The 50,354-nt window shown below is 65.7% G+C and carries 49 protein-coding genes, 1 tRNA gene and 1 pseudogene (1 of these 51 running past the window's edge); 16 read left to right on the forward strand and 35 right to left on the reverse strand.

The genetic code is table 11. From position 1 onward, the window contains the following. From phoR to F467_RS0107255, 3 genes are all read right to left on the reverse strand, one after another. Nucleotides 1–491 carry the start of a phosphate regulon sensor histidine kinase PhoR gene (gene phoR, locus F467_RS0107245; protein ID WP_018139116.1) on the reverse strand. It extends 832 nt beyond the left edge of the window, so the window shows 491 of its 1,323 coding nt (coding positions 1–491); the start codon lies at nt 489–491; its stop codon lies off the left edge, out of view. A gap of 45 nt (nt 492–536) precedes the next feature. Then, nucleotides 537–1,226 carry a phosphate regulon transcriptional regulator PhoB gene (gene phoB, locus F467_RS0107250; protein ID WP_018139115.1) on the reverse strand — a complete coding sequence of 230 codons (690 nt, stop codon included), beginning with the start codon at nt 1,224–1,226 and terminating at the stop codon, nt 537–539. A gap of 112 nt (nt 1,227–1,338) precedes the next feature. After that, nucleotides 1,339–2,142, reverse strand: a complete 804-nt coding sequence (locus F467_RS0107255) for an MBL fold metallo-hydrolase (RefSeq protein WP_038049699.1) — start codon at nt 2,140–2,142, stop codon at nt 1,339–1,341. Between the two features lie 357 nt (nt 2,143–2,499). Between F467_RS0107255 and F467_RS0107260 the strand changes: the two genes are divergently transcribed. Further along, nucleotides 2,500–2,575 (forward strand) — tRNA-Ala (locus F467_RS0107260). Between the two features lie 43 nt (nt 2,576–2,618). Here F467_RS0107260 and F467_RS0107265 read toward each other — a convergent pair. The 9 genes from F467_RS0107265 to F467_RS0107305 form a co-directional block, all read right to left on the reverse strand. After that, nucleotides 2,619–5,036, reverse strand: coding sequence for a bifunctional diguanylate cyclase/phosphodiesterase (locus F467_RS0107265; RefSeq protein WP_018139113.1), 2,418 nt, complete (start codon nt 5,034–5,036; stop codon nt 2,619–2,621). Between the two features lie 106 nt (nt 5,037–5,142). Further along, nucleotides 5,143–5,589 (reverse strand): cyanase, encoded by a 447-nt coding sequence (gene cynS, locus F467_RS0107270; RefSeq protein WP_018139112.1) that lies wholly within the window; start codon nt 5,587–5,589, stop codon nt 5,143–5,145. Between the two features lie 39 nt (nt 5,590–5,628). Beyond that, entirely contained in the window at nt 5,629–6,543 is a 915-nt protein-coding gene (locus tag F467_RS0107275; protein ID WP_018139111.1) for an ABC transporter ATP-binding protein, read from the reverse strand. Between the two features lie 30 nt (nt 6,544–6,573). Then, on the reverse strand, nt 6,574–7,419 hold the full coding sequence (ntrB, locus tag F467_RS0107280; RefSeq protein WP_018139110.1) for a nitrate ABC transporter permease: 846 nt from the start codon (nt 7,417–7,419) through the stop codon (nt 6,574–6,576). A gap of 3 nt (nt 7,420–7,422) precedes the next feature. Next, nucleotides 7,423–8,883: an ABC transporter substrate-binding protein gene (locus tag F467_RS0107285; RefSeq protein ID WP_018139109.1), complete on the reverse strand. Its 1,461-nt coding sequence runs from the start codon at nt 8,881–8,883 to the stop codon at nt 7,423–7,425. Nucleotides 8,884–9,073: 190 nt separating this feature from the next. Beyond that, a complete protein-coding gene (locus tag F467_RS0107290; RefSeq protein ID WP_018139108.1) occupies nt 9,074–10,714 on the reverse strand; it encodes a sigma-54-dependent Fis family transcriptional regulator in 1,641 nt (546 codons plus the stop codon). Between the two features lie 143 nt (nt 10,715–10,857). Continuing rightward, nucleotides 10,858–11,697 carry an ABC transporter permease gene (locus F467_RS0107295; protein WP_018139107.1) on the reverse strand — a complete coding sequence of 280 codons (840 nt, stop codon included), beginning with the start codon at nt 11,695–11,697 and terminating at the stop codon, nt 10,858–10,860. After that, on the reverse strand, nt 11,694–12,977 hold the full coding sequence (locus F467_RS0107300) for an ABC transporter substrate-binding protein (protein WP_018139106.1): 1,284 nt from the start codon (nt 12,975–12,977) through the stop codon (nt 11,694–11,696). The genes F467_RS0107295 and F467_RS0107300 overlap by 4 nt, the downstream gene beginning before the upstream one ends. Nucleotides 12,978–13,036: 59 nt before the next feature. Further along, on the reverse strand, nt 13,037–13,861 hold the full coding sequence (locus F467_RS0107305) for an ABC transporter ATP-binding protein (protein WP_018139105.1): 825 nt from the start codon (nt 13,859–13,861) through the stop codon (nt 13,037–13,039). 435 nt (nt 13,862–14,296) lie between these two features. On the opposite strand from F467_RS0107305, the gene F467_RS0107310 reads away from it, so the two are divergent. The 6 genes from F467_RS0107310 (at nt 14,297) to F467_RS0107335 (ending at nt 18,996) form a co-directional block, all read left to right on the forward strand. Further along, on the forward strand, nt 14,297–14,845 hold the full coding sequence (locus F467_RS0107310; protein WP_012982379.1) for an OsmC family protein: 549 nt from the start codon (nt 14,297–14,299) through the stop codon (nt 14,843–14,845). Between the two features lie 33 nt (nt 14,846–14,878). Beyond that, a complete protein-coding gene (locus F467_RS0107315) occupies nt 14,879–16,018 on the forward strand; it encodes an acyl-CoA dehydrogenase family protein (RefSeq protein ID WP_018139104.1) in 1,140 nt (379 codons plus the stop codon). Nucleotides 16,019–16,085: 67 nt separating this feature from the next. Beyond that, on the forward strand, nt 16,086–16,466 hold the full coding sequence (locus tag F467_RS0107320) for a DUF302 domain-containing protein (RefSeq protein ID WP_018139103.1): 381 nt from the start codon (nt 16,086–16,088) through the stop codon (nt 16,464–16,466). Continuing rightward, entirely contained in the window at nt 16,466–17,896 is a 1,431-nt protein-coding gene (locus tag F467_RS0107325; RefSeq protein WP_018139102.1) for an FAD-dependent oxidoreductase, read from the forward strand. The genes F467_RS0107320 and F467_RS0107325 overlap by 1 nt, the downstream gene beginning before the upstream one ends. Nucleotides 17,897–18,028: 132 nt before the next feature. Continuing rightward, entirely contained in the window at nt 18,029–18,655 is a 627-nt protein-coding gene (locus F467_RS0107330) for a hypothetical protein (protein WP_018139101.1), read from the forward strand. 26 nt (nt 18,656–18,681) lie between these two features. Further along, nucleotides 18,682–18,996 (forward strand): DUF2007 domain-containing protein, encoded by a 315-nt coding sequence (locus tag F467_RS0107335; RefSeq protein ID WP_018139100.1) that lies wholly within the window; start codon nt 18,682–18,684, stop codon nt 18,994–18,996. Between the two features lie 35 nt (nt 18,997–19,031). Here the strand turns inward: F467_RS0107335 and F467_RS0107340 are convergent, their stop codons facing one another. After that, on the reverse strand, nt 19,032–19,817 hold the full coding sequence (locus tag F467_RS0107340; protein ID WP_018139099.1) for a lytic transglycosylase domain-containing protein: 786 nt from the start codon (nt 19,815–19,817) through the stop codon (nt 19,032–19,034). Between the two features lie 60 nt (nt 19,818–19,877). Here F467_RS0107340 and F467_RS0107345 point away from each other — a divergent pair, with 60 nt between their 5' ends. Genes F467_RS0107345 through F467_RS13670 form a run of 3 tightly spaced genes read left to right on the forward strand, consistent with a single transcriptional unit; the run spans nt 19,878 to nt 21,599 of the window. Continuing rightward, on the forward strand, nt 19,878–20,684 hold the full coding sequence (locus F467_RS0107345; protein WP_018139098.1) for a biotin--[acetyl-CoA-carboxylase] ligase: 807 nt from the start codon (nt 19,878–19,880) through the stop codon (nt 20,682–20,684). Beyond that, nucleotides 20,677–21,426 (forward strand): type III pantothenate kinase, encoded by a 750-nt coding sequence (locus F467_RS0107350; protein ID WP_018139097.1) that lies wholly within the window; start codon nt 20,677–20,679, stop codon nt 21,424–21,426. The genes F467_RS0107345 and F467_RS0107350 overlap by 8 nt, the downstream gene beginning before the upstream one ends. Then, nucleotides 21,423–21,599 carry a hypothetical protein gene (locus F467_RS13670; RefSeq protein WP_155987369.1) on the forward strand — a complete coding sequence of 59 codons (177 nt, stop codon included), beginning with the start codon at nt 21,423–21,425 and terminating at the stop codon, nt 21,597–21,599. The genes F467_RS0107350 and F467_RS13670 overlap by 4 nt, the downstream gene beginning before the upstream one ends. Nucleotide 21,600: 1 nt before the next feature. Here F467_RS13670 and F467_RS0107360 read toward each other — a convergent pair whose 3' ends face one another. Continuing rightward, nucleotides 21,601–23,211: a DUF255 domain-containing protein gene (locus tag F467_RS0107360; protein ID WP_018139095.1), complete on the reverse strand. Its 1,611-nt coding sequence runs from the start codon at nt 23,209–23,211 to the stop codon at nt 21,601–21,603. 167 nt (nt 23,212–23,378) lie between these two features. Here F467_RS0107360 and F467_RS0107365 point away from each other — a divergent pair, with 167 nt between their 5' ends. The 4 genes from F467_RS0107365 to F467_RS0107380 all read left to right on the forward strand — a co-directional run bounded on the left by F467_RS0107365 (nt 23,379) and on the right by F467_RS0107380 (nt 28,294). After that, nucleotides 23,379–24,326, forward strand: coding sequence for a hypothetical protein (locus F467_RS0107365; RefSeq protein WP_018649379.1), 948 nt, complete (start codon nt 23,379–23,381; stop codon nt 24,324–24,326). Between the two features lie 100 nt (nt 24,327–24,426). Next, nucleotides 24,427–25,522, forward strand: a protein-coding gene (prfB, locus tag F467_RS0107370) for a peptide chain release factor 2 (protein ID WP_155987368.1) whose coding sequence is annotated in 2 segments (ribosomal slippage) — nt 24,427–24,498 and nt 24,500–25,522 — 1,095 coding nt in all. Because the reading frame shifts where the segments join, the coding sequence is not laid out codon by codon here. A gap of 24 nt (nt 25,523–25,546) precedes the next feature. Next, nucleotides 25,547–27,037, forward strand: a complete 1,491-nt coding sequence (lysS, locus tag F467_RS0107375) for a lysine--tRNA ligase (RefSeq protein ID WP_018139092.1) — start codon at nt 25,547–25,549, stop codon at nt 27,035–27,037. 111 nt (nt 27,038–27,148) lie between these two features. Next, a complete protein-coding gene (locus F467_RS0107380) occupies nt 27,149–28,294 on the forward strand; it encodes a PQQ-dependent sugar dehydrogenase (protein ID WP_018139091.1) in 1,146 nt (381 codons plus the stop codon). 80 nt (nt 28,295–28,374) lie between these two features. Here the strand turns inward: F467_RS0107380 and F467_RS0107385 are convergent, their stop codons facing one another. Next, nucleotides 28,375–28,878, reverse strand: coding sequence for a heme-binding protein (locus F467_RS0107385; RefSeq protein WP_018139090.1), 504 nt, complete (start codon nt 28,876–28,878; stop codon nt 28,375–28,377). A 212-nt stretch (nt 28,879–29,090) separates the two neighbouring features. Between F467_RS0107385 and F467_RS0107390 the strand changes: the two genes are divergently transcribed. Further along, on the forward strand, nt 29,091–30,134 hold the full coding sequence (locus F467_RS0107390) for an acyltransferase family protein (protein WP_018139089.1): 1,044 nt from the start codon (nt 29,091–29,093) through the stop codon (nt 30,132–30,134). On the opposite strand, the gene F467_RS0107395 is transcribed toward F467_RS0107390, so the two are convergent. The 6 genes from F467_RS0107395 to F467_RS0107420 all read right to left on the reverse strand — a co-directional run bounded on the left by F467_RS0107395 (nt 30,135) and on the right by F467_RS0107420 (nt 35,932). Continuing rightward, on the reverse strand, nt 30,135–30,869 hold the full coding sequence (locus tag F467_RS0107395; protein ID WP_018139088.1) for a hypothetical protein: 735 nt from the start codon (nt 30,867–30,869) through the stop codon (nt 30,135–30,137). Between the two features lie 139 nt (nt 30,870–31,008). After that, nucleotides 31,009–31,212 carry a DUF2892 domain-containing protein gene (locus F467_RS0107400; protein ID WP_012982402.1) on the reverse strand — a complete coding sequence of 68 codons (204 nt, stop codon included), beginning with the start codon at nt 31,210–31,212 and terminating at the stop codon, nt 31,009–31,011. A gap of 110 nt (nt 31,213–31,322) precedes the next feature. Next, on the reverse strand, nt 31,323–31,526 hold the full coding sequence (locus F467_RS0107405) for a DUF2892 domain-containing protein (RefSeq protein WP_018139087.1): 204 nt from the start codon (nt 31,524–31,526) through the stop codon (nt 31,323–31,325). Between the two features lie 388 nt (nt 31,527–31,914). Next, entirely contained in the window at nt 31,915–33,219 is a 1,305-nt protein-coding gene (locus F467_RS0107410) for a citrate synthase (RefSeq protein WP_018139086.1), read from the reverse strand. Nucleotides 33,220–33,354: 135 nt separating this feature from the next. Next, on the reverse strand, nt 33,355–34,329 hold the full coding sequence (locus tag F467_RS0107415) for a sensor domain-containing diguanylate cyclase (protein ID WP_018139085.1): 975 nt from the start codon (nt 34,327–34,329) through the stop codon (nt 33,355–33,357). A 106-nt stretch (nt 34,330–34,435) separates the two neighbouring features. Next, nucleotides 34,436–35,932 carry an FAD-linked oxidase C-terminal domain-containing protein gene (locus tag F467_RS0107420; RefSeq protein ID WP_018139084.1) on the reverse strand — a complete coding sequence of 499 codons (1,497 nt, stop codon included), beginning with the start codon at nt 35,930–35,932 and terminating at the stop codon, nt 34,436–34,438. A gap of 234 nt (nt 35,933–36,166) precedes the next feature. On the opposite strand from F467_RS0107420, the gene F467_RS0107425 reads away from it, so the two are divergent. Then, nucleotides 36,167–37,066 (forward strand): alpha/beta hydrolase, encoded by a 900-nt coding sequence (locus F467_RS0107425; RefSeq protein WP_018139083.1) that lies wholly within the window; start codon nt 36,167–36,169, stop codon nt 37,064–37,066. A gap of 58 nt (nt 37,067–37,124) precedes the next feature. Here F467_RS0107425 and F467_RS0107430 read toward each other — a convergent pair whose 3' ends face one another. From F467_RS0107430 to F467_RS0107500, 14 genes and pseudogenes are all read right to left on the reverse strand, one after another. Then, entirely contained in the window at nt 37,125–38,849 is a 1,725-nt protein-coding gene (locus F467_RS0107430; RefSeq protein WP_018139082.1) for a complex I subunit 5 family protein, read from the reverse strand. Then, entirely contained in the window at nt 38,846–40,369 is a 1,524-nt protein-coding gene (locus tag F467_RS0107435; protein ID WP_018139081.1) for a complex I subunit 5 family protein, read from the reverse strand. Before F467_RS0107435 ends, F467_RS0107430 begins: the two co-directional genes overlap by 4 nt. Continuing rightward, the gene (locus F467_RS0107440; RefSeq protein WP_018994334.1) at nt 40,366–41,850 is read right to left on the reverse strand and encodes a complex I subunit 5 family protein; all 1,485 of its coding nucleotides are present in this window, start codon (nt 41,848–41,850) and stop codon (nt 40,366–40,368) included. Before F467_RS0107440 ends, F467_RS0107435 begins: the two co-directional genes overlap by 4 nt. Then, nucleotides 41,847–42,248 carry a cation:proton antiporter subunit C gene (locus F467_RS0107445; protein WP_018139079.1) on the reverse strand — a complete coding sequence of 134 codons (402 nt, stop codon included), beginning with the start codon at nt 42,246–42,248 and terminating at the stop codon, nt 41,847–41,849. The genes F467_RS0107440 and F467_RS0107445 overlap by 4 nt, the downstream gene beginning before the upstream one ends. A 19-nt stretch (nt 42,249–42,267) precedes the next feature. Further along, the gene (locus tag F467_RS0107450; protein ID WP_018139078.1) at nt 42,268–43,263 is read right to left on the reverse strand and encodes a hydrogenase subunit MbhD domain-containing protein; all 996 of its coding nucleotides are present in this window, start codon (nt 43,261–43,263) and stop codon (nt 42,268–42,270) included. Beyond that, entirely contained in the window at nt 43,260–43,556 is a 297-nt protein-coding gene (locus F467_RS0107455; RefSeq protein ID WP_018139077.1) for a monovalent cation/H(+) antiporter subunit G, read from the reverse strand. Before F467_RS0107455 ends, F467_RS0107450 begins: the two co-directional genes overlap by 4 nt. After that, complete coding sequence (locus F467_RS0107460) at nt 43,546–43,863, reverse strand: monovalent cation/H+ antiporter complex subunit F (protein WP_018139076.1); 318 nt, start codon at nt 43,861–43,863, stop codon at nt 43,546–43,548. Before F467_RS0107460 ends, F467_RS0107455 begins: the two co-directional genes overlap by 11 nt. Next, on the reverse strand, nt 43,860–44,414 hold the full coding sequence (locus tag F467_RS0107465; RefSeq protein WP_018139075.1) for a Na+/H+ antiporter subunit E: 555 nt from the start codon (nt 44,412–44,414) through the stop codon (nt 43,860–43,862). The genes F467_RS0107460 and F467_RS0107465 overlap by 4 nt, the downstream gene beginning before the upstream one ends. A 34-nt stretch (nt 44,415–44,448) precedes the next feature. After that, the gene (locus F467_RS0107470) at nt 44,449–44,988 is read right to left on the reverse strand and encodes an invasion associated locus B family protein (RefSeq protein ID WP_018139074.1); all 540 of its coding nucleotides are present in this window, start codon (nt 44,986–44,988) and stop codon (nt 44,449–44,451) included. 421 nt (nt 44,989–45,409) lie between these two features. Next, nucleotides 45,410–45,691 (reverse strand): annotated as a pseudogene (locus F467_RS13800) (ABC transporter substrate-binding protein); the annotation flags it as partial. 183 nt (nt 45,692–45,874) lie between these two features. After that, nucleotides 45,875–46,987 (reverse strand): response regulator, encoded by a 1,113-nt coding sequence (locus tag F467_RS0107480; RefSeq protein WP_018139072.1) that lies wholly within the window; start codon nt 46,985–46,987, stop codon nt 45,875–45,877. Further along, complete coding sequence (locus F467_RS13165) at nt 46,965–48,695, reverse strand: PAS domain-containing sensor histidine kinase (RefSeq protein ID WP_038049712.1); 1,731 nt, start codon at nt 48,693–48,695, stop codon at nt 46,965–46,967. The genes F467_RS0107480 and F467_RS13165 overlap by 23 nt, the downstream gene beginning before the upstream one ends. 107 nt (nt 48,696–48,802) lie before the next feature. Next, nucleotides 48,803–49,315: a molybdopterin-dependent oxidoreductase gene (locus F467_RS0107495; protein WP_018139069.1), complete on the reverse strand. Its 513-nt coding sequence runs from the start codon at nt 49,313–49,315 to the stop codon at nt 48,803–48,805. Nucleotides 49,316–49,514: 199 nt separating this feature from the next. Continuing rightward, a partial coding sequence (locus tag F467_RS0107500) for an autotransporter outer membrane beta-barrel domain-containing protein (protein WP_026182217.1) occupies nt 49,515–50,354 on the reverse strand: 840 nt, incomplete at its 5' end.

Below are 50,354 nucleotides of genomic sequence, written 5' to 3' on the forward strand. Positions count from 1 at the left end.
CCCGGCGTGGTGCGCGCGCTCTCCATGAACGTGATGAATGCCGGATTGCGCAGCAGGTGCGTGATGCGCTGGCCCTCGTCCTCCGGCCAGTTGAGTCCCAGCAGCTGCGTGGCCATTTCGTTCAGCCACTCGATGCGCAGATCGTCATTCAGGACCACGACTGCATCCGGCATCGCCCGTGCCGAGTCGCGGTAGCGCTCGAGGTACTGGCGCAGCCGGTGGACGCGATGTTCGTGGCGCCGGCGTCGGCGGTAAAGATGGTCGAAGGCCAGCCCCCAAAGCCCGCGCACATCCGGTGGTTCGCTGCGCCCACCCTGTCGCAGCCAGCGTTCCAGCAGCAACAGGTGCGAGAGGTTCCAGAACAGCGCCGCCCCCAGCAGGAACGCGATCGTGGCCCAGAACTGCCCCATGCTCCAGCCGAGCAGCGCGATCGGGACACCGACCAGCAGGGTTCCCGCGATGACACCGGGCCAGGGGTTGCGTGATTGCATCGGACGACCGAGTGGGGTGATTGGAGCTCGCGGCGCCGGCCGCGGTCAGGGAGTCTGGGAGAAACGGTACCCCGATCCGCGTACGGTTTGCACGAGGTGGTCATGCCCGGTCAGCGCCAGCGCCTTGCGCAGGCGCCGGATATGCACGTCCACGGTGCGTTCCTCGACGTACACATTGGTGCCCCAGACCTGGTCCAGCAACTGGCCGCGGGTGAACACGCGGTCCTGGTGGGTCATGAAGAAGTGCAGGAGGTTGTATTCGGTCGGGCCCATCGACAGGGCCTCGCCGTTGCCGCTCACGCGGTGCGAGACCGGGTCCAGACGCAGACCCTCGACTTCCACCGGCTCTTCGCTGGTGATCGGCGCGGTACGCCGTAGCACGGCCTTTATACGGGCAACCAGTTCGCGTGGCGAGAACGGTTTGGTCACGTAGTCGTCGGCACCCACATCCAGCCCGCGCACGCGGTCTTCTTCTTCGCCGCGGGCCGTCAGCATGATGATCGGGATGTCCTTGGTGAGCGGGCTGGCCTTTAGCGTGCGCGCCCAATCGAGGCCGCTCGTGTCCGGCAGCATCCAGTCGAGCAGGATCAGATCGGGGGGATCTTCCAGCAGCAGGGCCTTGGCAGTGCGCACATCGCCCGCCTCGCGCACCGCGTATCCGGCCTTGTGCAACGGCAGCTGGAGCATTTCGCGGATTGCGGTGTCATCCTCGACCAGCAGTATCTTTACAGCCATGACCCATTCCCGAGTTCAGGATGCCCTGCATTAGATAACAGAGATGTTACAGCCGTGTGACGGTGAGGGAACGGGAATGGCCGGATGCAGGCCGGGCGTTGCGGCTGAGAGCCTATCCGACCTTGAGGGCCCGGTTCTGGGCATGCAGTTCGAACCGCTCGCTGCCTTCCAGTAGCACCATCCGGCTCGCATGCCGCGACTGCTGGAGCTGCCGGCGGATGGCGGATTCATGTCCGGGCTTCAGGTGTGTGATGGCGATCCGTGGCTGGTGATGGAGCGCCTCCAGGTCGTCCGCAAGACGATGCGGGGTGTAATGCTTGGCCAGCTCGGCCATGCCGTCCATTTTGTCCGGCAGCCCGGACTCGATCATCAACAAGTCCAGATAGGGCAGGGTATTCAAGGCATCCCACAGGGCCCCGGAAGACGAGGTGTCTCCGGTGAACGCGAAGCCCATGCCGTCGTTGTGCATCACGCCGTACCCCACGGCGGGCACCGTATGCAGCGCAGGCAGGATATGAATCTCGCGCGATCCGATCATTACCTGCTGCCCCGGCTGAATCGCCTGAAACTGCAGCAGGGGCCGCTCGGGAGAGGGGAGACAGGTGAAGTCTGGCCAGATCACCCAGTTGAACACGTGCTTGCGCAGGGCCCGCAGGGTGGCCGGTAGCGCATGGATCTGGATGGGGGGCGCGTCCGGTGAATACACCATGTCCGCGAGCATCGGCAGAAATCCGATGTGGTCGAGGTGCGAATGGGTCAGAAATACGTGACGGACCTTTTGTAATTCGCCCAGAGTCAGGTCACCGACCCCACTGCCGGCGTCGATCAGGATATCTTCGTCGATCAGAATCGATGTCGTGCGACGGTTGGGGCCGATGCCGCCACTAGCGCCCAATATGCGGACAGAGAGACTCATTCCGGATCGGACTGCAACTGAAAGTTGTGAATGTCTCGGCAGACCATGCGGCAGAGACGCCTCCTTGAAGAGACGGTAGCTACGACGGATTTCCGACGTACTTCTAACATACATTAAGACTAGATCAGGTCTAAGCGTGTCTGACGTGACCTGCACCACGAAAATGGCACGTGTGGTCGGACAACGGCTGAAAAAGGTGCTAGGCATCGCGTTTTCCACCCGGTTCCGGGCCTGTGCTGGCACCCGGGATGGGGCGAGGAACGCCGCTTGGTCAGCCTGGGCAAGGGCGACGGGCAGGGATTACGCGACTGTCTCTTCCCGCGCTCGTCGGGAGTTGCTAGAATGCGCGCCTTGATTGGGGCGGTAGCTCAGCTGGGAGAGCGTCGCGTTCGCAATGCGAAGGTCGGGAGTTCGATCCTCCTCCGCTCCACCAATACATCAGAGAAAAGGCCTGCAGACGCAGGCCTTTTTTCGTTTCAGCTTCCGGTTTGGCGGGCGCTCGAAGGGTGGTTGGACTGCACCAGCTCGATCACTCGCTCGGGGGGCACGGGGGGCGTGGTCAGGTAGCCCTGCCAGGCATCGCAGCCCTGCGAGGCGAGAAAGCTCCGCTGGGCCTCGGTCTCCACGCCTTCCGCCAGCACGTCCAGCCCCAGGTTGTGGGCCATGCTGATGATCGCCATGGTCAGTTCCACGTCGTTGCGGTCCTCCGGCAGGTCGCGCACGAACGTCTGGTCGATCTTCAGGATGTCGATCGCGAACTCCTTCAGGTAGGCAAGCGACGAATATCCAGTGCCGAAGTCGTCGATCGCCAGCAATACGCCAAGGGATTTCAGTTGTTCCAGTGTGCCGCGGGTGGCCTCGGCCTGGTGCATCAGGGTGCTCTCGGTAATCTCGAGGGTCAGACGGCGTGGTTCCAGGCCCGTGTTGCGCAGTACCTGACGAATCCGGCGCGGCAGGCCGGGCGCGGCGATCTGGTGTCCGGACAGGTTGACCGAGACCTCGAGCGGAGGGTGTCCGGAGCGGTCCCACTCGATCACCTGGCGGCAGGCCTGCTCCAGCACGAAGTCGCCGACCGCCCCGATCAGGCCGGTCTCTTCCGCGACCGGGATGAACACGTTCGGAGAGATCAGGCCTTCTTCCGGGTCGCGCCAGCGCACCAGGGCCTCGACCCCAGTGATGCGGCCGGTGGCCATCCGTACCTGTGGCTGATAGAAGACCTCGAGCTCGTCCTGCGCCAGGGCCCGGCGGAGGCGGTTCTCGATCTCCAGGCGGCGGCTCGCCGCCTCGGTCATCGAATGGCTGTAGAAGCGGAACGTATTGCGGCCGGCATCCTTCGCCTCGTACATCGCCGCATCCGCCTGAGTGATCAGCTCTCCGGCATCCCTGGCATGGTCGGGGAAAAGCGAGATGCCGATGCTCGCGCCCACCTGCAGGTCGCGCCAGCCCCCGACCGCGAAGGACTCCGCGATCAGCTCCAGCAGTTCGCGGGCGCGTGCCTCGACATCGGGCCGGTCGCGGATGTCATCGAGCACCACGATGAATTCGTCCCCGCCGATGCGTGCCACGGTCTGGGCCCGGAAGCGCTCTTTCAGGCGCTCTCCGAGGATTTGCAACAGCTCGTCCCCGACCGCGTGGCCCAGGCTGTCGTTGATGGTCTTGAAGCGGTCAAGATCCATGAACAGCACTGCTATTCGGTCCTTCTGGTGCCGGGCCTCGGCCATGGCGCTGTCCAGCCGCTGGTGCAGCAATACGCGGTTGGGCAGCCCGGTCAGCGGGTCGTGGCCGGCCTGATAGGCCAGGCGCGCCTCGTGCGCGCGCAGGCGCGATTCCGCCTCGCGCCGCTGGTCAACTTCCAGGGCCAACTGGGCGTTCAGCCGGCGGTAATGCACCACGGCCAGCGTCGAAAGCAGCAGCAGGGCCAGCAGAAACCCCAGCGGGATCTCCGGGCGGGCCTCCAGGAGCGCGCGGAGATCCAGCACTAGCGTCGGTTCGTAGGGCGGCAGGCCCAGCGTCTCGAACAACTGGTGCACCGGGGTGTAGGACAGGGGGGCCGACCAGCCGTGGTAGCCGCCTGCGCTGGCCGCGAGGTGATCGGCCGGCAGGCGCAGCAGGGCGATGGTGACCGCCTCCGCGATTGCATCGGGGGTGTGGTCCAGACGCGAGAAGGGCCATTCCGGGTACAGCCGGGTCGTGTGGGCCAGCGGGAATTCGGCGGTTTCGCGCGGCTGCAGTACTCGAAGGGCATCCGAGGGGATCTCGCCCGCTTCTATCAGCGATTCCAGCAGCCCGGTACGGACCATCCCGGCGTCGGCCTCGCCGGCAAGCAGGGCGTCGATCACCAGGCGGTGCGGCATCCCGGTGAAGGTGAGCGATTCGAGATCCTCGAACGGGTCGATCCCGGCGCGATGCAGTTCGAAATGGCCGGCCTGCCACCCCCCCAGCGAGTCCTGGTCTACGGCGAGCAGGCGCTGGCCACGCAGGTCGGGCAGGGTCTGCAGGTCTTCGCGCCCGGCGGGTACCAGGACCACGCCGCCGAACTGGCGGACCGGTTGGCCCTGCTCGCTCCCGATGAGAGTGGCCAGCCGGGTAATGCCCTGCTGCGCCTCCAGCCGCACGTAGTGTCCGGTGTTGGTCAGTACGAAGTCCAGCTCCCCCGATTCGACGGCGCGATTGAGGTCAGCGTAGTCGAGCGCACGGATCCGGAACGCGGCGTCGGAGATGCTTTCGCTTAGATAGTCGGCCGTGGGTTGCCAGCGCGCCTCGGTGGCCTCGAGGTCTTCGAAGGCGAGGACCCCGATCGTATGCACGTCGGGCGTATCGGTGATGGCCAGGGCGGGCGCAACAGCGGTCAGCAGCGCCAGCAGCGAGGAGAGCAGGGGTCGTGGCCAGAACATGGCAAGAGCCTACTCGATCTGGGGGAATGCCGCATGGGGGCGGGCGAGTGCGGTGCAAGGGGAGGGACCCCGCCGCCACGGGTCGGCGGCAGGGCGCACGGGCGGACTACCAGCTCTTGTAGGGCAGGAATTTTCCGTTCCAGGTGATCTTGACGCGGTCGCCCTTCGGGTCCTCGACCTTGTCGATATCCATGGTGAAGTCGATCGCGCTCATGATGCCGTCGCCGAACTTCTCGTGGATCAGCGCCTTCATGGTGTCGCCATAGACGTTGATCGCCTCGTAGAAGCGGTAGAGCACCGGGTCTGTCGGGATGGTCTTGTCCCAGTGCTTGTGCGGGAAGGCCTGCAGCGCCTGGGCAACCTCGGGCCCGAGGCCGAGGAAGCTCGCCAGTTTCTCGGCCTGGTCCGCCTCGAGGTGATTCATGCCGTAGCAGGCAGAGGTCACGTAGACCTCGTGCAGCCCGGTGGCGGCGGCGATCGCGGCCCAGGTGCTACCGCGGTTCTCCTTGGCCTCGAGGATGGTGGTGGTCATGGCGGTCTTGCTGAGACTCATCGGGTAAGTCCTCTTGGTCGTGTTAGTGGATAAGGGTGTTCAAACGGCCCGGATCGCGGCCCGCTCCTGCGGCGCGGCGGACTCCGAGGGCTTCGCCGGATTGACATGGCGTGGCTCGTGGCGCGGATCCATACCCTGAGCGGCTTCCTGCTGGGCCTCCAGGGACATGTCCTTCGCGCGGTGTACGAGGAAGTCCACCAGGTGATTGCGGATCTTGTAGTAGTGCTCGTGCTGGTGGAGCGTGGCGCGCTCGCGGGGACGCGGGATGTCGATCTTCACCGACTCCGCGACCTTGGCGTGCGGGCCGTTGGTCATCAGCAGCACGCGGTCGGCCAGCAGGATGGCCTCGTCGACGTCATGCGTGATCATGAATACCGTCTGGTGGGTCTCCTGCCAGATCTTCAGCAGCTCCTCCTGGATCACGCCGCGGGTCAGGGCATCGAGTGCCCCGAACGGCTCGTCCATCAGCAGCAGCTTCGGCTCGATCGCAAAGGCGCGGGCGATGCCGACGCGCTGGCGCATGCCGCCGGAGAGCTGCGACGGCTTGCGGTCCATCGCGTGATCCAGCCCGACCATCTTCAGATAACGCTCGGCATGTTCCAGACGCTTCTGCTTGCTCCAGTTGGGCCAGCGGGCGCGCACCGCGAACATTACGTTGTCGCGCGCCGACAGCCAGGGCAGAAGGCTGTGGTTCTGGAAGATCACGCCCTGATCGAGGCTCGGACCCTTGATCTCCTTGTTGTCCATGATCACGTTGCCGTCGGTGGGCGAGGCCAGGCCGGCGAGCACGTTCAGGATGGTGGATTTGCCGCAGCCGGAGTGGCCGATCAGGCAGACGAACTCGCCTTTCTGGATCTCCAGATCCACCCCCTCGAAGACCGTCATCAGGTCGTCCGAGTCGGGCTGCGGGAAGCGTTGGCTCAGATTCTCGATTTCGAGGAAGCCCTTGCTCATGGTTGTACTCCTGGTTGGGCTGCGCCGACGCTAGTCGGCGTAGCGCACGAGTTTGGTGGCCTGGGCGAGGCTGAGATCCAGCAGGAACCCGATGATGCCGATCATCACGATCGCGAAGATCACGCTGGCCAGGTCGAGGTTGTTCCACTGGTTCCAGATGTAGTAGCCAATGCCGGTGCCGCCCACGAGCATCTCGGCGGCCACAATCACGAGCCAGGCGATGCCGATGGAGATGCGCATCCCGGTCAGGATGGTCGGGGCCGCGGCGGGCAGGATTACGGTGAACGCCGTGCGCACCTTGGACAGCTCGTGGGTCTTGGCCACGTTCAGCCAGTCATTGCGCACCGATGCGACGCCGTAGGCCGTGTTCACCAGCATGGGCCAGATCGAACAGATGAAGATCACGAAGATCGCCGAGATGTTCGAGTCACGGATCACGAACAGGGCCAGCGGCATCCAGGCCAGGGGCGATATGGGCTTGAGCACCTGGATGAACGGGTCAAAGGCCTTGTTCAACAGCGGCGACATGCCGATCACGAAGCCGAACGGAACGGCGATCAGTGCGGCCAGGAAGAAGCCCAGCAGGACGCGGTAGATCGAGTACCCCAGCTGGATGCCGATGCCCTTGTCGTTCGGGCCGGCATCGTAGAAGGGGTTGCTCAGCTCGGAAACGGCGTGGCTGATCACCTCGGACGGTGCGGGGATGCCGCTGGAGCCGCGTTGCCCGCCGCCCCCGGTCAGCATTTCGTACTCGCTGAGTTCTTCCTCCTGGATCATCAGGACCTCCGGGGCGGTGGCCAACTGCCACACGCCCAGGAAGAACAGCAGGATCACAACCGAAAGTACTCCGGCTCGAAAGTTGAGATTGCTCAACATGGCTTAGCTCCTGCGCATTTCGAAGCTTTCGAGATAGCCTTCCGGGTCGGTGTAGTCGAACACCTTCCCCATGATCTCGAAGTTCTTGTAAGTGTCGCTCGGCGGTTCGTAGCCCAGCTCTTTCATCACCTCGGCACACTCGCTGGCGAGGAAGACATCCTCGGCGAGCCGGTTGTAGTCGAAGTCGCGACTCACATAGCCCCAGCGCTTCATCTGCGTGAGGATCCAGGTGGCCATCGAATGCCAGGGGAACGGGTCGAAGTCGATCCGGTGCGGGTCGTCCTGCACGTTGCCCAGGCCGTCGGCGTAGCGGCCGGTCAGGACCTGGCGCACCACCGGCTCCGGCTGGTTCAGATAGGCACGGGGCGAAATGACCTTGGCGATCTCGGCCCGGTTCTCGATGTCGGACGAGTACTGGGTGGCATCGATCAGCGAGCGGAACAGTGCCCCGAAGGTGTTCGGGTGTTCCTCGGCCCAGGCCGCGGAGCAGGCGAAGGCGCAGCAGGGATGACCGTCCCAAATCTCTTTGGTCAGCATGTGAATGAAGCCGATCTCGTCCCAGACCGCGCGCTGGTTGAACGGGTCGGGGGCCAAGTAGCCATCGATGTTCTCGGCGCGCAGGTTGGCGACCATCTCCGGCGGCGGGATCACGCGAATGCTGATGTCCTGATCCGGGTCCAGGCCGTGTTCCGCGACCAGGTAGCGCAGCAGGAAGTTGTGCATCGAATACTCGAACGGTACCGCGAAGCGGAAGCCCTTCCAGTCCTTGGGATCGCGCTTGTCTTTGTGCTTGTTGTGCAGCGTGATTGCCTGGCCGTTGATGTTCTCGATCGCCGGCATGATGAAATGCTCGCGACTGGAGGAACTGGTGCCCAGCGTCAGCGAGAGCGGCATCGGCGAGAGCATGTGCGAGGCGTCGTATTCACCCGAGAGGGACATGTCGCGCGCGACCGCCCAGCCCGCCGTGTTGATCACGTCGACATCCAGGCCATAGCGCTCGTAGAAGCCCATCGGGTGGGCCATGATGATCGGCGTGGCGCAGGTGATCGGCACGAAGCCGATGCGCAGCTTGGTCTTCTCCAGCGGCCCGCCGTCCTTGATCGCGGCCTTCACCTTGTCCAGCGGCATGACCGAACCCAGCGCCGCGGCCAGGGTGCCGCCACCCAGCATCTGCAGGAAACGCCGACGATTGATCTCGTTGTGGCCGAACATGCCGCGCACTACCGCGCTCTCGACCGCGCGGTCGATCAGGGCCTCTTCGTCCAGCGTGTCCTGGGCCTTGTGCTCCGCATGGTGCGGCTCGGTCGTGGCGAATTCGCCGTTGTCCATTCGGCGTTCGAGGTTGGGGTCGGCCGTGTCGAAGCAGCTGCACTGACCTGGGCCGTGGTGGCCGTGGCGGCAGGCGCTGTCGTGGCGCAGGTCCGAATTGGCGTCAAACGGGTCGCTTAGGCTCTTGGTCGGCATGGCGATGTTCTCCTGGGTGGACGGATTCAAAACGGGGCGGTTGCGCCGCCCATGCCCAAGGGGTTGCAGAAGCCATGCCAAGAAGGGAAATGACGATTTGTGGGGAGGCGGCGGGGAGGTGTCTGGCGACACTTGGTCGACACTCTGGACAGAGTGGACAAAGTGTCCCTATTAAACGGCTTGATCGCTTCTAAGTGACTTCTATGCCGAGTTTTTTCAGGCGGTAGCGTAGCTGGCGCGGGGTCAGCCCCAGGCCGAGTGCGGCCCGCGTCTTGTTGCCGCTGGATTCCTCGATGGCGCGCAGCAGACGCTCGGCCTCGGATGCATGGACACGCTGGTAGGGACGCACCACGCTGGTGCGCTGTGCGTCATCGTTGGGCGCCAGGGGTGCGGGATTGACCGCTGGCGGGGCAGCCGCCTCGGCGGGGGTTCGAGTGGGCTCGTGGGGGCTGATGCGCGATTCCTCGTGCAGGATCTCGTCGATCAGTGCCGTCGTGATGCGGCCGTCGCTGGAGAGTAGAACGGCGCGTTCCAGCACGTTCTCCAGTTGACGGATGTTGCCCGGCCAGTCGAAGGCCTCAAGCCGTTCCAGCACGCGTTCGTCCAGCACCACGTTCCAGCCGTGCAGATGGGTGAAGCGGTCGAGGAAGTGCCGTGTCAGCAGGCGGATGTCGCTGGCACGGTCGCGCAGGGCGGGCATGTGGAGCGGGATCACGTTCAGACGGTAGAACAGGTCGAGCCGGAATTCGCCCGCGTTGACGGCCGCCTGCAAGTTCTTGTGGGTGGCGGCCACGATGCGCACGTCCACCGGGATGTCACGATTGCCCCCGATAGGCTGGACCACGCGCTCCTGCAGCACGCGCAGGATCTTCGACTGCAACGCCTCCGGCATGTCGCCGATTTCGTCGAGGAACAGCGTGCCGCCGTCGGCCAGCGCGATCTTCCCGGTCTTGGCGCTGCTGGCACCGGTGAATGCCCCCTTTTCGTGGCCGAACAGCTCCGACTCCAGCAGGTCGGCCGGGATGGCCGCGCAGTTAAGCGATATGAAAGGGCGGGCGTTGCGCTGGCTGATCCGGTGGATCATGCGCGCGACCTTCTCCTTCCCCGTCCCCGAGTCCCCTGTGATCAGGACCGTGGCCTGGGTATCCGCAATGCGGTGGACCTGCTTGAGCACATGCTTGAGGGCGGGGCTCTCGCCGAGGATGCCGTACTGCCCGCCCTGGGTATCCAGCGCGCTTTTGAGGTAACGGTTTTCCGATACCAGTTCGGCGGTGCGCTCGGCGATCAGCTGATTAATGCGCAGGACCTGGCCGATCATGCTGGCGATCACGCGCAGCACGTTCAGGTCGTCCTGGAACTGGCGCGAGCGTCGGCGCAGGCGGTGCACGCCGAGTACACCGATCGCGTGTTCGTCTTGCACGATGGGTACGGCGATATAGGCGACCGTCTCCTGCGGCAGGGTGGCGCGGTCGATCGCGCGGGCCAGGTACTCCGGCTCGTTGTCGATATCCTGGATCAGCGCGATCTGGCTGGTCTTCATCACGCGCCCGGTCACACCCTCGCCGAGGCTGTAGCGACCCCGTTCGCGCTCGGCATCGGTGAGCCCGTAGGCATGGCGGATACGGAGCTTGCCGGTGTCCGGGTCCGGCAGCAGTACGCGGCCCCGGTTCAGCCCCAGCAATTGCGACATCATCCCGAGGATGCGGTAGATCGCGGCGTCGGGATCGCCCGAACGGCCCATCAGCTTGGCCACCTCCAGCAACAGGGTGATCTCCTGTTCGCGGGTGGCCAGGTCGGGTGCAGCCGGTTCGGAAAGCGAGTGCAGTGCCATGGCTGGGTATATGCAGAAAGCCTGCCAGCCCGTATTTCCTGTCATAAGGCGGGCTGGCAGGCGGTTTTGTGGTCCGTTGTGGTGCCGTCTGCCTCGCCGCGGGGCGTGTATTGCACCGCGGCGAGGCTTGCGACTTGCTAAATCTAGCTCTCGGCGTGGTAGCTGCTGCGCTTGATCAGGCGCACGCAGATCGCGTCGAGCATGTAGCCGATGATGCCGATCACCAGCACGAAGGCTGCGAGCTTGTCGTACTCCAGCGTGTCGCGGGCATCGTTGATCGCATAGCCCAGCCCGGAGGTGACACCGAGGTACTCGGCGGGAACCAGCACGATCCAGGCCACACCTACCGCCAGGCGGATGCCGGCAAACACATCCTGGGCGATCGCGGGCATCACGATGTAGCGCAGGGTGTGGATCGGGTTGGCCCCGAGGTTGGAGCCCACCTTCAGCCACATCGGGTCGATGCGCTGGACGCCATGGGCCGTGGCATAGGTGATCGGCCAAATCGCGGCGATCGCGATCAGGAAGATGATCGCCCCGTCCCAGGTGGCGAAGGCCAGCACCGCAATCGGCATCCAGGCCAGCGGCGAGATCATGCGCAGGAACTGGAATGGCACATGGGTGATCTGCTTCAGCGTCAGGAAGTAGCCGATCATCACGCCCATCGGCACGCCGATCGCGATGGCATAGAACAGGCCCCAGCCCACGCGGTACAGGCTGGACTCGATCGGTTTCCAGACGTTGCCGGAGCTGACCAGGTCCCAGAACGCCGTGAGAGTCGGGCCGGGGGCAAAGCTGGCGAACGCCATCGTGTCCTCGTTATTGGCGATCAGCCAGCCGCCCCACCACCACAGGGCGAAAAGCCCGGCGATGCCCACCGCCGGGTATTGCACCCGGCGCCGGACCTGATCCGCCAGCCGCAGGAACGGGATCATCCGTTCCAGGGCCGGGTTCAGCTCGTTCATCGTGGCTTCGCGGTTCATAGCGCGATCACCTCCTCGCGCTCGAACGGCGAATCGAGGTTTACGCCGGGCGCGCCGTGCCAGGCGGTGTGCTTCTCCATTGCCTTCTTGACGAACTCGTAGTTCACCAGGTCCTCGGTCACGAAATCGGGATCCAGGTCCTGGAGGAAGGTGGTGTCGCCACCGACCAGCGTCTCGTTCATCGCGCTGACCAGATACTTGGTCGCGGACGGATAGGGCCAGGGCGAGAAGTCGATGCGACCGTTGCCCCAGTCGGCGTTGCGGATCGCGCCGCTGTCGGTGTAGGTGGAGTCGTTGGTGTAGTTGGTCATGGCCCGCTCGACGACACCGGCTGGCATTGGCAGGTAGCCCTTGCCGTCACGCGAGAGCAGGGTGGCGACCGCCTTCTTGTCCTCCTGGATGGTGCCCTGGGCGCGGACCACGGCGTTCATGACCTTCTGCGTCCATTCCGGCTCGCGGTTGGTCAGGCGTTCGTTCATGCAGATCACGCAACAGGGGTGATTCTTCCAGATGTCGCCGGTAAAGCGCAGCAGGTTGCCGTGGGCCAGCATCTCGCCTGCCGCGTTGAAGGGCTCGGCCACGATAAAGGCATCGATAGAGCGCGCGGCCAGGGCCGGCGGCATATCCGGCGGCGGCATCAGCATCAGGTTGACCTCGTGCGACTCCAGCGCCGCCCCCTGGTCGCGGATCACCGGGGTCAGACCGGCGTCGCGCAGGGCCATCTGCATCACCACGTTGTGCATCGAGTACCAGTAGGGCACGGCAACGCTCTTGCCGCCCAGATCCGAGAAGTCATTGACCTCTACGTGGCGCCCGGTGACCACGGCCGATCCGTTGATATGGGCCCAGGACATGATCTTGACCGGGAAATCGTTCTGATAGCGCATCCACAGGGGGATGGGCTTCAAAAGATGCACGAGGTTGAAGCGGTTGGCCGCGAAGGACTCGATCAGCGGCGACCAGCCCCGGATCAGCGTCGGATCGGCGACCTCCAGGCCCTCGTCCTCGAAATAGCCCTCGGAGTGGGCCACCAGCAGCGCGGCGGCATCGGTGATCGGGATGTAGCCGATCCGCACCACGCCGTCGAAGTCACGGGTGATCCCTTCGGGCTCTTCCAGGCCATCCGGCTCGGCGCCGAACAGCGACCCCGGCAGGGCGAGACCGGTGCCGGCCAGGCCGCCGACGGCGGCGGTGCGCAGGAAGTTGCGTCGCGAGAAATTGGTCGACAGCAGCTGGTCGAGCTCGCGGTCGATGTCGTGGTGGTGGTCGCAGTTGCACATGACGTTGGTTCCTTTTTAGGCGATGACGGGGACGACGGGTATCGGTTGGTTGCGGGTATTCAGGCCGCGCGGATTCGCGCCTGACGACGGCTGGATTCGCTTTCGGATTCAGCGCGGGGTTGCACCCCGGAGCCGCCCGGGTGGCGAGTGGCGCCGAAGAACTCCATGAGCTCGCTCTTGAGATCCACGAACTGATGGCTGGCTCGATCACGGGGGTAGGGGAGTTCCACCTTCAGCTCGGCGGTGATCGTGCCGGGGTTGGAGCCCATGACCAGCACGCGGTCGGCCATTGCGACGGCCTCGTCGATGTCGTGGGTGACAAACACCACCGAGATGCCGCGTTCACGTGCCAGGCGCGTGACCTCGTCCTGCAGGGCAACACGGGTGAAGGCGTCCAGTGCGGAGAACGGCTCGTCCAGCAGCAGCAGTTCCGGGTCCGTCGCCAGGCTGCGGGCCAGCGCGACGCGCTGTTGCTGCCCCCCTGAGAGCGACTGCACGTTGACCTCGGCCTTGTCCGCCAGGCCCACCGTGTCCAGGAGCTGATCGATGCGCTCCTTCAGACCTTTCCGGCGACCCTGGAAAATCAGCCCCAGAGAGGCGTTCTTGCGCACGGTCATCCAGGGGTACAGCGAAGGCTTCTGAAACATCATGTTCCAGCGCGGGCTGGGCTTGATGACCTGCTGGCCGTTGATGCGCACGCAGCCGTCGCTGGGCAGCAGAAGCCCGGCGAGCATATGCAGCAGGGTGGATTTGCCACAGCCACTCTGGCCGATCAGGGCGACGGTCTCGCCCGGCGCGACGGTGACCTCGATGTCCTTCAGGGTCGGATCTTCCTGACCCGGATAGTGGTGGGTGATGTAGTCGATGGAGATGGCGGCGCCCATGGCATTTCCCTCGTAAGCCTGCGTTCATGTGCCGCCCGGTGGACGGCGCGTTCACAGGTGTCCTTACAAGGGGCGTGCCAAACCTCGCGGTGTGATCGCCCGAGGATTCCCGGGCCCTCCGATAAACGGCGACGTGGAGCCGTTCCGCAGGTCTTGAATCACGGCGGGGGTGGGGCATCTGTGGGTGTCGAACGGCCCGGGGCGTCCGGCGTGTCGCGGACAAAGACGACAAAGTGTCCGGCTTGGGCGACAAAGCGGACAAATCGTCCGGCCCGGATGGTTGGTCAATTTGTCGTGTTCAGGTGGAAATCGCTTCATGAAGCCGTTTTTCGGTGGTTGGCACAGCTTCTGCACTGCGATGGTCGACCCGGCGCGATCCGGGATGGTCACCACAGCCGGTGGCCCTGACCGCCAACCATCGAGAGGAGCTACACCATGTCCACTGCCGAAGCCACCACCACCCTGTCCATGAACGCGCTGGAGCCGATCGACCAGAACGGTCTCAACGATCTGGCTGCCAAGGGCAAGGCCAATCCGGAAAGCATCGTCACTCTGAAGGCCACCACGGTCTGCGAGGGCAAGTTCCGCAACCTGACCTACGTGCGCGATCTGGATGCGCATGTGATCGACGAGCCGCCGCACCTGCTGGGTGACGACACCGCCCCCAACCCCTCCGAGGCGGTACTGGCCAGCCTGGGCGCCTGTCTTTCGGTCGGCATGCACGCCAACGCCATCGACCGCGGCATCACGCTGACCAAGCTGGAACTGACGCTGGAGGGCGACATCAACGTGACCGCCGTGTGGGGTGTGGGCGATACCGACGTCAACAAGCGCCTCGGCTTCACCGATATCCGCGTGAAGGCGCACCTGGAGGGAGATGCCAGCGAGGAGCAACTGAAAGAGCTGGTGGCCCATGCCGACTTCTGGTCGCCCGTGGCCAACACCATGCGCAACCCGGTTGGTGTCAGCGTCGAGCTGGCCTGAACCACCTGCCATCCCGAACGGGAGAGAGAACCCATGTTGCAGACCCGTACTGACGAACAGACGGGGGTGTCGCCGGCCGCAGGGCCGGCGGACGCCGATGCCCCGCTGAAGGCGCTGGTGGAACGCGAACTCGCGCCGCTAACCGCCCGCATCGATCGCGAGGGCGTCTACCCCGAGAATTTCCTGCGCGAGGCGGGTCGCCTCGGCGCATTCAATCGACACCTGGCCAGCCAGAACGCGACCGGTACGACGGACATTGCCGGCGCGATCCGCGCGACCGAGGTGATTTCGGCCGAGTGTATGACCACAGGCTTTGTGGCCTGGTGCCAGAACGCCTGCGCCTGGTACGCGGAGAACAGTGACTCCGACGTGCTCAAGCGCGAGGCCCTGCCGAAGCTCGCCAATGCCGAGGCGCTGGGCGCGACCGCTCTGTCCAATCCGATGAAGTGGTTCGCCAACATCGAGGAGTTGAAGCTGAATGCCGAGCGCGTCGATGGCGGCTATATCGTCTCCGGCGCGCTGCCCTGGGTGTCCAACCTGGGCGAGGACCATTATTTCGGCGCGATCTTCCGTACCACTGATGCCAACCCGCGTCCGTTGATGGCGCTGATCAACTGTGCCGATCCCGGTTTCAGCCTGACGGCCTGCCCCGAGTTCACCGCGCTGGAGGGCTCGCGCACCTTCGGTTGCCACTTCGACCGGGTGTTCGTGCCGGATGCCCATATCCTTGCGGACCCTCTGCCGGAGTACATCCGCCGCATTCGCCCCGGTTTTGTGCTGCTGCAGATGGGCATGGGGCTGGGCCTGATCGATGGCTGCATCGAGACCATGCGCGAGTCCAACGAGACCCTCGCGCACGTGAATGGCTATCTGGATGACCAGGTCGGCGAGCTGGAGGAGGCCCTGGCGGATGCCCGCAGTGCCTGTTACGCGCTGTCGGAGACACCGTTCGATGACTCCGAGCGCTTCTTTGCCGATGTGCTGCAGATGCGACTGACGGGCTCCGAGCTGTCGCTGCGCGCCTCGCAGTCGGCCCTGCTGCACTGCGGCGCGCGGGGCTACAAGGCGGACGCGGCGGCCCAGCGCAAGCTGCGCGAGTCGTACTTCGTCGCGATTGTGACGCCCGCGATCAAGCACCTGCGCAAGGAGCTTGCGCGGATCCACGCGCACTGAACCGGTGCCCTCGAACCCGCGTGGCCCCGGTGAAGCCGGGACCGCGCCCCGAATGCAAGGAATCCCCATGTTGGAAATCACCACCCGACTGGACCCCGAGACCGCCGTGGAACGGCTGAAGCAGGCGATCGAAGCCCAGGGACTGAAGCTGGTCTCGCACATCAATGGCCAGGCCAATGCGGCAAAGATCGGGGTCGAGGTCCCTACCGACCAGATCCTCGAGGTCTTTCACCCGAGCTACGCGGTGCGCGTGTGGCAGGCCTGCAAGGGCGCCGGAATCGATATCCCGCTGCGCATCCATGTATCGGATGAGGGCGATGCCCTGTGCATACGCACGCGCTCGGCGCGGGAGGTATTCAAGCCCTGGGCGAGCCCTGAGCTCGACACCATCGGTGCGGAGCTGGATCCGAAGCTGCAGGCGATTCTGGACACTCTGGAGGCCGCGTGATGACTACCGAAACCGACGACTACAAGCGCTATATCTGCAAGGTCTGCGGCTATATCTACGACGAGGCGAAGGGTGATCCCGACTCCGGCCTCGCGCCGGGCACCCGCTTCGAGGACATCCCCGAGGACTGGTACTGCCCGGACTGTAACGTGACCAAGGCGGACTTCAGTCCCTTCGAGCCGCGGGCCGAGTCCACCGACGCGGTCTCCGCCGCAAGCGCCTGGAGTGGCCCGCGCGGCGACGACCCCGACGCGGTCGTGATCGTGGGTGCCGGCATGGCCGGCTGGGCCCTGGCCGAGCGCCTGCGGGAGCAGGACCCGCGCCGCACCATCCGCATGATTACCGCGGACAGTGGCGACTATTACACCAAGCCGCGGCTGTCGAACGCGTTTGGCCGCGAGACCGCGCTCGACGAACTGGTCGAGGAGGGCGGGCAGCAGCGCGCGGGGCGTCTGGGTGTGGAGCTGATGCCGTTTCTGCGCGTGCTGGGCATCGATCGCGACCGCCAGCGTGTGATCACGGCCCGGGGGGGTATCCCCTATGGCCAGCTGGTGCTGGCCACCGGTGCCCGGCCGCGCCGCATCGAGTTTCCGGGGGACGCGCCGGCCCCGCTGGCCGTGAACACCCTGGATGACTACTGTCTGCTGCGCGAGGCACTGGAAGCGCCGGGAAAGAGCCCGGCCGAGACGCCGGTGGCCATCATTGGGGCGGGTCTGGTGGGTTGCGAGCTGGCCGATGACCTGGCCAGGGGAGGTTTCCCGGTCACGCTGATCGAATGCGCCGCACAACCACTCGCGGGGCTGTTGCCGTTGCCCATGAGCCGGGACCTCGCCGCAGCCCTGGAGAAGAGTGGTGTCGATTTGCGGCTGGATGCCAATATCGTTGGCCTGAACAAGGGAGGGCCGGGGACGACCATCGAGCTGCAGGACGGCGAACCGGTCCAGGCGGCGGTGGTGCTGTCCGCACTGGGGCTTGAGGGTCAGAACGACATCGCCCGGGCGGCTGGTCTGGACTGCGGCCTCGGGGTCCGCGTGAATGCACAACTGGCGACCTCCGATGCGGCGATCTTTGCCCTCGGCGACGGCTGCGAGTTTGCCGGCCGGTTGCGCCCGTACGTGGAGACGCTGCGCGACCAGGCGGCGGTGCTGGCTCGAACCCTCGGTGGCGACGTGACGGAGTATGTGCCCGGACCCGGTACGGTCCAGGTGAAGACCACAAGCCTGCCCCTGAATGTCTGTCCGCCGCGCGACGTCGCTCGAGGCGCTTGGGTCGAGACTGAATCCACTCCCTCCGGTCGCCAGCTGGAGTTCCATGCCGACGGTGTGCTGGCCGGGTTCGCGGTGTCAGGGTCCCTGGCGCGGCGCGCGGCCGACCTGGAGGCCCGGCTGGGACAACCCGTGGGTGCCGAGCGGCCGCGCATGGCCAGCTAACAGGTGAGATGGCCGTTGGCGGCAAGGCCCCGGCCGGCGTGGAAGAACCGAGTGCTGTACGGGGTGTTCGTTATACTGGGGCGCTGATGCATTTACGCGATGGCCGTTCCATCGTCGGCAGGAGAGAACGCCTTGGCCAGTTTTACGATCACCTTGCATGCCCGCGCGGCGGACGAGCCCGAAATTCAGCGCGTGTCCGTGACTGCGGGCGAGGACGAAGAGCTGCCGGAGTACGGCCAGGTCTGGGTATGGGACATCCTCTACGCCCAGCAGCTGTTTGCCCTAGGCGAGACGCAGACGGCTCAGCAGCTGAAGGAGGCCCTGGAGCTGTGGGCCGTGAATATGTCCAGCAAGGTATTCCAGCCGCATGGCCACATCCTGGCGAAGGGCTACCTGGACCTGTCGGAAGACCTGAAGCTGATCAGCGGTGAAGAGGAACGCCCGGTCGCGGCTGACGGTGATCGCGAGATCGTCGTGACCGTGACCGGTCAGGCCGGCCAGCTGCCGGATGTCGCGGTCAGCCCGGAGGCGCTCGAGGCCGAGGAGCGCAAGAACCTCGTGCTGGGCCTGGGGCAGTTTTTCAATTTCGACAACCCGATGTTTGCGCGCGAGCTGCCGATCCATGTGCTCGCGATGCGCAAGTATCACGCCGACGTCCATGAGCCGCACACCCGCGAGGCCCTCGACGAGGCCCCGTTCTATGCCATCCAGAAGGCGATGGAATACTTCCAGGCAGCCAACCAGGGCACGGTGCAATAGGACGTACTGACTGCTAGGGTCGGGTCATGCGTACCGTTTACACCGCTGCCGACCCGGTGATGGCCGGGTTCATCGAGAATCTCCTGAAGGAGGCCGGCATCCCCGCTTATGTCGCCCAGGCCGGGCTTTATGGCGCCGCCGGCGAGATCCCGCCGACCGAGTGCTGGGGGCGGGTGATGGTGGTGCACGAGGCCCAGGCCGAGCAGGCCCGCGAGCTGATCGTGGAGTACCTGGAAGGCGAGCCGGAGCACGACGGGAAGGAATGGAAGTGCTCGCGTTGCGGCGAGCGGATCGAGCCGCAGTTCACCCAGTGCTGGAACTGCGGGCGCGAGCGGCGCTGATTCTCCACCACTAGTCCGCTACGCAGGGCGTCTTTCTAGCGAATCCCGTTACCCGAGCCGTACTGGGCCCGTACCCGCTGGATGTAGGTCTGGGTTTCGGGGAAGGGCGGTACGCCGCCATGACGCTCCACCGCCCCGGGGCCCGCGTTGTAAGCGGCCAGGGCCAGGTCCAGATCCCCGTCGAAACGCTGCAGCATCTCGGCCAGGTAGCGCGTGCCGCCATGGATGTTCTGGGCTGGGTCGAAGCGGTCGGTCACGCCCAGGTCGGCGGCGGTGGCCGGCATCAGCTGCATCAGGCCGTGCGCACCCACCCGCGAGACGGCCTCGGGGTCGAAGCAGGACTCGACGTGAATCACGGACTGTACCAGGGCCGGGTCGACACCGTTGTGACCCGCGGCGGCGCGGATCAGCTCGGCGAACTCGCCACCGCCGCTGGCCAGGGCCTGGCGGGCCCGTTCGCCGCAGCGCGCCCGGGCTGTCGGGCGGCCGTAGGTGGCGATCAGGTTCATGTTGGCGTTTTGGCTCCGCTGGTTGGTGACCAGACGCTGGCCGTCCGGGCCCTCGAACACGAAGATCTCGCTGGGCGACCAGCTACCCCCTGAAGCCGTTCCGCTCTGGCTGGCAGAGGTGCCGGGACGCTGGGGCGAAGGCACGGTCTCGTACTCGATGCCCTCGGGGCGCTGGTCCGTAATCACGCGGGCACCCGTGGCGTCGTAGTAGGTGTAAAGGTCGGCCTGGGCGGGCAAGGCGAGGACGCCGGCGGCCAGCAGCAACGCCGGCAGTCCGCCCGCGAAACGCTTACCATATGCACGATTGCGCAACCGAATCCCCCCCTTGTCGCCCACGTCCGAATGAACGCTCCCCAGACGACCGATCCCATTATGGCGCCGGAAACTGCGCAACTGGAAGGGCTGCTGCGCGAGGCCCTGGCGGGAACCGCGCTGGAACCGCCGCTGGTGGAGGTGCTGGAACGGGTGGATTCCACCAATGCACGACTGCTCGACCCCGCGCAGATGCATGCCGGCCCCAGGGTGTGTCTGGCGCGCGAGCAGCTGGCTGGGCGGGGGCGACGAGGCCGGGCCTGGGTGGCGCCCCCGGATGCCGGCCTGGCCCTCTCGCTCTCCTGGCCGATTGCCGCCAACCAGCCGGTGCCTGCGGCCTATCCGGTCGGGGTGGGGATCGGGGTCATCCGCGCGCTGGAGGCGCTCGGTGTGGAAGGCCCGGGTCTCAAGTGGCCGAACGACCTGGTGGTAGGCGCTGCGAAGCTGGGCGGTATCCTGGTCGAGCAGCGGCTTCCCCGGCCGGATCGGCCCGGGCGCCTGGTGGTGGGGGTCGGGCTCAATCGCCGGGGTTCCGGAGCGCTCGGCCTGGATCGCGAGGTGACCGACCTGGAAGCCCTGTCAGACGGGCAGGGGCCCGACTGGCTGGCGCTGGCGGCCGAGGTGACAGGCTGGCAGATGCGCCTGCATTCGCTGCTGATGGCACAGGGGCTGGCGGCGCTGGCGGACGATCTCGACCGCCTCGATGTGCTGGCCGGACGCCCCATCCAGGTACCGGATACGGGCCTGTCGGGCATTGCCCGGGGCATTTGCCTGGATTCGGGGCGTCTGCGCGTCGAGGATGAGGCGGGCGTCCTGCATCATCTCGACGCAGGAGAAGTATCCATCCGGAGGGCTGGGCATGCCTGACTGCGCGCTGATCGACATCGGCAGTACCCGAATCAAGTGGCAGCGCCGCGACGCGGCCGGTCATGTGCTGGACGAGGGCACAAGCCTCGCGATTGATGATTGTGCTCAGGCGCTGAAAGACGCTGGTCTGGCGATCTGGGCCGCCCGTGTCGGCAGCCCGGAGCGCCAGGCGGCGCTGGAAGACGCGGTGGGGGCGGCGGTACCCATCCACTGGGTGGGAACGCACGGGGGCGGGCGCTATGGCGTGCGCAGTGATTATGCCGAAGGCCAGCTGGGTGTGGATCGCTTCTGTGCACTGGTGGCGGCCCGGGCGGAAGGGCCGGGGCCCTGCGTGCTGGTGGATGCGGGAACCGCGATTACGGTCGACCTGCTGGATGCCGAGGGTCGGCATCGGGGCGGGTACTTGCTGCCGGGGCGACAGCTGGGCTGGGATTCGCTGCAGGCCCGGCTGGCCGACCGCGTCGCTCCGCGCGATCCGGGTGGCTGGCCCGCGACCCTCGACTCGACACCGGGGCTTGGTAGCGAACAGGGCCTGGAGCGCGGACTGACGCTGGGTCTCTCCGGCGCGGTCGATCGCCTGATCGTCGAGGCCCGCACCCACCTGGGCAATGACACCGTCTGCTGGCTACACGGTGGGGATGCATCCTGGCTTGCCGGGCAGCTCACCGAATTCGTCACTCTGCGCGAGAACCTCGTGCTGGAAGGCCTGTGGCAGATTGCACGCGCGGAGGGGGGCTCGTGATGCGCTGGTTCGTCGTTCTGTTGCTGCTGGCGAATCTTGCCCTGTTTGGCTGGAGCTGGCAGCAGGGGCACTGGAACGGCGAGCCTTACGCCGACGTGCCCCCACCGGAGCGGGGTACGCAGATGCTCGACGAGGGAGATGTGCGGATTCACCCGCTCGACGGGGGCGACTAGGTCAGTCGTCCAGTCCCGGGATGCCGGCGCGCAGGGCCTGGAAGCCGATGGCCACGTCGTCGGGATCGGCGCCGGGTTCGATGTGCAGCCGCGCGCGAACCTTCTCCGGATCGATGTGGGATTCTTCTACGATCTCTTCCGGCAGACGGTGCAGCCACCAGGCCAGTGCAGCCTGACTGCGCGTCTCTGACCACGGTTCAAGGTCCGATCCGACACGCTCGGCGTGCGCCTCCAGCTCCTCGTCAAAGAACGGTTTCAGGCGGTCCAGCGCGGCGACCGGATCGGGCAGATCGGGCTTCTCGCCCTCCAGCGCCTCGATCGCGCGGGCCAATTCGAGGCGGGCGATCTCCGGCCAGATCTGTGCGGGCAGGTATCCCTCCATCGCCGGGCGCCCGTCGGCGGTGATGCCGTGCAGGAAGCCGGCCTCTGTGCCCAGGTACCGGTCCAGGGCCTGCATGGCCTCGCGCGCCCAGTCGAGGGTGTCCTCGTCCTCCATGACCCGGGCCATGTTGGCCAGGGCGGCAATCGCCTGGCCGGAGCTGTCCGCATAGGTGTTGCGGTCCACCCGCGGGGGATCGGTCTCCAGCCGTTCTTCCGGGTCGAGCTGGTAGTAGTCGCGATCCGCATACTGGCTATTGCCGAAGCGCGACTGAGCCTCGTCCCAGAGCTGGTCGCGCAGATAGTCGCGAATACCGCGGGCGAATTCGGCGTGATGTTCCTTGCCGAAGCGCTCGTAGGCCTCGGCATACAGCCAGAGGAACGCGGCGTTCTGGTCCAGTCGTTTGGAGGTTTCGAGGGCCAGGACCGGATCGCGTTGATCCCAGTCGTGGAAAAAGAAGAATCCTCCCTCCACTCCGTCGTACAGGTCGGCGGCGATCTGGTCGAGCATGGCGGGCATGCGGTCTTCCCAGTCCGCCTCGTCGAGCAGGAAGCGATAGGTCCAGGGCTGCGGGCGTTTGCTCAGCGTGCCGAAGGCCGCGCTGCCGCTCAGGCGGTGGCCGGAGCGGTCGTAGACCTCGTCGAGCATCTCGCGGAAGCGGTCGAGGTCATTGATCGCGGCGTCGTCCGGCGTGATCTCGCGGCCGGTGACCGAGAACATGTCCCGCTGGGCCTCCAGGATGCCCTGCAGGTCGCGTGGATTAACATGCCCGGTAAAGCGGGTGAGCATCTCGTCCTCGTGGTTCACGATCACCACAAACGGCAGACCCCGACCACCGTAGCGGCGGAACAGGTCGGCGCGCTCGTCGAGGTCGACCAGGACCGGGATGTAGTGCTGATCGATGGTGTCGACGACGTCGGGGTTCTCCAGCGACTCGTCCTGGAAGTCGCGGCACCAGGTGCACCACTGCCCGTGAAAGTAGAAGAAGATCGGCCGTTCGAGCTCCTTCGACTCCTCGAACAGTTCGCTGTCCCAGGACTGCCAGTCGATCTGGGAGCCTTCCGGGTAGTCATCCACCTCGAAACCGTTGTCGGGCCCGTTATCCGGGGCCTCGGCGGGTCCGGCCGCGCCTTGAGCACCAACAATGCCCGCAAGGCCCAGCAGAACAAGGCCCAGGACGGGACTGGTCCACCCGCCGATGGTGGCGACTGCAAAAAATTTGTGCTCGTCCATGGCGCACCTGGAGATTTGGGCTGCTTACTACGGTAGACCACAATCAAGGGGTTGCCGTTCCTCGGGAGACATCCGCCTCGGTGGTAGCATGGCCGTGGATCAAGCCACGGGGGGATCGAGATGCGCCTTTGCAGGGGAGGGACGGCCGCGACGAGGGGAGACCCGAGATGGCGAGGGTGACGCTTCTGCTGCCCGGATTGTTTCGGCGTGCCGAGGCGGCCTTGCCGAAGGACGGCGAGGATCCCCCGGGAATCCGGCATCTGGCGCGCTGGCTGGGCCGAGCACGCCCGCTGGTAGCTGCGCCGGCGGATGCCCGGGAGGGCTGGGAGGTCCAGCTCGCGCGGCGGCTGGGCTTCGAGCAGCCGGTCTCGGGATCGCGCCTGTGGCTGGCCTGGCCCGTGCGGCTGACGCCCGGGATGAAGGACCTGGTCGCGGATCCGGTCTTCGAGGTCCACCGGGAAGAGCGCGAGGCGCTGTGGGAGGCCGCGCGTCCGGATCTGGAAGCGGCGGGGGCCACGCTGCGGCTGTCGTCGGCTGGGCTGTGGCTCCTGGAAATGGAGGGCGAGGGGGATGGAGCGGGCGAGCCGCCCTCAGCGGGCTGGGGTCGCTCGATGAGCCGGGGTGCGATGGACAGTGACGTCGCGCGCCGTCTGCAGGTCCTAAACAACGCCCTGCAGATGACCTGGTTCCAGCATCCGGTGAACCAGGCGCGCGAGCAATCCGGGCGCGAGCCCGTTCACGGGCTGTGGTTCTGGTCACCGGGGCGTCCAGAGGGCGCCACGGCCGTGCGCGCGGTCTGTGGCGGTGGGCCTGTCGCGCACTTTCTGGCGGACTGGACGGCGCTTGATTGGAATCCGGATCCGGCCGCCGCGGCGGAGGCGGTGCGCGATACCGTCGTGGTACTGGATGCCCTGGCAGGCGCGCGCGATCTCGAACGCCATGCGGAGGTGATGCAGTCCCTGGCCGATGACGTCGTACGGCCTCTGCTGCCTCTGCTTCGGAAGGGACACCTGGAGGCGCTGGAGTTTCACGATCCGCTTGCGCGCTCGGAGCCGCCCAGGGTGCTGGAACGCCGGGACAGCCTGGCCTTCTGGCGGCGCGCGCGAGTCCTCTGACGCACCCCGTCCGGTTGGACCCGAGTGCGCCAGACGCCGGGTCAGGGGTGTTATACTGCGCGGCTTTTCTGCCCACCCGCACACCGGAAATCGACGCATCATGGAACTGAATCCGCTGTATACCCAGATTGATGACCTGAAAGGCCGCCTGGAAGGCCTTAGGGGGTATCTTTGACTACCCGGTCAAGGAAGAACGCCTAGAAGAGGTCCAGCGCGAACTGGAAAACCCGGACATCTGGAACGACCCGGATCGTGCGCAGGCGCTGGGCAAGGAACGCGCCCAGCTCGAGAACATCGTCGTCAACATCCGCGAGATCGGCACGCAGCTGGCCGACAGCCGTGACTTGCTGGAGATGGCCGAGGCCGATGACGATGCCGAGACGGCAGCGGCGGTGGAGGCCGACGTCGCGGCCCTGACCGCGCGGGTCGAGGCACTGGAGTTCCGGCGCATGTTCTCCGGCGAGATGGACGAGGCCAACGCCTATCTCGACATCCAGGCCGGCTCCGGCGGCACCGAGGCCCAGGACTGGGCCAACATCCTGTTGCGCATGTACCTGCGCTGGGCCGAGAACCACGGCTTCAAGACCGAGATCATCGAGCTCTCCGAGGGCGATGTCGCCGGTATCAAGAGTGCGACTGTGCGTATCGAGGGCGAATACGCCTTTGGCTGGCTGCGCACCGAGACCGGCGTGCACCGCCTGGTGCGCAAGTCGCCGTTCGACTCGGGCAATCGCCGGCACACCTCGTTCGCGTCGGTGTTCGCCTCGCCGGAGGTGGACGACAGCTTCGAGATCGAGATCAACCCGGCCGATCTGCGCGTGGATACCTACCGCGCCTCCGGGGCCGGTGGGCAGCACGTCAACCGGACTGAGTCGGCCATCCGCATTACCCACGAGCCCTCCGGCATCGTGGTGGCCTGCCAGAACGACCGCTCGCAGCACAAGAACCGCGACACGGCGATGAAGCAGCTGAAGGCCAAGCTCTACGAGATGGAGATCCAGAAGCGCAACGCCGAGAAGCAGGCGGCCGAGGACGCCAAGTCCGATATCGGCTGGGGCAGCCAGATCCGTTCGTATGTGCTCGACCAGTCGCGGATCAAGGACCTGCGCACCAGCGTGGAGGTCGGCAACACCCAGGCCGTGCTCGACGGCGACCTGGATCAGTTCATCGAAGCCAGCCTTAAGAGTGGGCTGTAACGCTTTCTTTTACCGGGATTCCCGATGACCGATATTACCGACGAGAACAAGCTGATCGCCCAGCGTCGCGCCAAGCTGAACGAGCTGCGCGAGGCCGGCCCGGCCTTCCCCAACGACTTCCGCCGCGATGCCCTGGCGGCCGATCTGCACGCCGCGCATGACGACACCGAAGGCGAGGCGCTGGAGGGGCAGGGGATCCGCGTGACCGTGGCCGGGCGCATGATCGGCAAGCGCGTGATGGGCAAGGCGAGTTTTGTCCGCCTGCGCGACCAGTCCGGGGATATCCAGCTGTTCGCCCAGCGTGACAGCCTGCCGGAGGGTGCCTACGCGGCCTTCAAGCACTGGGACCTGGGCGATATCGTCGGCGGGCAGGGCACGCTGTTCAAGACCAAGACCGGCGAGCTGACGGTCCAGTTGGACGAGCTGCGCCTGCTGACCAAGAGCCTGCGCCCGCTACCGGAGAAGTTCCACGGCCTGACCGACCAGGAACAGCGCTACCGCCAGCGCTACGTGGACCTGATCACCAGCCCGGACAGCCGCGAGCTGTTCCGCACCCGCACCCGGATCGTGCGCTACATCCGCGAGTACTTCGAACGCGAGGACTTCATCGAGGTGGAGACCCCGATGATGCAGGTGATCCCGGGCGGCGCGACCGCGCGGCCGTTCGCCACGCACCACAATGCGCTGGACATGCCGCTGTATCTGCGTATCGCGCCGGAGCTGTATCTGAAGCGCCTGGTCGTCGGCGGCTTCGAGAAGGTCTTCGAGATCAACCGCAATTTCCGCAACGAGGGGCTGTCCACCCGGCACAACCCCGAGTTCACCATGCTCGAGTTCTACGAGGCCTTCGTCGACTACCACGCGCTGATGGACCGCACCGAGACGCTGCTGCGCGGGCTGTGCGAGAACGTGCTGGGCACGACCACCATCGAGTACCAGGGCGAGACCTACGATTTCGGTCAGCCGTTCACGCGCATGACGGTGCGCGAGGCGATCCTCGAGCACAACCCGGAGATCACCAGCGAGGACCTGGCCGATATCGACAAGGTACGCGCCCACTGCGAGCGCCTGGAGATCCCGATCAAGGCGAGCTTCGGCCTCGGCAAGCTGTGGACCGAAATCTTCGAGTACACCGCCGAGAACAAACTGCGTCACCCGACCTTCATCACCGCCTATCCGACCGAGGTCTCGCCGCTGGCGCGGCGCAACGACGAAGACCCGTTCGTGACCGACCGCTTCGAGCTGTTTGTCGGCGGGCGCGAGATCGCCAACGGCTTCTCCGAGCTCAACGACCCCGAGGACCAGGCCGAGCGCTTCCAGGCCCAGGTCGCGGAGAAGGACGCCGGCGACGACGAGGCGATGCACTATGACGCCGACTACATCCGCGCCCTGGAATACGGCCTGCCACCCACGGCCGGCGAGGGCATCGGCATCGACCGCCTGGTGATGCTGCTGACCAACAGCGCCTCCATCCGCGATGTGCTGCTGTTCCCGCACCTGCGCCCGGAGGCCTGAAGCCGCCCTTTCTCCGCCGAGACCGTGCCGACGGGCAAGCCGATTGCGGGAACACCGGGAAACCCTGTCGGTCGCATGGTTGTGGTTTCACGGAAAGAACGGGAGGTTGTCATGGCGAATTACGGCCCTGTCTGGCGCAGTCTGGTTGGTACTGCGGCCGCCACGGCGCTGCTGGCCGGTGGTGCCCAGGCCGGCGAGACGGTCGAGTCCGGCATCAGCACCGAATACGAGCAGTTCGACCTGGTGCGGGTTGCGGGCGATCTGGAACACCCGTGGTCGGTGGCGTTCCTGCCCGGTGGAGGCTATCTGGTCACCGAGCGTACCGGCGCGCTGAAGCACATCCGCAGGAACGGCGAGGTCCGCGAGGTGGCGGGTGTGCCGGATGTGGTGGCCCGCGACCAGGGCGGGCTGCTGGATGTGTCCCTTCACCCGGACTTCCGTGACAACGGCTGGGTATACCTGACCTATTCCTCTGGTGACGAAGATCAGTCCTACACTGCGATGGGCCGTGGCCTGTTGGAGGATGGCGAGCTGCACGACTTCGAGAAGCTCTTCGAGCAGGATCGCGGGGGCAGCAATCATGGCCACTTCGGTTCTCGCCTCGCCTGGCTCGCCGACGGCACCCTGCTGATGACTATCGGCGACCGCCGCCAGGAGGAGCCGGCCCAGGACCTGTCCAGCCACACCGGCAAGCTGCTGCGCCTGACCGAGGATGGCGAGGCCCCGGCCGACAACCCGTTTGCCGACCGTGACGACGCCCAGCCGCACATCTATTCTTACGGCCTGCGCAACTCGCAGGGGCTGGTGGTCGATCCCGCCGATGACACGATCTGGCTGACCGATCATGGTCCACGCGGCGGGGACGAGCTCAATCGGATGGAGGCTGGCGGTAACTACGGCTGGCCGGGTGTCACACGTGGACGTGAATATCCGACGGAGCGCCCGTTTGGAGATGCCCGTGAATCGGACGATGTGATTTCCCCGATTTACGAGTTCCTGCCTACGCTGGCGCCCTCCGGGCTGGCGCTGATCACCTCGGATCGCTTCGAGGCCTGGGAGGGTAATCTGCTGGCCGGCGGCCTGCGCGCCGAGCGTATCCTGCGCATCGTGATCGAGGACGACGAAGTTGTGCACATGGAGGAGCTGCTGCATGGCAAGATCGGGCGCATCCGTGATGTGCGCGAGGGCCCGAACGGGCATATCTACGTGCTGACAGACGAGTCCGACGGCGGGCTGTACCGGATGGAGGCCCGCTAGCACCACCGGTCCTGGCTGCTACCAAGGTCCGGACAGTAGAAGGCCCTTCCCGAGCGGGAAGGGCCTTGTTCGTTGCAGGGCTAGAACAGGTCGTCGGCAATGGCCTCGATGCCCGCCTCGGCACACTCGTGGTCGACTTCACCACTGGGGGCGCCGGAGACGCCGATGCCGCCGATGATGCTCCCGTTATCGGTGATCTGCACACCGCCGCCCAGGATGGTGACATTGGGGAGGTGCTGAATGCCGTAACCGGCTTCGCCCGGCATCGTCATTTCGCGCAGTTCCAGGGTATCGGTACGGAAGCTGACCGCCGTCCAGGCCTTGGATACGGCGGTATCGACGGTATGAGCCCCGGCGAAGCGGTCGCGTTTGACGGCCTGGGTTACGCCGTGACGATCCACGACGGCCACCGCGACCTGGGTATCGCGATCACGACAGGCCTCCATGGCCGCCTCGACCGCCTTGACGGCGAGTTCGGGGAGGAGCGTCGGAGTGTTAAAGGTGCCCTCGCTGCTTTGCGCCGGGCTTGCGGCGAATACGAGGGCGCCGGCGAGGAACAGGGGGGTGAGCTTGGTCATGCGCATGGGAGCGACTCCTTTGTTTGGATCCCATCTGTTATCTAGTCATTGCTCGGGCGTTTCGCAATCCGGTGGAATACGAACGTGATCGGCGAAACGCTCGTCTGACGGGTGACCTCTCGGCGCGTATCGGGCACGGTCGGGTGGTGAGAACGAGGCGCCACAAGTGTTTGGGAGATTGGGTGGGCTTGAGTAACGCCACGGAAGCCCGGCGACGGATGGAAGGGGTCGATGCGGCCCGTGCGCTGGCCATGATCGGCATGCTGATGGTGCATGTGGGGCCCACTCGTCTCGATTCGGTTGCAGGGCAGTGGTACGCGCTACCGCATGGGCGGGCCTCGGTGTTGTTCATGCTGGTGGCCGGGGTCGGAATCTCGTTCCTGGCGGCCTCGCGGCGTGTCGCGGCCGAGGGCCTGGCCGGGCAACTCCTCTGGCGTGCCTTGCTGCTGTTTCCATTGGGTCTGGCCCTGCAGGCGATGCAGAGCGAACTGAACGTGATCCTGCAGACCTATGCCCTGTTTTTCGTACTCTCCATCGGGCTGGTGCGGTTACGCACCACGGTGCTCTTCCTGGTGGGCCTGTTCGCTCTGGTGCTGGGGCCACCGCTGTACCTATATGGCCAGATGCTGGACCCCGATACCTTCCAGCGGGTCGGTATCGGGCCGGACAACCCGCCCGGTGTAATGCTGCACGCCCTCCTGTTCTCGGGCCCGTACCCGCTGATCACCTGGATCGTGCCGTTTGTGGTGGGGCTGTGGCTGGGCCGCTGCGATCTGCGCAGCGATGCGCTGCGTTTGCGGATGCTGCTGGTGGGTGCCGCCGTTGCAGGGGTGGCCTGGGCGCTGCATGTCGCCCTCTTTGCGTGGTGGGGCGAGCCAGGCGGAGGTCTGCGCTGGGCCGATCTCGCCGACATGAAGGCCCACAGCCAACGTCCGCTATGGCTGTTGAATGCGACCGGGGTGGCGGTAGCCGTGCTTGCCGTGTGCCTGGTGGCGGCGGATCGCCTCGGGCGTGCGCTGTGGCCGCTGGTCGCGACCGGCCAGCTGGCGTTGACCTTTTACGTGCTGCACCTGGTTGTGATCGCCCTGTGGCGCGACGACGTGGTCTTCAAGCAGGACGTTGGCCCCGCATTGGTGGTGGTCGCGGTATTCACCGGGCTGTTCATGCTGTTTGCGGTGGGCTGGCGCCGACTGTTCCGCAAGGGGCCCCTGGAAAGCCTGCTGGTCGTGCCGTGGGCATGGAGGCGCCCGACGAAGAGCTGATCAGGCCGATTGGCGAGCTTGCTGCGCGAGGCTGCGTGTGGCCTGGCGGAACACCGGGCGCAACGGCTTGTTGAGGAAGGTTCGCGCCCGGCTCGGGGCAATGCCCTGATGGTGACAGAACAGGGCCAGCGCGTAGACGAGATCGTCGCGCCCGAGCGATGCCTGGCGTTCCGCACTCGGGGCACTGCAGGAGCCACAACCACCGACCCGCACGTGAAAGGCCGTATTGGCGAGCATCACACCGAATCCCATCTGTGTGGCCAGCAGTTCGGCTACATGCCCCTCGTTGCCCTCCTGCGAGGGGGCAGGTTCTTCCGAGGTGGGGAGGAGCCTCAGCGCGATCTCGCGGGCAAAGTGCCCGATCAGGGCCTCGTTCTCGCCGACCAGCCGGGGATCGTAGGGAATCGGTATGGATTCGGGGCGGGGCGCATGGCCCCAGGAGCCCATCGGCACCGGGTTATCCAGGAGGTCATCCGGTTGCGCGAGCCGAAACGGGCCGTCGGCAAAGCCGGCATGGCTGCATACGGCGTCGAACACGATCTGCGCCATCCCGTGGCGGGTATCGGCCTGCCCGGGGAAATGCTCGCGAATCGGCAGAACGAGGTGGGCCTGACCGAGCGGCTGCGCCCAGACGGCCTGGCGCCGTGCCCAGAGCGTAACGGCGCGGACCCACTGGCGGGCCTCGGTGTCGGGTTCGGGGGCGCGCTGGAACAGACGCGGGATCAGCGAGAGCATCGTGGGAGGCTGGTTTGGGTGCCCCTCCATTGTGCGCCAGGGCGGGGCGTTTTGCAGGCCCTTAAGGAAACACTGTTCAGTGTTCCCTTAAAGCAAAAAGGCCCGGACCGAGCGGCCCGGGCCTTGCCATATTGCGGACCTAGTTGAAGGCCTCGCCGGGCTTGACGCCCATGGCCTTCAGGATCATGGCCAGCGGGCAGAAGCCGGTGAATGCCGACTGCAGCAGGTTGAAGCCGACGAACAGGGTCAGCAGCAGCCACCAGGGGCTGAACACCCAGGCCAGGATGGCACTGATGATGACGACGGTGCCGGCAAAGGCGAGGACAATGCGATCGATGCTCATGGGGGATTCTCCCGGGTTATCTATTAGACAACTCTAATATGTGCCCGCAGACACAGAAATACAAGGGCCCACTGGTCGGTGGGTCCGCACACGTGCCGGAACAGGTCGGTTCAGTGGAAGATCTCGCCGGGCTTCATGCCCAGGCTCTTCAGCACCATGGCCAGCGGGCAGAATCCGGTAAAGGCGGACTGGATCAGGTGGACGCCGATAAAGATCGTCAGCAGCAGCCACCATCCACTGGCGGCCCAGGTCAGCAGGGCACTGATCAGTACAACGATCCCGGCAAACACCAGGAAAAAGCGATCAAGCGTCATGGACGGTCCCTCCCTTGCGTCCGTTGTTTACCCAGTGATAGCACTGGCGCAGTCGCACGGCAAGGGAGGGGGAGCGCCAAGGGAAACACTGATCAATGTACACGCTCGCGTTGGTACCCCAGGTTTTCCGAGACAAGGCGCGTCGTGCAACGGGTAGTGGTTCTACCCGCAAGCGGCGCAACGCGGGATCGGGGAACCTGGGGTACCAACCCCACAATCCATTTAAAGCAGGGGCTCGGCCGCCCGTTGTTGATCAAAAACGGGCGCGCGCACGGCGTTGCGGCTCCCTTGTGCAGAATGACTGCACGGCAGTCACCGCGCCTTGTTCACACGTAAAAGCGACTCGAGCGCGAGCGTGTACATTGATCAGTGTTTCCGAAGAACGTTCCTAGCGTTCCTCGATCGCGATGTACTCGCGTGAGGGGTGCCCGGTGTAGAGCTGGCGCGGACGGCCAATGCGTGATTCCGGATCCTGCATCATCTCGTTCCAGTGCGAGATCCAGCCCACCGTGCGGGCCAGCGCAAAGATCACGGTGAACATGTTCAGCGGGATGCCCATCGCGCGCAGGATGATGCCGGAGTAGAAGTCCACGTTCGGATAGAGCTTGCGCTCGATGAAGTAGTCGTCCTCCATCGCGATGCGCTCGAGCTCCATGGCGACGTCGAACAGCGGTTGATTCTCGGCGCCCATGTCGCCCATCTCGGCCAGCAGTTCGTGGCACATCTTGCGGATGATCTTCGCCCGCGGATCGTAGTTCTTGTACACGCGGTGGCCGAATCCCATCAGGCGGAACGGGTCGTTCTTGTCCTTCGCGCGGGCGACGAAGTCCTGCACGCTCTTGTCGGAGTTCACGATCTCCTCGAGCATGCGCACGACCTTTTCATTCGCGCCCCCGTGCAGCGGACCCCACAGCGAGGCGATGCCGGCCGAGATCGCGGCAAACGGGTTCGCCTCGGAAGAGCCGGACAGGCGCACGGTGGAGGTTGAGGCGTTTTGTTCGTGATCCGCATGCAGGATGAGGATCAGGTCCAGTGCGCGTACGAAGACCGGGTTCGGCTGGTAGGGCTCGCTGGGCACCCCGAACATCATCGACAGGAAGTTGGCCGTGTAGGACAGGTTGTTGTCCGGATACATGAACGGCTGGCCGTGGGCGTACTTGTACGACCAGGCGGCGATCGTTGGCATCTTGGAGATCAGCCGGTGCGCGGCGATGCGGCGGTGTTCCGGGTTATGCACGTCGACGTTGTCGTGATAGAAGGCCGACAAGGCCCCCACCACGCCGACCATAATCGCCATCGGATGCGCATCGTGACGGAAGCCGTCGAAGAAGCGGCGGACCGCCTCGTGCAGCATCGAGTGGTCCTTGATGATGCGCGAGAAGTCGTGCAGGTCGTCGGAGGAGGGCAACTCGCCGTTCAGCAGCAGGTAGCAGACCTCGAGATAGGTGCTCCCTTCCGCCAGCTGTTCGATCGGATAACCACGGTAGAGCAGGGTGCCCTCGTCCCCGTCGATGAAGGTCACATCCGAGCGGCAACTGGCCGTGGACATGAACCCCGGGTCGTAGGTGAAGTAACCGAGTTCCTTGTACAGCGCACGGATGTCGATGCAATTGGGGCCGTGGGCACCCTCCTGGATCGGCAGCTCGATGCTCTTGCCGGTAGTGTTGTCGGTCAGCGTGACGGTCTTGCTCATGAAACGGCCTCGAAGATTCGCTGGGGCGCCCGAACGCGCGGGGTCGAAAAGGGGCATGGTAAACCATCGACACCCGGTGGGCAGCGTCGTTCGGGCCCGTTGTTCCGAATTCTGGACAGGGTCCACCCCGGGCTGTCAGTGGTCGTTGCGCTGGCTGCGCTTGTCGTCGTACATGGCCTTGTCGGCATAGGCCTGGGTTGTTTGCAGGTCGCCACGCATATCGCGCGAGCAAGCGCCAAGTGCGGCGGAGACGCCGGCTTGGTCGAGTGCGTCACGCAGGCGCCGGGCGAGATCCGGGATGTAGTCGATGGGGGTCTCGGGGAACAGGACCGCGAACTCGTCGCCACCGATGCGGGCGACAGTGTCGATGTCGCGTACGGTCTCGCGCAATACACGGCCGGCGGTTGCGATCAGTCGGTCGCCGGCCTCGTGCCCCTCGCTGTCGTTGAGCCGCTTCAGTCCATTCAGGTCGACCATGACGACGCCGGCCGGTAGCCCGTGCCGCGCGCAGCGTTCCTCCTCGGAGGCAAGGGCGAGCGACCAGCCACGGCGGTTGTACACGCCGGTCAGGGTGTCGGTGTGGGCCTCCAGTCTGAGCGCCTCCTGCTCCCGCTCCAGGCTGTCGACCTGGTGACGCATGTGAATCAGGGCCTCCAGCGTACCCACCGCGGCTTGTATCGGCGCGTTGTGTTCCTCCGACGAGATGGCGATGGTTTCCGGATGGATGGCGCAGAGGACGCCATACAGCTGGTGGTCAACGTCGCGGATGGGGTAGCCGATATAACTTCTGATTGGCGTCTCGCTACCGGCGGCGGCGAGCGCTTCCAGGGCCTCGGCATACGAGGGTTCGCGCGCGGCGTCCGCCGCAATGCGCGGGGCGCGGCCCTCGAGCATGCGGATGCAGAAGGAATTGCTCCAGTCGAAGACCGAGCCGGCCTCGATACCGTAACCGTGGTCATCCGCGCGCACTACGATCTGCTCGTTGCCCTCCACCCTTGTCAGCATCCAGGTGTCGAGCGGGGCCAGCAAATGGAGTAGCCGAAGCGTGCTGTCGACGCCCTGGTTGAACGAGTCGTAGGTGCCGTCGCACCGGTCCCGGGAACGCTTCATTCGATTGGGTCGGGCACCTCGTCAAGGGCCCGTGATCTTGGATTCTCGCTGCATCTTAGAGGATATGTCTCCAAGACTAAATAGTCCCGGGCCGCATTCGCCAACGCTAAAGGCGCGGCAGGTCGGGGTGCGGGAGTTGGCCGCCATGCACGTGCTGGCGACCGAACTCGGCGCAGCGTGCCAGTGTGGGCACCGCCTTGCCGGGATTCAGCAGGCCGAGCGGATCGAAGGCCTGCCGCAGCCGGTGGAACTGCTCGAGCTCGAGGGGCGCGAACTGCACGCACATGCCGTCGAGCTTCTCGACGCCCACGCCGTGTTCGCCGGTCACGGTCCCGCCAACTTCCACGCAAAGCTCCAGGATCTGCTGCCCGAAGGCCTCGGCCGTTTCCAGCTGGCCGGGCTGGTTGGCGTCGTAGAGGATCAGGGGGTGCAGGTTGCCGTCGCCGGCATGGAAGACGTTGCACACGCCCAGGCCATGTTCGCGCGACAGTGCATTGATGCGCTCGAGCACGGTACCGAGCTGGTGACGGGGGATAGTTCCGTCCATGCAGTAGTAGTCCGGCGAGATTCGGCCCGCGGCCGGAAAGGCGGCCTTGCGCCCGGCCCAGAACAGGGCCTGCTCCTGGGCGTCGCGTGCGGTGCGAACCTCGGTGGCGCCAAGCTCGAGCAGCTTGCGGCGCACCACCATGATGTCCTCGGAGACCTCGGCGTTGGTGCCGTCGAGCTCGCATAGCAGGATCGCGGCGGCGTCCACCGGATAGCCTGCGTGCACGAAGTCCTCGGCCGCGCGGATCGCGGCGTTGTCCATCATCTCCAGGCCGGCCGGGATCAACCCGGCCGCGATGATCCCGGCCACCGCGCGCCCGGCCGCCTCCACATCGTCGAAGCTCGCCAGCAGGACCTGGGTGCGTTCCGCACGGGGCAGCAGGCGTACCGTGACCTCGGTGACGATGCCGAGCATCCCCTCGGAGCCGATCATCAGCGCCAGCAGGTCGGGGCCCGCGGTGTCCAGCGTCTTGCCGCCCAGGCGGATGATCTCGCCATCCAGTGTGACCATCTCCAGCCCCAGCACGTTGTGCACGGTGAGGCCGTATTTCAGACAGTGCACGCCGCCGGCGTTTTCGGCGACATTGCCGCCAATCGAGCAGGCGATCTGGGAGGAGGGGTCCGGGGCGTAGTAGAGGCCCTGGGGGGCAGCCGCCTCGGAAATGGCGAGGTTGCGTACGCCGGGTTGCACGACCGCACAGCGATTGTCGGCGTCGATCTCCAGTATGCGGTTGAAGCGGGCCAGGGACAGCAGCAACCCGGTGGCACTGGGCAGGGCCCCGCCCGAGAGTCCGGTGCCCGCCCCGCGGGGTACGATCGGGACCTGGTGCTCGCGGCATACCCGCAGGCAGGTGAGCAGTTCCTCCCGCGTGTGGGGCAGCGCGACGGCGCCGGGGGTCTGGCGATAGGCGGACAGCCCGTCACATTCGTAGGTGCGGCGCTCGTGGGCCTCCAGGATCAGCCGATCCGCGGGCAGCTCTTGCTGCAGGACCATGATCGCAGCCGCCAGCGCATCCAGCGCAGTGGAATCCGGGGGCAGGGGCTGTGCGGCAGTCATGGTGTGGTCAGGGGCATCCAGGAGGGCGAAAGGCCCCTCAGGTTACAGGCCGTGGGCGGCGCAGGAAATGTCCGTGTCACTTCGTGGTGTCTCTAGGAAACGCTGATTTGGCAAGACGCAGCAACGGCGGATGCAATAAACAGAGTAAGGGTCGGGAATTTTTATTGTTTCGTGACAGTCTAGTCATTCGCGGGATTACTAGAATGATTCCAACCCCGACCCAAGGAGATTGAGATGCGGCATTCATGGATCACGACGGCCTGTGCGGCCGCTTGCCTGGCTTCAGCCCCGGCGTTTGCGGCCGACAAGGTCACGCTGGAGCATGACGACCTGACCCTGATCGGTCATTTCCAGGAAGGGGCCGGTGCCTCGCCTGAAGATGGTGTGGTGCTGATGCTGCACGGCACGCTCGCCCACGGCCGCATGGAGGTCATGCAGGCGGTCCAGGATCAGCTGGCCGACCGAGGCCACAATACGCTGTCGATCAACCTGAGCTACGGGATCGACGAACGTGAGGGGATGTTCGAGTGCGACGCGCCGATTCATCATGGCGTGGACGAGCACATGAAAGAGGTCGCGCTCTGGCAGGAGTGGCTGCAGGGCGAAGGCTATGGCCCGGTCACGCTGTTCGGGCATTCGCGTGGAGGCAACCAGGTGGCCCGCTATCTGACCGAGCACGATCCGGACGACATCCGCGCGATGGTTCTGGTCGCTCCGTCCACCTTTGATGCGGACAAGGTCGCGGCGGATTACGAAGATCAGGCCGGGGAACCACTGGGTGAAGTACTGGCCCGCGCCCAGGAGAAACACGACCGTGGCGACGGCTCCATGCTGGAAGGCGTGCGTTTTCTGCAATGTGGCGAACTGGATGTCGCACCCCATGCGTTCCTGAGCTACTACGATCCGGCCCCGGTCCACAACACGCCAAGCGTGATCGACGGCATCCAGACCCCGACGCTGGTGGTGATCGGGTCCGAGGATGACGTGGTGGCAGATCTGCCGGAGCGGATGGATGCGGTCGAGGACAAGGAGCACATCACGGTGAACACCGTCGATGGTGCGGATCATTTCTTCCGCGACTTCTTCGCCGACGACGTGGTGGACTTCACCGTCGACTTTCTCGATGAGCACTGATCGGCTGATCTGAGCCCATCAGGCCGGCCCTTTCGGGTCGGCCTTTTTTGTGTGTGTCTCAACCGGCCCAGAGGGTCAGGTACAGACCCAGCATCGCGGCGGCGAACAGCAGGCCGATGGTCTCCCAGCGGGTGAGTACACCCTCGGCCAGTTCCAGCCGTTCACGAAGCCGGTAGCGTAGCCAGCGCAGGCGCGCCGGGTGGCGCCCGACGCCGATCAATGCAGGGCGGCGGTGCCACAGGCGCTGGCTGGTGTGCGCGAGCCACTCCAGGGGCACGACGAGATCGCCCTCCTGGAGCCACGGCCGATCGCGATCCCGAGCCCATCGCCAGGCCAGCAGCCCCAGGACCAGGCCGACACCAATTGGCCAGACAAGGCTCAGACTCGTCAGCACGACCCAGGCGGAAACCTGCTCCGGTGGGGCGACTGCCACCCCCAGCAGGGGGAAGACCAGCGACATCGCCGCCAGGCCACCCCAGGCCCACCAGCGGCGTGAGTCCGCGCGCGGGGGCGTCTGGGTGTCTTGCTGTGTCTGATACCAGCGCCAGAGAAAGCGCAGCATCAGGAGCGTTGTGCCGGCGGCCGCCAGGGTCAGGGCGAACTCCGTATGAGCCATCCAGCCGGCCAGATCGGCGTCGTACAGCGGTTCCTTCAGGGTGTTCTTGGCCAGTGCGCCGCTGGTCATCGGCATCCCGGCCAGGGCGAGTGCTGGCAGCACCGCGAACAGGAAAAAGGCCAGGCGGCCTGTGCCACCCGCGGGGCGCTGCGCGGTCATCCCGGCGGCCAGGAACAGCGCACCCTTGGCAAAGCCGTGGTGCACGGCGTAGAGCGTAACGGCCATCAGCAGCCAGGCCCGCAGGTCAGGCAGGGCGAGTGCCAGCCCGACCCCGGCCGTCATCAGCCCCATCTGGCTGATGCTGGAGTACGCGAGGATGGTCTTGGGACGCGACTGCAGAACCCCGGCGAGTGCGGCGAGGAAGGCTGCCGACAGACCCAGGAGCACGAGGGTCTCGCCGAGCAGCACATGGCCGGTCTCATCCAGTGGCAATACCCGCAGCCAGCCCAGCAGGCCAGCCTTGATCATCGCCCCCGACAGCACGGCGCTGGCCGCGACTGGTGCGGCCGGGTGGGCCAGCGGCAGCCAGAAATGCAGGGGAAGCATCCCGGCCTTGATGCCAAACCCGAGCACCAGCAACGCAAGGCCCCAGCCTTCGGGGCGCGCCTCGGCGATCGCGGTCAGCCGCGTATCGCCACCCGCCTGGTGAATCGCCATGACGAGGCCGGAAAACAGCAGGATTTCACCGACGACCGCCAGGATCAGATAGATGCGTCCGGCGCGCCAGGCCTCCGCTGTATTGGAGTGCACCACCAGGCCATAGGCCGCCAGGCTCATCAGGGAGAAGAACAGATAAAAGCTCAGGGCGTCCTGGGCGAGGATCAGGCCCAGGTTCCCGGAGAGCGCCAGCAGCCAGAACGCGTAGAAGCGGTGACGCAGCGGGTCATCCTGGCGATCGCTCAGCGCAAACAGGCCGGCCGCCAGCCAGAGCCCAGAGGTCAACGCCAGAAAGGCCTGCCCCAGAGGGTCGAGCCCCAGTAGTGTGTTGAGCATCAGCCAGTCCAGGGTGGCGGGCTCGATATCGCCCCCGAAGGCCGCACCTCCAAGGCCCGGCAATGCCGCCCACGGGGCCCAACGGTTGAAGCGGGTCCGGTGCGGCCGCAGGCCGATCAGTACCGCGAGCAACAGCGGGACCAAGGGGATCGCGAGCCAGATCAGGGCGTTCATGGCGCGAACCCCGGGATCGAATAGTCGCGTTCCACGATCAGGGTCACCCAGTCGAGCGGGCTCAGGCTCATCCCCGCCAGCAGCCCGCCGAGCAGGCTCAGGGCCGCGACGAACATCGTGGGGACGAGCAGCATCCAGTGGGTCTCGAAGCGTGTGGGGCCGCTATGTTCGACCATACGCTCGTGCCAGGACGTGCGTCGCTCGCCCAGCCAGCCGCGGATCACCGGCGGCAGGAAATACGCTGCATTGAGCAGGCTGCTGACGATCAGCACGGCCAGTACCCAGTGGAACTGGGCCTCCAGCGCCCCCAGGCCCAGATGCCACTTGGTGACGAAGCCCGCGAGCGGCGGCAGCCCGATCATGCCCAGGGCGCCCAGGGTAAAGGCCAGCATGGTCAACGGCATGCGGCGGCCCACGCCGTCCAGCTCGCTGATCTTGTGGATGCCGAGTGTCTCGGCAAAGTTGCCGGCACAAAAGAACAGCGTGATCTTGGTGATCCCCTGATGCACCAGATGCACAAGCCCGCCGATGACCCCCAGCGGCCCGGCCAGCGCGACACCCAGCACGATGTACGAGACCTGGCTGACGGTAGAAAAGGCCAGCCGCTGCTTCAGGTCGTCCGTGCGCAGGGCCTGGATCGAGCCGTACAGGATGGTGATCGCGGCGACCACTACCAGCCCTGCGGCGAGCCCGAGTTCCATCGTGACCTCGGCGCCATAGACGTCGTTCACCACCCGCACAATCCCGAAGGCCCCGGCCTTGACCACGGCGACCGCGTGCAGCAGGGCACTAACAGGGGCGGGCGCGACCATCGCGATCGGCAGCCAGGAGTGCAGCGGCACCAAAGCCGCCTTGACCCCGAACCCGATCATCAACATCACGAACAGGACCTTGAGCGTGGTCTCGTGCGTGGTCGCGAGTTCGCCGAGGTAGCCGCCCGGCACGAAGGATTCGGCACCGGCCAGAAGCGTCAGCCAGACGATCGCGGTGAACAGCACCAGCCCGCTGGTCAGGGTGTAGGCCAGATACAGGCGTCCGGCGCGCAGGGCGGCGGGTGTGCCGCGGTGCACCACCAGCGGCCAGGTGGCCAGCGTCAGCAGCTCGTAGAAGATCAGCAGCGTGATCAGGTTGCCCGACAGCGCGATCCCGACCGTGGCGCTGACACAAAGGGAAAAGAAGCCAAAAAAACGGCTCCGACGTGGCGAACCTTCCAGATAGCCGATGGCGTACACGGTGGTGACGAACCACAGCACTGCTGAGAGGGTGGCGAACAGCAGGGACAGGGCGTCCGCCGCGAGTACGAAGTCGATCCCCGGCAGCAGCGGGATGCTGAGCTGATATTCATCGCCGCGCAGGACGCCCAGCAGCAGCCAGCCGACCAGTACCAGCTTGGTCCCGGCCCCGCCGAGGTTCAGCAGGGTCCGCAGGCCATAGCGCCGTTCGGGCAGGAAGAAGATCGCCAGGCCCGGGCCCAGCGAACTCATCAGGATGGCGAGGAGCAGCCAGCCGCCGTCGGTCATGGCGCCCCCGGGGTCAGTGTCAGGGTGTGCAGCGTCAGGGTGCCGGCGAATCCGGCGGCGGCCGCAACCACGGCCAGCCCCAGCGGCACCCAGTCCATCCACGGCGAGACGGCCTCACCGGCGTCCCGGGGCCCGCGGTGAAAGGCCGGGGCCACCATGCGCAGTACGTAGCCGGCGGCGAGCAGCCCGCCACCGGCAATCGCGCTTACCCACAGCACGCCGATCAGGCTGCCCGCCAGGATCGTGGACAGCCCTGCCTCCAGCAGCAGGTATTTGGCGATGAAGCCGCCGGTGAAGGGCAGGCCCATGAGGCTGACCCCGGCCAGCCCGAGCGCAAACACGGTGCGTCCACGGGCGCGCAGGATCGCGCCCATGTCGGCCAGACGGTCATGTCCGGCCGCGTGTTGCAGCGTACCGGCGGCGAGAAAGACGGAGGCCTTGGCCAGCGCGTGGACGACGGCAAAGAACACCACGACCCTCCATGCCCCGGAGTCCACCAGCATCAGCGGGAAGGCGATCAGCAGATAGCCGAACTGGGCCACCGTGGAATAGGCAACGATGGATTTCAGACGCCCGGACCGCAGGGCCTGGGCCGAGCCCCAGACCAGCGCGGCCACGCCGAGCAGCCCCACCAGGATGCCGAACGCCGGTGTGGCCAGCGGGGCAAAGGGCCCCATCCACAGGCGCAGGATCAGGTAGAACGAGCCGGTGACTACCAGGCCCGAGAGTACGGCACTGACCGGGGCCGGGGCGGAGCCGTGTGCCGGGGCGAGCCAGACATGCAGTGGGAACAGCGCCGCCTTCAGCATCAGCCCGGCGGTCATCAATACCGCGGCCATGCGCTCGGTGGGGCCGATCTCGGTGCGCGCCTCCAGCAGCACCAGGTCCAGTACTCCGTGCTCCCCGAACAGGAGTACAACCCCCATCAGGAAACTGAGCGAGCCGAGGATGTTGATCAGCATATAGCGCATTGCCCCGGAGACCGCGGCGGCGGTGCCGGTGAACGCCACCAGCGCCACCGCCGACAGCGACACCACCTCCAGCGAGATGTACAGGTTGAAGGCATCGCCGGACAGCAACAGCATGTTCAACCCGGCCCACAGCCATAGCCACAGGGGCCAGAACTGGCGACGTTCGATCGGGTCGTGCACGTAGCCGAGGCTGTACAGGCTGGTTGCCAGCCCCACCACGCCGGTCAGTACCAGCAAGGTCATCGACAGGCCATCCAGGTGCAGCATCACGCCCAGTGGTGCCTCCCAGCCGCCCAGCGCCACGCGCGTGGCCGCGGACTCCGGGTCGGGTCCCGCGGCCAGGAACAGGGCGCTCAGCACCACGACGGCTGCGGTCATCAGCACCGCGCCATAACCCCCAATCCGGTGCGCCTGACGGGGCCAGATCGTGGCCAGGATCGCGAGCGCCAGCGACAGGGCCACCAGGCCGCTGATCGCAAGCGGGAGCATTGCGGCGGGTGTCTCGCTCATTCGCGACGCTCCCGCTCGTACTCCGCCGAGGGGGCATGTTCCTCGCGCGAGATGTCGTCCACCGGCGCGTCATCGTCCGGCGGACCGGGCAGCATCATCGCCTGGCCCGTGATGCGCGCCAGGCGCACGACCAGCGCGAGCGCGAATGCCGTGGCGCTGACCGCGACTACGATGCCGGTCAGTGTCAGCGCCTGCGCGACCGGGTCCGGTGGGCCTTCGCCACGGGCCGCAATGCCCAGCAGCACCATGAAGACCCCGGAACCCATGATGTTGAGCGCAAGAATTCGCAGGACCAGGTGATGGCGGCGGATCAGCCCGTACAGGCCGAGTGCGAACAGGACCGCGCCAGCCGTCGGATAGATCAGGCCCGGGGCCAGTTGCTGGGCGAGCCATTCCATCAGCGTGCGTCTCCGGCCATCAGTGATCGTCTCCGGCAGGCCGTCCGGCAATGAACAGCGCCACCAGGGTGAGCGCGATCGACAACGTGGCCGCGACCTCGATCACGATGATCAGCGGGTAGGCCCATTCGGGCGGATAGCCGAGCAGGCCCGGGCCGATGAAGAGCCCGACGACCCCGATCACCAGGAACAGGCCCACCCCCGCGGTCAGGCCCAGCCGCAGCGGCGTACTCGGCGCCATCGGCAGGTCGCGGGGCCGCGCCAGCACCAGCAGGATGCCGGCGGCGCCCAGGATGGCCCCGGCCTGGAATGCACCGCCCGGGGCATGGCTGCCCGCCCATAGGATATACACGCCCGTGACGATCGCGACCGGCACCAGGAGCCGGAGGGTACCGGGGAGGATCGGGCCCGGCGCCGGGCGTGCCGGAAGGTGGTCGTAGCGTCCCAGCGACCAGGCCCCGAGCAGGGCGATCAGCACGATCGCCAGCTCCAGGAAGGTGTCATAGGCGCGAAAGTTCAGCAACACGGCGGTGATCGGGTGATCCACGCCCGAGACGCCCATGTGTTCGTCGACCACCGGTTCCAGACCCACGGCGTCCGGCTGGTGCCACAGGGCGGTGACCATGAGTCCGCCGACCACCAGGGCAAAGGTCAGCGCGGGGACAAAGGTCCGTCGCGGTGGCGGGGGGTCATGCAGGGCGTGCAGCAGGGCATCGGCACCGGCGGGGTCGGGTGGCTGGTCGGGACGCCCGCGTCGGCGTTCGACCGCGATGCTGCGCAACCGCTCCAGCGTGACCAGCAAGAGGGCACCGGTAATACCGGCACCAATCGCGGCCTCGGCCAGGGCGATGTCCGGGGCCTCCAGACGCACCCAGGCCAGCGCGAGTAGCAGCCCGAAGGTGATGAACAGCACCACCGCTCGGAACAGGTCGGTGCTCGCGAGGCAGCGCCAGGCGACCCCGAGGAGTCCGACCAGCAGGACCAGATCGAAGACGACGAGGAGCAGGTCGCTCATCGATCGGACTCGAATTCCCCGTGAGTCCAGGTGCGTTGCGCCACCATGTGCGCGGCCGTGGTGCCGGCCGCCAGGACCAGCACCCAGATCAGGAACAGCTTGAGGATGTCCGCCGGCCCGCCGGCCTGCAGCATCAGGCCGAGGATCACCAGCCCCAGCCCGACGTTGTCCGCCTTGGTCAGGGCGTGCAGGCGGGAGTACACATCCGGGAAGCGCAGCAGCCCGGCCGTACCGGCCGCGAAGAACACGAGCCCGGAAAGGATCAGGATCACGGTCAGGGTGTTAGCGATCATCGTCCGGCTCCTTTTTCTGGCCGTGGCGCTGATGGATGGGGGTGCCCGACGGTTCCGGCAGGCCGTGCTGGCGGACGAACGCGACCGCGGCCACCACCGCCAGCAACGCGAAGACCAGCGCGACGTCGACCAGTGCCGGGGTCTCCAGCGTCAGTGACAGCAGCAGCAGGATGGTGACGCCGGTGGTGCCGAACAGCTGGGCGGCCAGCATGCGGTCGCCGGAGCCTGGGCCACGTAGCACACGGATCAGGCCGAGCAGGATCGTCGCCAGCAGAAAGAGTGCGGCACCCAGATAGAAGACAGTCATTGTGTCTCCTCTGATTGCCGGCGTGGGTCTTCGAAGGCGGCATGGATGCGTTTCTCAAGCTCACGCAGGGCCATTTCAGGTTGGCTGTGGCGATCCAGCACATGCACGGTCAGCAGGCGCCCCTCGAGGCGAACGCTGAGGGTCCCCGGGAGCAGGCTGAGCACGGCCATGAACAGGGTCAGCGGTGGTCCATGCGGGAGGTCGGCCCGGTACTCGATGAAGTCCGGCGCGATGGGCAGCTTGGGGTCCAGTGCGCGTCGGGCGATGTCGATACCGCCGAGGAAGGAAGCTCGCAGGAAATAGCCGATCAGGCCCGGTATGGCCCGGAATCGGACGGCGAGGGGGCGACCGGTGGGCAGTACGAGGCTGGCGGCCCCGGCCAGCAGAACCGCGAGCAGTGCCAGGGGTTCCAGCAGGGCATCCAGCCCGGCCAGGATCCACCAAAGCACGGCGGCGGCCAGGACAGTCCAGGCTGCCCGCCGCCAGCGTGCCCGGGCGCGGTTGAGGCCGGCCCGGCTCGTTGCGTCCCTGTGCTTCGCCACACGGGTCATTGTACCGGCCCGTGTGGCGCAGCCAAGCGAAGGCCTAGAGCCGCTCGCTGGCGTCGGTGAAGCCCATCAGCGAGACGTCGAAGGCCAGCGGCTGGTCGCCGTGCAGCGGCCAGAAGCCGACCGTCAGCGCACTGCCGCCACGCATCGCGTTGAACTGGCTCTCGCTGAGCTCATGGCCCGCGACGCAGCCCTGCTCCACGCAGGCGATGTAGGGGGCCTCGATTTCCTCGCCATCGTCATCCACCTGCATCAGGATGCCGGGGCGCAGGTCCACGCCCAGTGGCAGCAGGATCTCGATGATGTAGCTGTCACCGTCGCGGAAAACCGACGCCTGCAGGTAGGCGCCCTGCGCCTGCTCGTCCTGGATCTGCAGCGTCTGCTGCATGCGGCAGCGTTCGCCACCCTGAGTCTCGATGCAGGCGACCTCCCAGTCCTGGTAGGTCGTGGTCTCCGGCTCTTGCTGCTGCATCTGCTCTTCCATCTGCGGGTCGGTCTGCGCCTGGGCCATGGCCAGGCCGGGCAGGGCCAGAAGAAGAGCCGGGATCAGGCCTGCGCGGAGGGGGCGGATATTCATTCAGTGTGCTCCGGTGACAAATGTTCAACGTTACAGGATGGTCAATGGCACCCCCTTGGGGCAACCATCTTTGTGCATCTTCGAGACCATATCGCCAGGCCGGTGTTCCTCGGCCCCCGAAATTCTGCGGGGTCGCGACCCGGGTCACCGTCCGCCCGCTAGTGCCCGACTGGCCAGTATGGCGTCGGGCGCTCGGGGCGGTGCTGGTCATCGAGTACACCGGCCAGGTGTTTGGTGCTGGCGCGCAGCGATTCGCTTCCATCGGCAGGGCCTCGCAGTTCTCCGCTGGCGTTGTAAAGCGGACTCCGAACAGTGCGCCTTCGAGCTCCGCTTCGCTGAGGTCGTTGTACCGTGCCATGGTTGCCCTTGCGGGGCCGGGTTCGGCATCCATGTAGTCCAGTGCCCCGAACCATGCATCCACCAGCTGTCGGAGATGTCCGGGGTGGTGATCCATCGCCTCGCGCCGGACTACCAGCACATCGATGATCTCGCCCGGGATCTCGGTGCTGTCGAACAGTTCCTCGGCGCCCTCATTCAGCAGCCGGGCTCGGGTTGGCTCGAAGGTCGCCAGGGCACCAACCTTCTCGTTCAGGAAGGCTTCCTCGTGACGGGCGGCATCGACACGAACGATATCGACCTTGTCCCGTTCGAGGCCGCCTTCTTCCAGACCCCGCGCGAGCAGGTAGGCCATGGCCGCGTCCATAAAGGACAGTATCCGGGGGGAAATCCATGGTCAATGCGGGGCCTTTTCACGATTCGTCCAGCACAGGCAGACGCAACCGCGCGCCCGGTTGTACGGGCCTGTATGGAAGGGAATGCCGGGGCGGTGCGTTGACTACGCGCAGGCACAACTCGGGAATGTTGGCGATATGTAGCGCCATCCAAGTCACTCGAGGGTTAGTGTCATGGATCCCGCAAGCACCAGGGCGACGAGCTCTGCCTGCCTGTGTGTGTCGGTCTTCTGGAACAGATTACGAAGGTGGAAGTTGACCGTGGTAATGGAGACCCCAAGATGGTGTGCTATATCGGCGGTGCGCCAGCCTTCTGCCAAGGCCAGGGCGATATGTGCTTCCGTGGGGGTCAGATCGAACAGGCGGGCCACAATCTCCTTCGGGAGCTGTCCCTGTCGCTCGGGGTCCGAGAGCAGGATAATGGCAGCAGGGTCGTTGCCGTCATCTGGCGACCCGTTCCGGGGGGCCGCTTCTTCCTCGTCGGGGAGTGGATAAATCATGGCCAACAGATCCCGATGGCGCCCATCACGGGGCAGCCGCAAGCATTCGATCGTATCGCTGGTGTTTTCGCAGTCGTCGAGGACCCTTCGCAGGGCCTGATGCAGGCGGCGGTCCTCTTCGGCATGCACCGCCTGTGGGGGGGTTCCTTCGCTCAATGTCAGCGCCCCGGTGGCCATACGCCGAGCGGCACGATTAAAGAGCAGGGTACGCCGGCCAGCGTCGACCAGGATCACGCCGGGGGCGACGGGGTCTAGCGCCTTGGCTGCAACCTCCAGGTTCGGGGTGTTCTTTCGCATACCCAGATCGTTAAGGGTGTGGCGCAGGTCGGTCAGTTCATCGTCGTTCTTTTCGCGTATCCGGCGTACTTGCCGGAGACGAGCTTCCACTGTGGCCAGCAGGAGATCGAAGTCCACCGGCTTGACGAGGTAGTCGTCGGCACCCGCGCGCTTGCCTTCGACGACCTCGCGAGGGTCTGACAGTGCAGTCAGAAAGACAAAGGGTGTTTCGGCTAGATGCGGCCCCTGTTCCCGAACTTCGGCCAGCAGTTCATAGCCATTCTTGCCGGGCATGTTGATGTCGCAGAGGATCAGATCGGGACAGACGGCGTCGATCTGCTCCATGGCTTCGTCTCCGTGTGCCGCTTCGATGGCAACGTAGCCAGCCTCGGTCAGTTCGTCACAGATGTCCCGTCGAAGCAGTGCTTCGTCTTCGGCGCAGAGGATGCGCGCGGCCGGGGTTGATGCCTCAGTCGGTTTCGAGCCGGTCATCCTGGTCCTGTCCGCACGGGAGCTCTAGTGTGAATGTGGAACCTTTCCCTTCTCTGGATCGTACGCTGAGGTCGCCGCCTTGAATGGTGGCTAGCTGGCGCGCGATCCCAAGCCCCAGTCCGATCCCCCGGTGTCGCTTGGCGTTGCGTGCCCGGAAAAAGCGGTCGAACAGGCGGGGTTGATCCTCGACAGGGATGCCGATGCCGTGGTCGGTCACACGGCACAGGGTTTTCTCTCGGGTCGAGCGGAGCTCGACTTCGATCGCCGAGGTTTCGGGTGAGTATTTACCCGCGTTCGACAGAAGATTCGCCAGGATCTGTTCGACCAGTGCGTGATCACATCGCGCGAATACCGGTCCGGCCGGCTCGACTTCCAGATGGATGGGGTTGTCGGGCGTGATGAGATGCTGGGTTTCGATCGCCCGCTCGACCAGGGGGCGCAGGTCGCACAGCGAGGTGGAGGCAGCCACGTGGCCACCCTCAAGACGCGCCGAAGTCAGGGCGTTCTCGATCAGCCGGGTCATGTGGGCAACCGCATCGCGCAGCTGGCGATAGCGCTGCTGTCGAGTTTCGCGGCCCATGTCCTCGCCGCGGCGCAGCAATCGCTGCAGACCGGAATCGATAATGGCCAGCGGGGTTCGAAACTGGTGCGAGGCCATGGCCGCAAAGCTGCGGTAGAACTCGCTGACCCCGCGCTCGCGTTGCAGCGAATGCTCCAGGCTGCGGGCGGCATCCTTGTAGCTGGTGATATCCGCCAGGCGGAGTACCTGCCCGCCGTCGTCGGTGCGTCGCAAGGTCATCTGGACCCAGCCGCGTCCGGGGACCTCCAGGTCGTACTGTGCGCCGTCATCAGCGGTAATCTCCTGCGGGTCGGCCTGTTCGGTATCCGGGCGAGTGACGGAGCGGATCTGGTCGAGGAGCGATTCCAGCGATTGACCCTGGCTCGGCACTTGCCCGGGCAATGGCAACAAGCTGGCGAATTGTGGATTGACCAGGATAAGGCGGCCGTTCGAGTCGAAGGCGGCGAAGCCGTCAGGTGCAGTATCGATCGCATCCACAACGCGACGGCGTTCCGCTTCCAGGTCACGGGTACGATTGCGGACCTCCAGTTCCAGATGATCGCGATGGGCGGCCAGCGCATTCTGCGCGTGCCGGCGCTGGCGCAATGCGACCATCATCAGAGTGGCCAGGATCATCCCGCTGACGAGGATTCCCGCCATCATCGCGATCGCCTGGATCAGGTTGGCGCGGTGTTCGTCCAGGCGTGCACCTGTGCTTTCCCATTCCTCGATCATCACGGCATTGGCAATGCGGTTGAGGGCTGACATCAACGGACCAAGTTCGGCGTGAACGGCATCCGCAGCGGCGGTGTTGTCCGCAGCAACATTCTCGACCAGACCCTCAAGACTGGAGAGGTGCTCAAGACTCTCGTCAAGGGGTCTTTCCTGGTCGGCCTGATCCAGATAGCGCCGTTGTGGCCCCGCGTCCAGCAGTGCCAGACGGCTGGCGAGCACGTCATAGCGAAGGCCGGGCTGAGCATCGGGGTCACCCATGGTGAGTCGGTAGACCGCTTGGTCCAGACGGTGACTCGCAACCTGAGCCTGAGTGATGACCCAGAGCATGTTCTCGTCCACGTTGGTGCGCATGTCCTGTTCCACCTCGTGCAGGCGCACCAGTGACACTGTAAGGAAGGCTGCGAATGTCAGCACTGCCAGCACTGGCAGGGCATATGTCGAAACCCGACGCAATCGCGGTCGGGAAGAATGGGTGGGATCGGTCTCGAGGATGGCTGTCTGGCCCCGGCTCGCGCTTGCCGTCATCGCACCTCCACATGCGCCAGCTGCCAGACCCAGCGGTAGTCATAGCGGATGTCATCCAGTTCGGTGTGATCATCCCGCGGGTAGACGATCCACAGCGGTCCCTTGTCTCGAGGCGTCAGGGGTTCTCCATCCTGAGTGTGGGCCACGATCACGTCGTACTCGTGGAAATCCTCCATCGGGATTTCCACGATGTAGTCGTTGAGGGCAGTGGCCACGACTTCTTCACCTTCCGCGCCCAGGGCCTCCAGCAGATCGCGCAACAGGAAACCCTCGAAGCGATTCACCCCGTCTGTTACCACCGTAGAGGTATTCATCTCTCGTTGCGGGAGGCGGTCCAGCATCGCTCGATCCAGCACGGAGCGGTCTCCGTCGTTGGTATGACGGATCTTCCCCTCGACCCGAAGGATTACCTCGCCAGTGGGTTCGGCCTTGGGATCGAAGCCATTGCCGGGAGCATCGGGATTCGTGCCTGAAGCGGTGCCCGGCAGGGCCAGCAATGCGGCCAGCATCGTTGCCGTGCGTGGCGCGGCCTTGTGCAAGAAGCATCTTGATCGCACTGGCACAGCTTCTCCTCCCAAGGGTCCACGGTCATTCTGTGAAGAGTGTCGCGAAAATTCTGTCGACATGAAAGGCCGATCTGCACCGTCATTCGTCGGCAGAAAGGAAGAGTGAGGCCCGGGCTGAAGAGCGCCCGGACCTCAAGGTTCCTTACCAGGTCCGCCGGAAGGACACACCGATTGCATGGAGGTCATCGGAGCCTGCGATTTCCCCCTGATAGCCCGCGTTGAGGAAGCTGTTGCTGTTCAACTGGGATTGCACCCCCAGGGCGATGCGAGCGCGGTTGCGGCTCAGGCGCGGCCCTTCGATGGTGAATCGGCCTGCGGAGTCGCCAGAGAAGGCCGTATCCATCCGGCTCGCGCGATCACCGTGTTCATGGACCCAGGCTGCCTCGGCGTAGGGGGCCACCCAGCCACCTGTGGTGTCGAAGGTCTGGTCGAAACGTACGCCCGCCTGGCTGCGGAGGGAGTATTCGCTTTCGCTGTCGACGTCGAGATTGGCGGCTCCCGCGCCGGATTCGCTGAAGCTGCTGCGGCGCAGATACTCGTAGTCGAGGCCGCCAAAGGGGGTCACCCGCGCGACGTCCGTGACTTCGAAGACATAGCCCACTTCGATGCCGGTCCCGATGCCTCGGGCCGAGTAGTCGGCGGTGGCGGTCTCGTTCAGCGTGGCAACAGAGCGTTCGGAATCCGCCCGGTGGTATCCGACGCCCAGACTGCCGCGTGCGTACAGGGCATCCTGCTGCCAGCCACCGTAACCGGCCAGATGGAACGAATCGACGTCAAGGTCTCCGCTTGCGGTGGAGGCACGGTTGCGGGTGTATCCCATGGCCGCGCCGACGAAGACGTTGTCCGAGACCGGCGTATCGAACCCGACACTGATCCCCCCGAAATCGTAATCGGCGCCGGAGGCATTGGACGTGTCGTCGATGTCGCCTCGACCCCCCTCGGCGGTTACCCACCAGCCGCGGTTGGGACCCGATTCACCCTC

Source organism: Thioalkalivibrio sp. ALJ12, from assembly GCF_000378305.1.
Taxonomy (GTDB): Bacteria; Pseudomonadota; Gammaproteobacteria; order Ectothiorhodospirales; family Ectothiorhodospiraceae; genus Thioalkalivibrio.

Coding starts and splice junctions, on each gene's coding strand:
- phoB (WP_018139115.1), bottom strand. CDS start 1,226: ATGGCTGTAAAGATACTGCTGGTCGAGGATGACACCGCAATCCGCGAA.
- F467_RS0107255 (WP_038049699.1), bottom strand. CDS start 2,142: ATGAGTCTCTCTGTCCGCATATTGGGCGCTAGTGGCGGCATCGGCCCC.
- F467_RS0107265 (WP_018139113.1), bottom strand. CDS start 5,036: ATGTTCTGGCCACGACCCCTGCTCTCCTCGCTGCTGGCGCTGCTGACC.
- cynS (WP_018139112.1), bottom strand. CDS start 5,589: ATGAGTCTCAGCAAGACCGCCATGACCACCACCATCCTCGAGGCCAAG.
- F467_RS0107275 (WP_018139111.1), bottom strand. CDS start 6,543: ATGAGCAAGGGCTTCCTCGAAATCGAGAATCTGAGCCAACGCTTCCCG.
- ntrB (WP_018139110.1), bottom strand. CDS start 7,419: ATGTTGAGCAATCTCAACTTTCGAGCCGGAGTACTTTCGGTTGTGATC.
- F467_RS0107285 (WP_018139109.1), bottom strand. CDS start 8,883: ATGCCGACCAAGAGCCTAAGCGACCCGTTTGACGCCAATTCGGACCTG.
- F467_RS0107290 (WP_018139108.1), bottom strand. CDS start 10,714: ATGGCACTGCACTCGCTTTCCGAACCGGCTGCACCCGACCTGGCCACC.
- F467_RS0107295 (WP_018139107.1), bottom strand. CDS start 11,697: ATGAACCGCGAAGCCACGATGAACGAGCTGAACCCGGCCCTGGAACGG.
- F467_RS0107300 (WP_018139106.1), bottom strand. CDS start 12,977: ATGTGCAACTGCGACCACCACCACGACATCGACCGCGAGCTCGACCAG.
- F467_RS0107305 (WP_018139105.1), bottom strand. CDS start 13,861: ATGGGCGCCGCCATCTCCATCGACTACATCACCCACCACTATCCGGGT.
- F467_RS0107310 (WP_012982379.1), top strand. CDS start 14,297: ATGTCCACTGCCGAAGCCACCACCACCCTGTCCATGAACGCGCTGGAG.
- F467_RS0107315 (WP_018139104.1), top strand. CDS start 14,879: ATGTTGCAGACCCGTACTGACGAACAGACGGGGGTGTCGCCGGCCGCA.
- F467_RS0107320 (WP_018139103.1), top strand. CDS start 16,086: ATGTTGGAAATCACCACCCGACTGGACCCCGAGACCGCCGTGGAACGG.
- F467_RS0107325 (WP_018139102.1), top strand. CDS start 16,466: ATGACTACCGAAACCGACGACTACAAGCGCTATATCTGCAAGGTCTGC.
- F467_RS0107335 (WP_018139100.1), top strand. CDS start 18,682: ATGCGTACCGTTTACACCGCTGCCGACCCGGTGATGGCCGGGTTCATC.
- F467_RS0107345 (WP_018139098.1), top strand. CDS start 19,878: ATGGCGCCGGAAACTGCGCAACTGGAAGGGCTGCTGCGCGAGGCCCTG.
- F467_RS0107350 (WP_018139097.1), top strand. CDS start 20,677: ATGCCTGACTGCGCGCTGATCGACATCGGCAGTACCCGAATCAAGTGG.
- F467_RS0107360 (WP_018139095.1), bottom strand. CDS start 23,211: ATGGACGAGCACAAATTTTTTGCAGTCGCCACCATCGGCGGGTGGACC.
- F467_RS0107365 (WP_018649379.1), top strand. CDS start 23,379: ATGGCGAGGGTGACGCTTCTGCTGCCCGGATTGTTTCGGCGTGCCGAG.
- lysS (WP_018139092.1), top strand. CDS start 25,547: ATGACCGATATTACCGACGAGAACAAGCTGATCGCCCAGCGTCGCGCC.
- F467_RS0107380 (WP_018139091.1), top strand. CDS start 27,149: ATGGCGAATTACGGCCCTGTCTGGCGCAGTCTGGTTGGTACTGCGGCC.
- F467_RS0107385 (WP_018139090.1), bottom strand. CDS start 28,878: ATGCGCATGACCAAGCTCACCCCCCTGTTCCTCGCCGGCGCCCTCGTA.
- F467_RS0107390 (WP_018139089.1), top strand. CDS start 29,091: ATGGAAGGGGTCGATGCGGCCCGTGCGCTGGCCATGATCGGCATGCTG.
- F467_RS0107395 (WP_018139088.1), bottom strand. CDS start 30,869: ATGCTCTCGCTGATCCCGCGTCTGTTCCAGCGCGCCCCCGAACCCGAC.
- F467_RS0107400 (WP_012982402.1), bottom strand. CDS start 31,212: ATGAGCATCGATCGCATTGTCCTCGCCTTTGCCGGCACCGTCGTCATC.
- F467_RS0107405 (WP_018139087.1), bottom strand. CDS start 31,526: ATGACGCTTGATCGCTTTTTCCTGGTGTTTGCCGGGATCGTTGTACTG.
- F467_RS0107410 (WP_018139086.1), bottom strand. CDS start 33,219: ATGAGCAAGACCGTCACGCTGACCGACAACACTACCGGCAAGAGCATC.
- F467_RS0107415 (WP_018139085.1), bottom strand. CDS start 34,329: ATGAAGCGTTCCCGGGACCGGTGCGACGGCACCTACGACTCGTTCAAC.
- F467_RS0107420 (WP_018139084.1), bottom strand. CDS start 35,932: ATGACTGCCGCACAGCCCCTGCCCCCGGATTCCACTGCGCTGGATGCG.
- F467_RS0107425 (WP_018139083.1), top strand. CDS start 36,167: ATGCGGCATTCATGGATCACGACGGCCTGTGCGGCCGCTTGCCTGGCT.
- F467_RS0107430 (WP_018139082.1), bottom strand. CDS start 38,849: ATGAACGCCCTGATCTGGCTCGCGATCCCCTTGGTCCCGCTGTTGCTC.
- F467_RS0107435 (WP_018139081.1), bottom strand. CDS start 40,369: ATGACCGACGGCGGCTGGCTGCTCCTCGCCATCCTGATGAGTTCGCTG.
- F467_RS0107440 (WP_018994334.1), bottom strand. CDS start 41,850: ATGAGCGAGACACCCGCCGCAATGCTCCCGCTTGCGATCAGCGGCCTG.
- F467_RS0107445 (WP_018139079.1), bottom strand. CDS start 42,248: ATGGAATGGCTCGCCCAGCAACTGGCCCCGGGCCTGATCTATCCGACG.
- F467_RS0107450 (WP_018139078.1), bottom strand. CDS start 43,263: ATGAGCGACCTGCTCCTCGTCGTCTTCGATCTGGTCCTGCTGGTCGGA.
- F467_RS0107455 (WP_018139077.1), bottom strand. CDS start 43,556: ATGATCGCTAACACCCTGACCGTGATCCTGATCCTTTCCGGGCTCGTG.
- F467_RS0107460 (WP_018139076.1), bottom strand. CDS start 43,863: ATGACTGTCTTCTATCTGGGTGCCGCACTCTTTCTGCTGGCGACGATC.
- F467_RS0107465 (WP_018139075.1), bottom strand. CDS start 44,414: ATGACCCGTGTGGCGAAGCACAGGGACGCAACGAGCCGGGCCGGCCTC.
- F467_RS0107470 (WP_018139074.1), bottom strand. CDS start 44,988: ATGAATATCCGCCCCCTCCGCGCAGGCCTGATCCCGGCTCTTCTTCTG.
- F467_RS0107480 (WP_018139072.1), bottom strand. CDS start 46,987: ATGACCGGCTCGAAACCGACTGAGGCATCAACCCCGGCCGCGCGCATC.
- F467_RS0107495 (WP_018139069.1), bottom strand. CDS start 49,315: ATGCTGGCCGCATTGCTGGCCCTGCCGGGCACCGCTTCAGGCACGAAT.